This window comes from Rhizobium sp. 05L419, assembly GCF_056397845.1.
Map to the genome: position 1 here is coordinate 279116 of NZ_JBFTOF010000004.1, position 55133 is coordinate 334248.

Annotated in this window: 56 protein-coding genes, 1 tRNA gene and 2 pseudogenes (1 of these 59 cut by a window edge); 32 read left to right on the forward strand and 27 right to left on the reverse strand. The window is 61.5% G+C overall.

Annotated features, from left to right (window positions below):
• Positions 1 to 618 carry the 5' portion of a non-homologous end-joining DNA ligase gene (ligD, locus tag AC1DMK_RS07445; RefSeq protein WP_477858026.1) on the reverse strand. The gene continues 429 nt to the left of window position 1, outside the view, so the window shows 618 of its 1047 coding nt (coding positions 1–618); it begins with the start codon at positions 616 to 618; its stop codon lies beyond the left edge, outside the window.
• A gap of 176 nt (positions 619 to 794) precedes the next feature.
• Here ligD and AC1DMK_RS07450 point away from each other — a divergent pair, with 176 nt between their 5' ends.
• The 3 genes from AC1DMK_RS07450 (at position 795) to AC1DMK_RS07460 (ending at position 2222) form a co-directional block, all read left to right on the forward strand.
• Entirely contained in the window at positions 795 to 1106 is a 312-nt protein-coding gene (locus tag AC1DMK_RS07450) for a hypothetical protein (protein WP_477858028.1), read from the forward strand.
• Between the two features lie 289 nt (positions 1107 to 1395).
• Complete coding sequence (locus AC1DMK_RS07455; protein ID WP_477858030.1) at positions 1396 to 2046, forward strand: SOS response-associated peptidase; 651 nt, start codon at positions 1396 to 1398, stop codon at positions 2044 to 2046.
• Entirely contained in the window at positions 2043 to 2222 is a 180-nt protein-coding gene (locus AC1DMK_RS07460) for a hypothetical protein (protein WP_477858032.1), read from the forward strand. Before AC1DMK_RS07455 ends, AC1DMK_RS07460 begins: the two co-directional genes overlap by 4 nt.
• On the opposite strand, the gene AC1DMK_RS07465 is transcribed toward AC1DMK_RS07460, so the two are convergent.
• From AC1DMK_RS07465 to AC1DMK_RS07485, 5 genes are all read right to left on the reverse strand, one after another.
• Positions 2214 to 2696: a GNAT family N-acetyltransferase gene (locus AC1DMK_RS07465; RefSeq protein WP_477858033.1), complete on the reverse strand. Its 483-nt coding sequence runs from the start codon at positions 2694 to 2696 to the stop codon at positions 2214 to 2216. The two genes, AC1DMK_RS07460 and AC1DMK_RS07465, sit on opposite strands and share 9 nt — an antisense overlap.
• On the reverse strand, positions 2696 to 2980 hold the full coding sequence (locus tag AC1DMK_RS07470; RefSeq protein WP_477858035.1) for a type II toxin-antitoxin system TacA family antitoxin: 285 nt from the start codon (positions 2978 to 2980) through the stop codon (positions 2696 to 2698). Before AC1DMK_RS07470 ends, AC1DMK_RS07465 begins: the two co-directional genes overlap by 1 nt.
• Entirely contained in the window at positions 2937 to 3197 is a 261-nt protein-coding gene (locus tag AC1DMK_RS07475; protein ID WP_477858037.1) for a hypothetical protein, read from the reverse strand. Before AC1DMK_RS07475 ends, AC1DMK_RS07470 begins: the two co-directional genes overlap by 44 nt.
• Positions 3198 to 3694: 497 nt before the next feature.
• Positions 3695 to 3779 (reverse strand) — tRNA-Leu (locus tag AC1DMK_RS07480).
• Between the two features lie 122 nt (positions 3780 to 3901).
• Positions 3902 to 5200, reverse strand: coding sequence for an MFS transporter (locus AC1DMK_RS07485; protein ID WP_477858038.1), 1299 nt, complete (start codon positions 5198 to 5200; stop codon positions 3902 to 3904).
• Positions 5201 to 5324: 124 nt separating this feature from the next.
• On the opposite strand from AC1DMK_RS07485, the gene AC1DMK_RS07490 reads away from it, so the two are divergent.
• Complete coding sequence (locus AC1DMK_RS07490) at positions 5325 to 5900, forward strand: TetR/AcrR family transcriptional regulator (RefSeq protein WP_477858040.1); 576 nt, start codon at positions 5325 to 5327, stop codon at positions 5898 to 5900.
• A gap of 247 nt (positions 5901 to 6147) precedes the next feature.
• On the opposite strand, the gene AC1DMK_RS07495 is transcribed toward AC1DMK_RS07490, so the two are convergent.
• Positions 6148 to 7128 carry an aldo/keto reductase gene (locus AC1DMK_RS07495; RefSeq protein WP_477858042.1) on the reverse strand — a complete coding sequence of 327 codons (981 nt, stop codon included), beginning with the start codon at positions 7126 to 7128 and terminating at the stop codon, positions 6148 to 6150.
• Between the two features lie 181 nt (positions 7129 to 7309).
• Between AC1DMK_RS07495 and AC1DMK_RS07500 the strand changes: the two genes are divergently transcribed.
• On the forward strand, positions 7310 to 8962 hold the full coding sequence (locus AC1DMK_RS07500) for an AMP-binding protein (protein WP_477858044.1): 1653 nt from the start codon (positions 7310 to 7312) through the stop codon (positions 8960 to 8962).
• On the opposite strand, the gene AC1DMK_RS07505 is transcribed toward AC1DMK_RS07500, so the two are convergent.
• From AC1DMK_RS07505 to secA, 5 genes are all read right to left on the reverse strand, one after another.
• Positions 8937 to 10214: a GNAT family N-acetyltransferase gene (locus AC1DMK_RS07505; RefSeq protein ID WP_477858046.1), complete on the reverse strand. Its 1278-nt coding sequence runs from the start codon at positions 10212 to 10214 to the stop codon at positions 8937 to 8939. The genes AC1DMK_RS07500 and AC1DMK_RS07505 overlap by 26 nt on opposite strands.
• Before the next feature lie 4 nt (positions 10215 to 10218).
• On the reverse strand, positions 10219 to 11631 hold the full coding sequence (locus AC1DMK_RS07510; protein ID WP_477858145.1) for an oligosaccharide flippase family protein: 1413 nt from the start codon (positions 11629 to 11631) through the stop codon (positions 10219 to 10221).
• Positions 11632 to 11752: 121 nt separating this feature from the next.
• Complete coding sequence (locus AC1DMK_RS07515; RefSeq protein WP_477858048.1) at positions 11753 to 12871, reverse strand: D-alanine--D-alanine ligase family protein; 1119 nt, start codon at positions 12869 to 12871, stop codon at positions 11753 to 11755.
• Positions 12872 to 12905: 34 nt separating this feature from the next.
• Positions 12906 to 13526, reverse strand: a complete 621-nt coding sequence (locus AC1DMK_RS07520) for a C39 family peptidase (RefSeq protein WP_477858050.1) — start codon at positions 13524 to 13526, stop codon at positions 12906 to 12908.
• Positions 13527 to 13716: 190 nt separating this feature from the next.
• Positions 13717 to 16431: a preprotein translocase subunit SecA gene (gene secA / locus AC1DMK_RS07525; protein ID WP_477858051.1), complete on the reverse strand. Its 2715-nt coding sequence runs from the start codon at positions 16429 to 16431 to the stop codon at positions 13717 to 13719.
• A gap of 245 nt (positions 16432 to 16676) precedes the next feature.
• Here secA and AC1DMK_RS07530 point away from each other — a divergent pair, with 245 nt between their 5' ends.
• The 6 genes from AC1DMK_RS07530 (at position 16677) to AC1DMK_RS07555 (ending at position 20792) form a co-directional block, all read left to right on the forward strand.
• A complete protein-coding gene (locus AC1DMK_RS07530) occupies positions 16677 to 17564 on the forward strand; it encodes a peptidylprolyl isomerase (RefSeq protein ID WP_037059355.1) in 888 nt (295 codons plus the stop codon).
• A gap of 114 nt (positions 17565 to 17678) precedes the next feature.
• Positions 17679 to 18920, forward strand: coding sequence for a bifunctional glutamate N-acetyltransferase/amino-acid acetyltransferase ArgJ (gene argJ, locus AC1DMK_RS07535; protein ID WP_477858053.1), 1242 nt, complete (start codon positions 17679 to 17681; stop codon positions 18918 to 18920).
• Positions 18889 to 19710, forward strand: coding sequence for a GNAT family N-acetyltransferase (locus tag AC1DMK_RS07540; protein WP_037059356.1), 822 nt, complete (start codon positions 18889 to 18891; stop codon positions 19708 to 19710). The genes argJ and AC1DMK_RS07540 overlap by 32 nt, the downstream gene beginning before the upstream one ends.
• A complete protein-coding gene (gene mutT / locus AC1DMK_RS07545; RefSeq protein WP_037059358.1) occupies positions 19707 to 20120 on the forward strand; it encodes an 8-oxo-dGTP diphosphatase MutT in 414 nt (137 codons plus the stop codon). Before AC1DMK_RS07540 ends, mutT begins: the two co-directional genes overlap by 4 nt.
• Positions 20121 to 20243: 123 nt before the next feature.
• Entirely contained in the window at positions 20244 to 20561 is a 318-nt protein-coding gene (locus tag AC1DMK_RS07550) for a hypothetical protein (RefSeq protein ID WP_477858056.1), read from the forward strand.
• 60 nt (positions 20562 to 20621) lie between these two features.
• Positions 20622 to 20792, forward strand: coding sequence for a Flp family type IVb pilin (locus AC1DMK_RS07555; RefSeq protein WP_037059500.1), 171 nt, complete (start codon positions 20622 to 20624; stop codon positions 20790 to 20792).
• Positions 20793 to 20821: 29 nt separating this feature from the next.
• On the opposite strand, the gene AC1DMK_RS07560 is transcribed toward AC1DMK_RS07555, so the two are convergent.
• Positions 20822 to 21706: a methyltransferase domain-containing protein gene (locus tag AC1DMK_RS07560; protein WP_037059501.1), complete on the reverse strand. Its 885-nt coding sequence runs from the start codon at positions 21704 to 21706 to the stop codon at positions 20822 to 20824.
• A 74-nt stretch (positions 21707 to 21780) separates the two neighbouring features.
• On the opposite strand from AC1DMK_RS07560, the pseudogene AC1DMK_RS07565 reads away from it, so the two are divergent.
• From AC1DMK_RS07565 to AC1DMK_RS07580, 4 genes and pseudogenes are all read left to right on the forward strand, one after another.
• Positions 21781 to 22258 (forward strand): annotated as a pseudogene (locus AC1DMK_RS07565) (ComF family protein); the annotation flags it as partial.
• Positions 22259 to 22291: 33 nt separating this feature from the next.
• Positions 22292 to 22549 (forward strand): glutaredoxin 3, encoded by a 258-nt coding sequence (grxC, locus tag AC1DMK_RS07570; protein WP_477858058.1) that lies wholly within the window; start codon positions 22292 to 22294, stop codon positions 22547 to 22549.
• A 9-nt stretch (positions 22550 to 22558) separates the two neighbouring features.
• Positions 22559 to 23416, forward strand: a complete 858-nt coding sequence (locus tag AC1DMK_RS07575; protein WP_477858060.1) for a carbon-nitrogen hydrolase family protein — start codon at positions 22559 to 22561, stop codon at positions 23414 to 23416.
• On the forward strand, positions 23413 to 23841 hold the full coding sequence (locus AC1DMK_RS07580; protein ID WP_037059364.1) for a DUF1178 family protein: 429 nt from the start codon (positions 23413 to 23415) through the stop codon (positions 23839 to 23841). Before AC1DMK_RS07575 ends, AC1DMK_RS07580 begins: the two co-directional genes overlap by 4 nt.
• A gap of 2 nt (positions 23842 to 23843) precedes the next feature.
• Here the strand turns inward: AC1DMK_RS07580 and AC1DMK_RS07585 are convergent, their stop codons facing one another.
• Positions 23844 to 24599 (reverse strand): SDR family NAD(P)-dependent oxidoreductase, encoded by a 756-nt coding sequence (locus AC1DMK_RS07585; RefSeq protein WP_477858062.1) that lies wholly within the window; start codon positions 24597 to 24599, stop codon positions 23844 to 23846.
• Between the two features lie 303 nt (positions 24600 to 24902).
• On the opposite strand from AC1DMK_RS07585, the gene AC1DMK_RS07590 reads away from it, so the two are divergent.
• The 6 genes from AC1DMK_RS07590 (at position 24903) to AC1DMK_RS07615 (ending at position 28840) form a co-directional block, all read left to right on the forward strand.
• Positions 24903 to 25481 (forward strand): L,D-transpeptidase, encoded by a 579-nt coding sequence (locus tag AC1DMK_RS07590; RefSeq protein ID WP_477858064.1) that lies wholly within the window; start codon positions 24903 to 24905, stop codon positions 25479 to 25481.
• A gap of 171 nt (positions 25482 to 25652) precedes the next feature.
• On the forward strand, positions 25653 to 25784 hold the full coding sequence (locus tag AC1DMK_RS07595; RefSeq protein WP_080725444.1) for an ABC transporter: 132 nt from the start codon (positions 25653 to 25655) through the stop codon (positions 25782 to 25784).
• A gap of 151 nt (positions 25785 to 25935) precedes the next feature.
• Positions 25936 to 26520, forward strand: a complete 585-nt coding sequence (locus AC1DMK_RS07600) for a hypothetical protein (protein WP_477858066.1) — start codon at positions 25936 to 25938, stop codon at positions 26518 to 26520.
• Between the two features lie 61 nt (positions 26521 to 26581).
• Positions 26582 to 27169 (forward strand): protein-S-isoprenylcysteine O-methyltransferase, encoded by a 588-nt coding sequence (locus AC1DMK_RS07605; protein WP_477858068.1) that lies wholly within the window; start codon positions 26582 to 26584, stop codon positions 27167 to 27169.
• Positions 27170 to 27179: 10 nt separating this feature from the next.
• The gene (locus AC1DMK_RS07610) at positions 27180 to 27965 is read left to right on the forward strand and encodes a hypothetical protein (RefSeq protein ID WP_037059378.1); all 786 of its coding nucleotides are present in this window, start codon (positions 27180 to 27182) and stop codon (positions 27963 to 27965) included.
• Positions 27962 to 28840 (forward strand): SDR family NAD(P)-dependent oxidoreductase, encoded by an 879-nt coding sequence (locus tag AC1DMK_RS07615; RefSeq protein WP_477858070.1) that lies wholly within the window; start codon positions 27962 to 27964, stop codon positions 28838 to 28840. Before AC1DMK_RS07610 ends, AC1DMK_RS07615 begins: the two co-directional genes overlap by 4 nt.
• 52 nt (positions 28841 to 28892) lie before the next feature.
• On the opposite strand, the gene ubiG is transcribed toward AC1DMK_RS07615, so the two are convergent.
• Positions 28893 to 29639, reverse strand: coding sequence for a bifunctional 2-polyprenyl-6-hydroxyphenol methylase/3-demethylubiquinol 3-O-methyltransferase UbiG (gene ubiG / locus AC1DMK_RS07620; protein WP_477858071.1), 747 nt, complete (start codon positions 29637 to 29639; stop codon positions 28893 to 28895).
• A 167-nt stretch (positions 29640 to 29806) separates the two neighbouring features.
• On the opposite strand from ubiG, the pseudogene AC1DMK_RS07625 reads away from it, so the two are divergent.
• Positions 29807 to 30811, forward strand: a pseudogene (locus AC1DMK_RS07625) (FecR family protein); the annotation flags it as partial.
• 230 nt (positions 30812 to 31041) lie between these two features.
• Here the strand turns inward: AC1DMK_RS07625 and AC1DMK_RS07630 are convergent.
• The 3 genes from AC1DMK_RS07630 to AC1DMK_RS07640 form a co-directional block, all read right to left on the reverse strand.
• Entirely contained in the window at positions 31042 to 33222 is a 2181-nt protein-coding gene (locus AC1DMK_RS07630) for a CHASE2 domain-containing protein (RefSeq protein WP_477858073.1), read from the reverse strand.
• Positions 33223 to 33900: 678 nt separating this feature from the next.
• Positions 33901 to 35283 (reverse strand): type II toxin-antitoxin system HipA family toxin, encoded by a 1383-nt coding sequence (locus tag AC1DMK_RS07635; RefSeq protein WP_477858075.1) that lies wholly within the window; start codon positions 35281 to 35283, stop codon positions 33901 to 33903.
• On the reverse strand, positions 35280 to 35579 hold the full coding sequence (locus tag AC1DMK_RS07640; protein ID WP_477858077.1) for a helix-turn-helix domain-containing protein: 300 nt from the start codon (positions 35577 to 35579) through the stop codon (positions 35280 to 35282). The genes AC1DMK_RS07635 and AC1DMK_RS07640 overlap by 4 nt, the downstream gene beginning before the upstream one ends.
• 389 nt (positions 35580 to 35968) lie before the next feature.
• Here AC1DMK_RS07640 and AC1DMK_RS07645 point away from each other — a divergent pair, with 389 nt between their 5' ends.
• Together AC1DMK_RS07645 and AC1DMK_RS07650 are read left to right on the forward strand one after the other, a co-directional pair.
• Positions 35969 to 36184 carry a hypothetical protein gene (locus AC1DMK_RS07645; RefSeq protein ID WP_477858079.1) on the forward strand — a complete coding sequence of 72 codons (216 nt, stop codon included), beginning with the start codon at positions 35969 to 35971 and terminating at the stop codon, positions 36182 to 36184.
• Positions 36185 to 36544 (forward strand): hypothetical protein, encoded by a 360-nt coding sequence (locus AC1DMK_RS07650; RefSeq protein WP_477858081.1) that lies wholly within the window; start codon positions 36185 to 36187, stop codon positions 36542 to 36544.
• Positions 36545 to 36598: 54 nt separating this feature from the next.
• Here the strand turns inward: AC1DMK_RS07650 and AC1DMK_RS07655 are convergent, their stop codons facing one another.
• Entirely contained in the window at positions 36599 to 36844 is a 246-nt protein-coding gene (locus tag AC1DMK_RS07655; RefSeq protein ID WP_051973902.1) for a hypothetical protein, read from the reverse strand.
• A gap of 399 nt (positions 36845 to 37243) precedes the next feature.
• Positions 37244 to 37477, reverse strand: coding sequence for a hypothetical protein (locus AC1DMK_RS07660; protein ID WP_477858083.1), 234 nt, complete (start codon positions 37475 to 37477; stop codon positions 37244 to 37246).
• A 399-nt stretch (positions 37478 to 37876) separates the two neighbouring features.
• Here AC1DMK_RS07660 and AC1DMK_RS07665 point away from each other — a divergent pair, with 399 nt between their 5' ends.
• The 5 genes from AC1DMK_RS07665 (at position 37877) to AC1DMK_RS07685 (ending at position 44699) form a co-directional block, all read left to right on the forward strand.
• Positions 37877 to 39151, forward strand: coding sequence for an aspartate kinase (locus tag AC1DMK_RS07665; RefSeq protein WP_037059384.1), 1275 nt, complete (start codon positions 37877 to 37879; stop codon positions 39149 to 39151).
• 90 nt (positions 39152 to 39241) lie between these two features.
• Positions 39242 to 41509 (forward strand): phosphoenolpyruvate--protein phosphotransferase, encoded by a 2268-nt coding sequence (gene ptsP / locus AC1DMK_RS07670; protein ID WP_477858085.1) that lies wholly within the window; start codon positions 39242 to 39244, stop codon positions 41507 to 41509.
• 28 nt (positions 41510 to 41537) lie between these two features.
• A complete protein-coding gene (gene prfA / locus AC1DMK_RS07675) occupies positions 41538 to 42617 on the forward strand; it encodes a peptide chain release factor 1 (RefSeq protein ID WP_037059386.1) in 1080 nt (359 codons plus the stop codon).
• Positions 42614 to 43492, forward strand: a complete 879-nt coding sequence (gene prmC, locus AC1DMK_RS07680; protein WP_477858087.1) for a peptide chain release factor N(5)-glutamine methyltransferase — start codon at positions 42614 to 42616, stop codon at positions 43490 to 43492. The genes prfA and prmC overlap by 4 nt, the downstream gene beginning before the upstream one ends.
• 343 nt (positions 43493 to 43835) lie before the next feature.
• On the forward strand, positions 43836 to 44699 hold the full coding sequence (locus tag AC1DMK_RS07685) for a DUF4167 domain-containing protein (protein WP_477858089.1): 864 nt from the start codon (positions 43836 to 43838) through the stop codon (positions 44697 to 44699).
• Positions 44700 to 45009: 310 nt separating this feature from the next.
• Here the strand turns inward: AC1DMK_RS07685 and yddG are convergent, their stop codons facing one another.
• On the reverse strand, positions 45010 to 45900 hold the full coding sequence (gene yddG, locus AC1DMK_RS07690) for an aromatic amino acid exporter YddG (RefSeq protein WP_477858090.1): 891 nt from the start codon (positions 45898 to 45900) through the stop codon (positions 45010 to 45012).
• A 30-nt stretch (positions 45901 to 45930) separates the two neighbouring features.
• A complete protein-coding gene (locus AC1DMK_RS07695; protein WP_477858092.1) occupies positions 45931 to 46707 on the reverse strand; it encodes a DUF3108 domain-containing protein in 777 nt (258 codons plus the stop codon).
• Between the two features lie 239 nt (positions 46708 to 46946).
• On the opposite strand from AC1DMK_RS07695, the gene rpmB reads away from it, so the two are divergent.
• Both rpmB and AC1DMK_RS07705 read left to right on the forward strand, forming a co-directional pair.
• The gene (gene rpmB / locus AC1DMK_RS07700; protein WP_037059391.1) at positions 46947 to 47246 is read left to right on the forward strand and encodes a 50S ribosomal protein L28; all 300 of its coding nucleotides are present in this window, start codon (positions 46947 to 46949) and stop codon (positions 47244 to 47246) included.
• A 116-nt stretch (positions 47247 to 47362) separates the two neighbouring features.
• On the forward strand, positions 47363 to 47998 hold the full coding sequence (locus tag AC1DMK_RS07705; protein ID WP_037059392.1) for a queuosine precursor transporter: 636 nt from the start codon (positions 47363 to 47365) through the stop codon (positions 47996 to 47998).
• An 81-nt stretch (positions 47999 to 48079) separates the two neighbouring features.
• On the opposite strand, the gene AC1DMK_RS07710 is transcribed toward AC1DMK_RS07705, so the two are convergent.
• Positions 48080 to 48565: a GNAT family N-acetyltransferase gene (locus AC1DMK_RS07710; protein ID WP_477858093.1), complete on the reverse strand. Its 486-nt coding sequence runs from the start codon at positions 48563 to 48565 to the stop codon at positions 48080 to 48082.
• A gap of 238 nt (positions 48566 to 48803) precedes the next feature.
• Between AC1DMK_RS07710 and AC1DMK_RS07715 the strand changes: the two genes are divergently transcribed.
• A complete protein-coding gene (locus AC1DMK_RS07715; RefSeq protein WP_477858095.1) occupies positions 48804 to 50252 on the forward strand; it encodes a metal-dependent hydrolase family protein in 1449 nt (482 codons plus the stop codon).
• 22 nt (positions 50253 to 50274) lie between these two features.
• On the opposite strand, the gene AC1DMK_RS07720 is transcribed toward AC1DMK_RS07715, so the two are convergent.
• From AC1DMK_RS07720 to AC1DMK_RS07735, 4 genes are all read right to left on the reverse strand, one after another.
• Positions 50275 to 51246, reverse strand: coding sequence for an esterase-like activity of phytase family protein (locus AC1DMK_RS07720; protein ID WP_477858147.1), 972 nt, complete (start codon positions 51244 to 51246; stop codon positions 50275 to 50277).
• A gap of 48 nt (positions 51247 to 51294) precedes the next feature.
• On the reverse strand, positions 51295 to 53196 hold the full coding sequence (gene cobT / locus AC1DMK_RS07725) for a cobaltochelatase subunit CobT (RefSeq protein ID WP_037059399.1): 1902 nt from the start codon (positions 53194 to 53196) through the stop codon (positions 51295 to 51297).
• Positions 53197 to 53208: 12 nt separating this feature from the next.
• A complete protein-coding gene (cobS, locus tag AC1DMK_RS07730) occupies positions 53209 to 54201 on the reverse strand; it encodes a cobaltochelatase subunit CobS (RefSeq protein WP_037059401.1) in 993 nt (330 codons plus the stop codon).
• 313 nt (positions 54202 to 54514) lie between these two features.
• A complete protein-coding gene (locus AC1DMK_RS07735; RefSeq protein ID WP_037059404.1) occupies positions 54515 to 55129 on the reverse strand; it encodes a J domain-containing protein in 615 nt (204 codons plus the stop codon).
• Positions 55130 to 55133 lie beyond the last annotated feature (4 nt).

Consider the following 55133-nt stretch of genomic DNA (forward strand, 5'->3'; position numbering starts at 1 on the left):
CTTGGCGATAATCCCTTCGAGGCCGTACTCGACGGCAGCATTGAAAATCTCAGCGCCATCACCGTCGCTCTGTTGGGAGATCTGGATGGCGCCTTGCTCATTTGCCAGCAGCGATTCCAGCAGATGCCGCCGGCTGGATAGCTCCATGCTCCGGATGTCGTGACCGTCGAAGTAGAGAAGGTCAAACGCGTAAAGCATAGCGTCCCCCGCCGGTAGCTTGCCGCCCCGCCCGCCGAGCGCGTTCTGTAGTCTCGCGAAGTCCGGCCTGCCCTGCTCGTCCAGAACAACCGCCTCGCCATCGAATATCGCAGTCGCGACGCCGAGCCGCTTGGCTGCGTCGACGATCGCCGGAAAGCGGTGCGTCCAGTCATGGCCTCCCCTGGTGATGACACGGATCCGGTTGGGCTCGATATGAACCGCGACGCGGTACCCGTCCCATTTGATTTCATAGGTCCATTCCGGTCCTACCGGCGGCTTGGATTTCAGCAAAGCAAGGCACGGCTCGATACGATCGGGCATTGGGTCGAATGGAAGGTGCGGCTGCGCCGGGTCGCGCGGCTTGCGGGCGCGGCTACGGAGCGGTTTGTAATCCGCCAGGAGAGGTTTCGTGCGACGCATAGCGCAGGACCCTTTCGACAAGCCTCGATTCGATACATGGCAGGCGATTAATTTTCGTCCAGTGGCTCAAAACGCGAGTCTTGACTCTTTCATGCGAGATGAGAACATAGAGGGAACAAATGTTACTCCGAACGATTGACCAACTGAAATAACACCGGACCAATCCAGTGCCTGAAATGAACGAGAGCAGAAAGCTGAGCCGTTGGTCGCTGACGAACGCGGCCGAGGCTGGTCAGTTGATTGTCGTAACCTGTCATCACTGCCGGATCACACATCGCTATCTGCCGCGTGATCTGCTGCAGTTTCGCGATGATGTCAGCCTTGATCGGCTGTCTGGACATTTCAGATGTGAGCGGTGCGGAAACGGCCGCTATATCGTGCTCAAGGTCCACGATCCGTTCGGCGCTGATTTCGGCAATCTGCCGATCCGCCGTTTGGAAAAGGTCCAGATCAGGAAGATCCCGATCTGGAAGGATGGCGTCCTATGAGACGTCGGAGCACACCCTCCCGCTTCATGCTATCGACAACACACCCGCAGCAGGTTGCCTTGTGTTGGGATGACCTCACCTATGTCGAGCGTGGGCCATTATGTCTGCGGCGACGAAACTCGATCGATCGCATCGCTCGTATGATGCAAGCCTTTATGAAAAGGGCTATCTCGTGTTTTCTTTTTCCGTGCGCCAGACTGCGCTGGAATTCAGGGCGCTCGTTTAGGGTGAGTTCATCGAACCAACCGACGTCGACAAGTTCGGGCTTTGGCGACCCACGGAGACCAGTATGTGCAACCTATACCGCATGACCTCGAACCAAGAGGCTATCCGGCAGTTCACCAGAGCCATGATCGACGCCTCCGGCAATCTTGAGCCGATGGTGGAAGTCTTTCCGGATCGACCCGGGCCCGTGGTGCGAAACACGCCAGAGGGCCGCGAGATCGCCATGTTGCATTGGGGTATGCCGTCACCACCGATTGTCACCGCTGGCAAGCCCGATACTGGCGTCACCAACATTCGTCGTGTGGACTCCCCGCATTGGCGGGGCTGGCTAAGACCGGAGAACCGTTGTGTCGTTCCGTGGACTGAATTCTGCGAATGGGAAGACACCAAACCAAAGAAGACAAAACGCTGGTTTGCTCTCGACGAGGACAAGCCGCTGGCCTTTTTTGCYGGCATTTGGACCGGTTGGAGCGGCGAGCGAGGATCCATGAAGACCCCGCGCCCAGGACGCCATGAACTGTTCGGCTTCCTGACATGCGAGCCGAACTCCGTAGTCGCCTCGATCCACCCGAAAGCCATGCCGGTAATCCTCACGAACAAAGAGGAGATTGAACTCTGGATGACTGCGCCCTGGGACGAAGCAAAGAAACTGCAGCGCCCATTGCTCAACGACCAGATAGTTCTGCTGCCGGTCGAAGAAGTGGCTGGACCATGAACGATGATGGACGCAGTGCCGCCGCCGGCGCGACAATCCACGTGAACCATTTTTGCGACGTGACTGGCTGCGGAAAACGGGGAGGCTTCGGCTTTGCCTCGGCGGCCAGCGTCGAGATGCGCTGGTGGTACCGGGAGACCGACGTTCCCATTGAAGCTGAATTCTCGTCAAGCTGATGCCGTTTTGAGCGATATGACAAGCGTCGGAGGATTCGCAGGCGATGCCACGAACCCATAGTGCTCATAGAACGCTTTTGCCTCTTCGGAAATCGCATGGACCAGAAGGCCGCGAATGCCCATGATATGAGCCGCCTGTCCGGTACGTAGCACGGCGTCCTGCAACAGCGCGGCTCCGATACCTTTTCCCTGCCAGTTGCGGTCGATGGCCAGACGACCAAGGACCGACAAGGGAATGGGGTCCGGCATGTTGCGCCGGATCGGCCCCAGTGCGTCCACAACGGCGAGCGCGCCCGATGACAGGCAATAATACCCGACAACGCGCTCGGCCTCGCAAACCACATAGGTACGCGATGCGCCGCTGACCTGATTGGCCCGCGCACGGCGGCGCAGCCATTCGTCGAGGCTATCATGCGCACTGTCGAATAGCTGGAGATTGTGCGCTTCGCCGAGAAGCGTCGGTGCCGACAACATTACGGCTGCCAGGGTTTGGGGGCATTCATCAACCGCTCGAAGCCTTCGCCGCCCGGCGGCTGGTCGAGCACGGAGAGATAGTGTTTGTAGCTGTTGGGATCGACTTGCACCAATGTCTGGTCGATAAGCGCATCTTCGGCAGCACGGCGTGAGGCGTCGATCATGAAATCGGACCGGGTCTTGCCGTGGGCTTTGGCGGCACGGTCGATCAGGACGCGAACGTCTTCACGAACCCTCAAATTAACGGCGCGGGTATGGGTATCGGTCGAGTTTTTGCTGCTCATAATGTTTTTCCTTCAGTCCCAAATGCCATAAGCGCATACACAATGTGTACCTGTCTTTTCTCGTGATAGGCCGTGCGAGGATGTAGGCGATCTCGTCGATGGCGAGGCCGGCAACTGCCGGCAGCAGGGCGTTGATGCCATTCACCTGCGACTGCGATGAGCCGCGCGCAAACAGCCCGCTGGCTCGCAGCGCGGCGTAGAATTTTTCGGGTGTCATTGAGTTTCCGTTCACGACCAGGCGCGCCGAAGCACCCGGCGGACGTCGGGGTGGTTCGTGTGTGTCTTCCGGGAAATGCAAATGGAAAGCGCGTGAACGAGTGTTGCTGTTCCGCACTCGACTCGTCGTGAAAGCAATGCTTCACTGCCATCACAGTGTGGGAGTGGACGATGTACTACGAGTGGAATGAAGCCAAGGCGAACAGACAGTATCTGATAAAGTTTGCCTCGGCCTGGCTAGCCGCTATTGCTTTGGCTTTTCTTCCTGTTTGGTGGCTCGTGCAGGAAACGACATTCTAGTCTGGGATTCTGCGCACTCGATGTATAGTCGAGTATAACCCCGTCGTGCCAAAGCCGATCCATATCAGCCGATGACAATGCGCCGATAGCGCCGAAGAACTCGACGAAGCCGTTGGTCCGCCTGAACTCGGTAGTTCGCCAAATGTGTGGGCAAAACCCGTTCAATTACCTCACAAAAACAATCGCGTTCTTGTGAAGTGGTGCCCCATGCCGGAGTCGAACCAGCACTTCTTTCGAAACTCGATTTTGAGTCGAGCGCGTCTACCAATTCCGCCAATGGGGCAACGGATACCGACGAGGCGGGTGTCTAACATGCGTTTGCCCGCGCGCGCAAGACGGCGGGTGAAGTTATCGGGCTGATTTGATGGAGCTTCCGGCCGGAGGCATTCGGCCGGAAGCTCCAGTTCAGTGAGCGATGGCGGAGCCCGGCGCGATGCCACCGGATTTCTTGAGCGTGATCGCGAGAACGGACGCAAGCAGGCAGAATGCGCCGGCAATGAAGAAGGCTGGCAGATAGCTCGACAGTTCGGTTCGCGACAGGCCTGCGCCATAGGCGGCGGTGGCCGCACCCAGCTGGTGACCGGTGAAGATCCAGCCGAAGACTATCCCTGCCTTTTCCCGACCGAAGCTGTCGGCTGCGATCTTCACGGTCGGCGGAACGGTGGCGATCCAGTCGAGGCCGTAGAAGACAGCGAAGATCGACAGGCCGTAGAAGCTGAAATCGCTGAAGGGCAGGAAGAGCAGCGACAGGCCGCGCAGACCGTAATACCAAAAGAGCAGCCAGCGGTTGTCGAAACGGTCCGAAAGCCAGCCGGAGCCGATGGTGCCGAAGAAGTCGAAGATGCCCATGACGGCGAGCACGCTGGCGGCTGCCACCGGCAGGATGCCGAAATCGCCGCAGAGCGTCACGAAGTGGGTCTGGATCAAGCCGTTGGTGCTGAGGCCGCAGATGAAGAAGGTGGCGAAGAGGATCCAGAAGGTGGAGGTCTTCGACACGTCCTTGAGCACGGTGATCGGCGTAGCGAGCATTGCCAGCAGACCGGATTGCGCCGGTGGCGGCGGTGTGACGTGCTCTTCACCGAAGGACGGCAGGTTGAGATCGGATGGGCGGTCGCGCATGAAGCCCAGAACCACCAATGCGGCGAACATGATCATGCCGCAGACGAAGAAGACCGTTGCGCGCCAGCCGTAGCGCTCGGTCAATTCCGCCATGAAAGGCAGGAAGACGAGCTGGCCGGTCGCGGAACTTGCCGACAGCATGCCAACGACGAGACCACGGTGCCTGGTGAACCAGCGGGCAGAAACGGTTGCGGCAAGCACCATTGCCGTCAGGCCCGTGCCCAGGCCGACGACGACGCCCCAGAGGAGAAGCAGCTGCCAGAGTTCGGTCATGAACAGCGAGCCGACGAAGCCGCTGGCGATCATGATCATGGCGAAGACGATGACCTTGCGAACGCCGAAATAGTTCATGAAGGCCGCCGAGAAGGGGCCCATCAGGCCGAAGAGCAGCAGTCGCACGGCAAGCGCCGACGAGATCTGCGACGTCTCCCAACCGAATTCGTCCTGCAGCGGCTTGATGAGCACCCCGGGCGCGCCCATGGCGCCCGCTGTGACGAGCATGGTGACAAAGGTTGCTGCGACGACAACCCATCCGTAGTGGATGTTGCGCCGCGCCAGCGAAGAGGCAAGTGCAGTGGAGACCATTGGGCTGTTCCGTTTGGGGTTGTCGGAAGGGATGGCAGGCCTTTAGATGATGATCATCATATTTGTTGATTATTGATGATGGACGTCATATAAATTGTCAAGCAGCTATTTTGCGGAGAACCGAATGCGGGTCAGCCGAGAGAAATTTGCCGAAAACCGGGAGAAGATCCTGCAGGTCGCCGGGGTGCTCTTTCGCGAGAAGGGATTTGACGGCATCGGCGTTGCCGAAATCATGAAGGCCGCGGGAATGACCCATGGCGGCTTCTACGGGCACTTCGAATCCAAGGAGGATCTGGCGCTCGAGGTCAGTCGCGCGCTGATCGAGAAGGTCAAGATCCGCTGGAACGAGATCATATCAGCCGCTCCCGACCGTCCGCTCGATGCGTTGGTCCACCACTATCTCGCGCGTTGCAGCGTCGACGATCCGGGCGGCAGCTGCGTCTTTGCCTCGCTGGTGCAGGAGGTGAGCCGCAGCCGCGGCGAGGTGCGCGAGACATTCAATGATGGGCTGTCGGCGCTGGTCGACATCCTGTCGGGGATCGCCCCGGGCGGTACGGACAAGGAGCGACGCGACAAGGGGTTCACGACGCTTTCGGCGATGATGGGGGCCGTTATCCTGGCACGCGCCGTCGAAAGCCGGGAGCTTTCCGACAGCTTCCTGTTTACGGCGCGCGATGCACTCTCTTGCGCTAAAAGCTAGCTGCCTCTCAGCCGCGTCGTGCGATCCGGCCACTGATTTCGACGGTTTCGGAGAAGCAGCCATCGTTTGAGCGCGGCGCGAAGTTCGCTTTCGAACGCATCGGCACTGGGGCACTGGGGCTCTGGGGCTCTGGGGCCCTGGGGTTCGAGGGTCTCCGGCGAGGTGGCGCGTGTTGAAGGCACGCTCCCGACGATGGCGTCGATGGAAAGCTGGCCTTGCCTGACGGCCGATCCTGGGCCGTATGGCGTTATTTGAAGCCCTCGACCCGATGGGGAACATAGGGTTCCTCCAGCGCCGCCACATCCTCGGGTGCGAGCTTGACGGAGAGGGCGCCAACCGCGTCGACCAGGTGGTTGGCCTTCGAGGCACCGATGATCGGTGCGGTGACGGCGCTTTTCTGCAGGATCCAGGCGGTGGCGATCTGTGCCCGGGAGACGCCGTACTTCTGCGCCAGTTCGCCAACGATACCGATGATCGCTCGGTCGGCATCTTCCGCCTGATGGTAGAGGGTCTTGCCGAACTCGTCGGTCTCGCTGCGCGCGGTCTTTTCGTCCCAGTCCCGGGTCAGGCGGCCACGGGCCAGCGGGCTCCATGGGATCACGGCGATCTTCTCGTCCTGGCAGAATGGCAGCATTTCGCGCTCTTCCTCGCGGTAGAGCAGATTGAGGTGATCCTGCATGCTGACGAACGGGGTCCAGCCATTGGCCCGCGACGTGTAGAGCATCTTGGCGAATTGCCAAGCATACATGGAGGAGGCGCCGATATAGCGGGTCTTGCCTGCCTTGACGACATCATGCAGGGCTTCCAGCGTCTCTTCGATCGGCGTCGTATCGTCGAAACGGTGGATCTGGTAGAGGTCGACATAGTCGGTCCCCAGACGCTGCAGGCTGTTGTCGATCTCGTCAAATATGGCCTTGCGCGACAGACCGGCACCGTTGGGGCCGGGCCGCATGCGGTTGAAGACCTTGGTGGCGAGCACGATATCGTCGCGTCTGGCAAAGTCCCTGATCGCCCGGCCGACAATCTCCTCGGAAGATCCGTCGGAATAGGTATTGGCCGTATCGAGGAAATTGATGCCGAGGTCGATCGCCTGCCTGATCAGGATGCGACTGTCTTCCTCGCGGAGTGTCCAGCTATGGTTGCCACGGTCCGGTTCGCCGAATGTCATGCAGCCGAGGCAGATCTTCGACACCTCGAGCCCTGTGCCGCCAAGTTTCAAATAGTCCATGAAATTGCTCCGTCACGATCGCCACCCCGGCGCTTCTTCTGATCTAGGGCGGCGATCGCAAAAATGTCAGCCATTCGGTCGAAGAATGTTTGGCGCGTCAGCGCGGGACCGCTGGTCGGTTGTGCGCTTGCGCGCACCGTGTACAAGGTGTTAGCTGGTGCAGCATAATCGGACCTCGCCCATGAAACTGCCGCCGCGCGATCGCTATGACGATCTCTATCGCGATTTTGCCTGGACCGTTCCGGACGATTTCAACATCGGCCGGGCGGTCAGCGACGATTGGGCAGAGCTTGCACCGGACCGCATCTGCCTTGAGCATTTCGGTCCCGATGGCAACCATCTTTCCATGACCTACAGTGAGCTCGCGGCCCGCTCCTCGTCGCTTGCCAATGCGCTTGTCTCCATGGGTTTCAAGCGCGGCGACCGCATCGCATTGCTTCTGCCGCAATCGTTCGAGACGGTGATCGCGCATGTGGCGATTTACAAGATGGGGGCAATCGCGGTGCCGCTTGCGCTGCTGTTCGGCGTCGAGGCTCTGGAATATCGGCTCAAAATTGCCGGCGTGGCGGCTGTGATCACCAACAGTTTTGGGCTTGAGCGAATCCGGCGGATCAGAGAGCGCCTGCCCGATCTGGTGTCCGTCATCAGTGTCGATGCCGGTGGCGATGCATTGTCCTTTGCCGGGTTGGTGGAGGCGCATTCGCCTGTTTTCGAGGTTGCTGCGACCGGGCCGGACGAACCGGCGCTGATGATCTTCACCTCAGGCACCACCGGGCCGCCAAAGGGTGCGCTGCATGGTCATAGAGTTCTGGCTGGCCACATTCCGGGTATGCAGTTTGCGCATGAGGGGTTTCCGCAGCCGGGAGACAAGATGTGGACGCCGTCGGACTGGGCCTGGGCGGGCGGCTTGCTGAACGCGCTGCTGCCTAGTCTTTTGCTCGGCGTGCCGGTCGTCTCGTCGCCGGCGCAGAAGTTCGATCCTGACATGGCCTATCGCATCATGGCCGAGATGAAGGTGCGCAACGGTTTCATTCCGCCGACTGCACTTCGCCTGATGAAGGCGGTGCCCGATCCCCTTGCCAAGTACGATCTTGCGCTCCGCACGATCGGAGCTGCCGGCGAATCGCTGGGCGCGGAAACCTACGATTGGGTCAGGCGGACGCTCGGCGTCGAGGTCAACGAGTTTTACGGTCAGACCGAGTGCAATTTTGTGCTGTCATCGAGCGCTGCCATGGGTGTCAGCAAGGCAGGCGCCATCGGCCGTGCGGTGCCGGGCCACCGCGTTGCCGTCATAAACGGCAGCGGCGAAAAGGTGGCTTGCGGTCAGGTAGGCCAGATTGCGGTCAAACGCCCAGATCCGGTGATGTTTCTCGGCTACTGGAACGATCTGGAAGCGACGGAGCGCAAGTTTGTCCGCGATTGGCTGCTGACCGGCGATATCGGCCGGCAGGACGAAGAAGGGTACGTTACCTTTCTCGGTCGCGACGACGACGTCATTACCTCGTCCGGATACCGGATCGGGCCTGCCGAGATCGAGGACTGTCTGAGCGGGCATCCGGCCGTTCAGCTTGCGGCTGCGGTCGGGAAGCCGGATTCGCTGCGCACCGAGATCGTCAAGGCCTATGTCGTTCTCGTGCCGGGCTTTGAAGCGAGTTCAGCGCTAGCACTCGATATCCGCGACTGGGTGAAGATGCGGCTTTCGATGCACGAGTATCCGCGCGAGGTCGAATTCGTCGGCGAGCTGCCGCTGACGACCTCAGGCAAGGTGATCCGCCGTCTGCTGCGGGAGCGGGCTGCCGCGGAGACTGCTATCCCCGCTTTGCAAGCGACATGATTTTCTGGCGCAGCATCTTCGCGACATTGCGGGTGCTGCTGTACATGTGAAGCTGGGCTGCGACCTGGCGCACATCACGGTCGCCGTTTTGCGACAGGCCGATCACCACCGTGCCCATGTCTTCGCGCTCCCGCCAGAAGCGGCTCATGATCGGATGATCGGGGACGGCGCAGGAATCGGAGCGCACGATGTTGGCGTCATCGAGGTGCCATTCGGTCAGTTCTCCCATCAGCAGCTTGCCCGGGGAATAACGCGCATAGGTCTCGTCATAGGCGGTCTTCCACGTGTAAGCCTCGCCGCCCATCAGCAGCACCACCGTCGAGGCGATTGCCCGGCCGTTGACATCGATGCTGTGTATGCGCACGGCATCGACGGCTGCGAGATTGGAGATGGCCTCACGGGCAAAGGCCGTGTGATAGCGGTCGGTGACGAGCGCGCTGCGCCTCTTGCCTTTCCAGCCGCCGCCTTCGAGTGCTAGGAATTCCTCGAAGCGCGTGTGGATCTCATGTGGTTGACGTGCGACGCTGTAAGCGACCGCGCCCTTCTCCTCCAGCAACCGCCACTGCCTGCGCATCTCGCGCATATGGGAGGAGGAGACCGCCTTGCCAAGATAGACGGTGGCATCCTCGTCGCTCTGCAGCATCGGGCGCTGATAGGGATTTGTGATCGTGATCGGCAGGTTGCGGCTGATGGCGACCGCGCGCGCCATGCGCGCAAAGATACCGTTCAGCCGCAAATCGGGCAGGACCAGGATCCGCGGCAGCCGCAGATCGCCTGCTGTCAGCCCTTCGAGCAGATTGTCGAGTGTCTCGGCGGCGTCCTCCGTGTCGATCAGAGGTGTGCCCAGGGGTGCGAAACTGTTCGCCCAGACGCGGATGATGGACGGGCCGACGGCAAAGCCGGGCCTTTCCACGGAGAAAGGCATCAGGACACGCAAACGGCTGCGGCCGTCGCTCCGGTCGCGCAGCAGCGCGAAATTGACCTGCCGGTCATCAAGCCGCGGCATTGCCGGCGCAAGGAAACGGCCGGTGAAAAAGACGTTGGGTTCCAGCGCGCGGTTGGAGAGAAAATCGAGTTCATCCTGCAGCTCGTATCCGAGCTTGCCGGAATACACGCACAGTTCGCGGCCAGGCCTTCCGACGTCGATGCGTGCTTCGGCCTGCGGCACATCGAAATCCAACGCCGCAAGCTCGTGAACCATCCGGTTGGCGGTCGCATCTGTCGTCTGGGTAGCGGGGGGATGGCGCACCATTGTGTCAGGCTTCCATGTCTTTATGCGTTCCGGCCGATTTGGCGAAGGCGAAGAGGGCAATGCCGAGCGCTCGGCGGACCGCAAGGTGCAGGAGCGCAGCTTCGACGCCCATGGCCGTTGCGGTTGCGACCGCCGCCCCCTCTATGCCGAAGCGCGGAATGAGGAGCACGTTCAGGCCAACGCTGACCGCCAGGGCGCCGGCGTAGAGCAGGGCGCAGATGTTCTGCTTGCCGGCCATCATCAGCAGCGTCTCGGCTGGTCCCACCAGCGCCTTGGCGAGGATGCCGGCAAGCAGGATAGCCATCAGAATGTAGCCGGCTGTGAAAGCGCCACCGAACAGCGACAGCAGGAGGTGGCCGGCGGCGAGAACCATCAGGCCGACGGCCAGCGCCGGCCAGAACGTCCATCTGGCGGCGTCGATCGCGGCCGCCGAAAGCTCGGAGCGTGTGCCCCCGGCAATGATGCTGGAAAACCGCGGGCCGGAGGCGGCCTTGACGGAAAAATTGATGAAGTGAACCAGCGCCATCGTCTTGGCAGCGGCGAAGTAGATCGCGACATCGTGGGGTTCCAGGAAGATGCCGACCACGACGACGTCGGAGTTGGTCAGCAGGAAGCTGACGCCCTCGATCAGGAACATCGGGAATGCGACGCTGAGCCAGCCGAGGAAGTCGATCTTGCGCGGGCCTGCGTGATAGTGGCGGCGAAGGCGCACGAGGGTCGCCACATACTGTGCGACCGCCGTCACATAAGTGGCGAGGAGGGCCGCCTGCATGGCGGTGATCGCCGTGTGCGGCGCGCCGAGGCCGATTGCTGCCAGCATGAAGAGAATGATCAGGACCGGGCGGACGATGTAGGCCGGGCCCAACGCCATGATCGGCCAGTGGTTGGCGCGCGACGTGCCTTCCAGGATGTCGCCGAGCGCGATCATCGGCATGGCGAGGAGGCCGAGGAAGATCGGAACGACGTAGTAGCTGTGGATCCTGTCGCCGAAGAGGTGCAGCGCGATCATGCCGACGGCAAGCATGGCGGTTCCCGACAGCAGTCCGAAGATGCGCGCGGTTCCGGTCAGCCCGCGAATTTCAGCCAGGGCGCCCGCTGCCTTGTAGTGCGGCAGGAACCTGACGATGGCGGTGTGGAAGCCGAGGCAAGACAGGTCGCCGAAGACTACGATCAGCACCCAGACGAATACGAATATCCCGTACTCGTATTCGCCCATCAGCCGGGCGAGGGCAATCTGCGAGACGAAGGCGAGCGCCGCGCTGATGATGCGGATCGAGAATGCAGTCAGCGCCATGCGCCGGGCGACGGCTTTTTCGCCACGCTCGGTCAAAAGCCCCCCAAGCATGCGCAACGCGCGGCCGCCCGACGGGCGCAGCCCCGCCGGCAACATCTTTTCAGCTGTCTCGATGACCGCCATCATGAACACGCAAAACTCTCTGGCAAATCGTGCCCCGAGTAGTGCCAGAACAGCGTTAAGAAACGGTTGTGGCCGCGTATATTTACTTAACTGCTGGCGAGTTTAGATGCATCCGGCCTGGTCAGCGGCTGGCGCGGGCAAGCGCATGGTCGATCAGTCGGTCAATGATCTCTGGGTAGGTGACGCCGCTCGCGGCCATCGCTTTGGAATACATGCTGATATCGGTAAAGCCCGGGATCGTGTTGAGTTCGTTGACGACGAACGTCATGTCGGCGGTGAGGAAAAAATCGACGCGCGCCATGCCGTCGCAGCCAAGCGCCTTGAACGCCAGCCCGGCGGCCTGCCTGATCTCATCCTCGACGTCCTTCGGCAGTTGCGCCGGAACCCTTAGAGCGGCGCCGTCCTCGTCGATGTATTTCGCTTCATAGCTATAAAAGCCGTGGCTTTGCGAGGGAGCAATCTCGCCCGGCAGGGAGATCAATATCCTGCCGTCGGCATGCTCCAGCACGCTGCACTCGATCTCCCGTCCGCGAATGAACTCCTCGGCAAGCAGCTTGCGGTCGTACGTGAAGCCTTCCGCCAGTGCGCCGGCAAAGTCATCGGCCCGCCCTACCTTGCTGACGCCGACCGACGAGCCCTGGCGCGCGGGCTTGATGAAGATCGGGAGGCCGAGCACATTGACCAGCTCGTCGAAGGACGGTGTGTCGTCGGCGTGAATGCACACCGACCTTGCCACCGGCAGACCTGCCTCCCTCAGCAGTCGCTTGGCGATGTCCTTGTCGATGGCGGTTGCCGACCCCAGTATGCCGCAGCCGGCGAGAGGCACTCGGGCGACCTCGGCCAACCCCTGGATCGAGCCGTCTTCACCATGCATTCCGTGCAGCACCGGGAACAGGACATCGATGCGCGGCAGCTCGATTGCGGGCGTGCCGGGCGAGATGGCAATCAACCGACCGCGGCCGCCCGGCAGCAGGCAAAGCTCTTGCGCACGCTCGTTTGCTACGGCGGACGACAGAACCGCGGTCGGATCCATCATCGTCCAGCGTCCGTCCTTCGTCACGTAGATCGCAAGCACGTCGTAACGTTCCGGATCGAGCGCTTTCAGGACGTTGGTTGCCGACAGGATCGACACATCGTGTTCGGGAGACCGGCCGCCGAATAGAACCGCGACGCGCCGTCGCGGAATTGACGATCGGCTCGTATTGTCGCTCACATTTGGGTTCGGCAATGTGCCTGTCATGAGTAGTGCCCTCAATTTATTCCGGTCCGGATGCTCAAAGTGTTATGGCGATGCCGCGATTGGCGAAGAAGCGGTCGAAGTTCGATACCGGCAAGGCGACATTGGCCTGGCTGCTCCGATCGTGGCCGGACGGGTTGTGAAAGCGGACGGTTTGCGAGCTTGCGGCTGTTACCAGGACGAGATGTCCGCCTTTTGACGGCGGCTCTTGGTCGGGCCAGCGGATGTGGCTGTTCACGGATGCCATGAAATACGTCCTGCTTTGAAGAAGCGCCGGAAGTTCGCTTGTCAAAAGATTGGTGATCGTCTGCGCCTTGAGGCCGAATGTCTGCGCAACGAAGGTGACGAATGGTGCGTAGATCAGGCCCTTGATGGAGCGATCGGCTTCATTGACCACGTAGCCGCCGAAGGCGGTGCATGCCCTGGCCAGATCGATGGTTCGGTGAATTTCGCCACGTGCGGCCAGGACCATCTTCAGGCACGCCATGCCGCAGATATTACTGGCCCAGTGGGCGTATTCCTCGGCCGTCTCGGCGCCGGATTCCGGCCAGAGCGGATCGCCGAGCAGGGCAGATGCGCCTTGCGTGACGACCGGCATCGTCATCGACGGCGTTTCCCACTGGCTGAAGTAGGGTACCGCTAGGGTGCCAATGCTCATGAAATCCCTCGGCAATCATTATAACCATGCCCGCAAGCTCGGTGAACAAAGCGACGCTTTTGCGGCTGAATAATGTGCCGATTGAGATGTCAGGACTTGTGTGAAAACCTGCACAGGCCGGAATCGGAAAGGCCCTCGCAACATCTCCGTCGCGAGGGCCTTTGCTTATCTCAGGGCAATCCGGCTGGCCTCAAGCCTGCTCGAAAGCGCCGTGGCAATGCTTGTACTTCTTACCCGAGCCGCAGGGGCAGACTTCGTTGCGGCCAACCTTGCCCCATGTGGAGGGGTCATCCGGATTGCGGCTTTCCGGCGCGACGATAACTTCCGAAGCCCGATAGATCGGCGCGAAGTCGTCTTCTCCGGTATCCGGATCGAAGTGGTGGGCCTGCATGACAGGCGGTTCCGGCTCGGCCGGCGCCTGCTGCACGAGTTCAACTCGCATCAGTTGGGCAGTGACGGCCTGGCGAAGGTTGTTGAGCAGCGATGTGAAGAGCTCGAACGCTTCCGACTTGTATTCCTGCAACGGATCGCGCTGGGCGTAACCGCGGAAGCCGACGACCGAGCGCAGATGGTCGAGGTTGACGATGTGCTCGCGCCAGAGGGCATCGAGCGTCTGCATGACGATCGAGCGCTCGACATAGTGCATGATGTCGTCGCCGAAACGCTCTGACTTTTCGGTGAAGAGGGCGTTTGCCGCTTCCGTCAGGCGTTCGCGAATATCGTCTTCGCCGATACCTTCTTCCTTGACCCAGCCTTCGATCGGCAGGTCGAGGTTGAGCAGCGCGTTTGTCTGTTCCTTCAGGCCGACGGCATCCCACTGTTCGGCGTAGGCGCGCTCGGGGATGTGCTTGTCGACGAGGTCTTCGATCACCTCGCGGCGCATATCCGAAACGGTCTCGGAGATGTTGGTCGATTCCATAAGCTCCAGACGCTGTTCGAAGACCACCTTGCGCTGGTCGTTCAGAACGTCGTCATATTTGAGCAGGTTCTTGCGGATGTCGAAGTTGCGGGCTTCGACCTTCTTCTGCGCGCGCTCCAGAGCCTTGTTGATCCAGGGGTGAACGATGGCTTCGCCCTCCTTGAGACCCAGCTTGGTCAGCATGCTGTCCATGCGGTCGGAGCCGAAGATACGCATCAGGTCGTCCTGAAGCGACAGGTAGAACTTCGAACGCCCCGGGTCGCCCTGACGGCCAGAACGACCGCGCAACTGGTTGTCGATGCGGCGGCTTTCGTGGCGTTCGGTCGCGATGACGTAAAGGCCACCGGCGGTAATCGCCTTCTGCTTCAGCTCCTTGATTTCCTCGACGATCGTGGCGATCCTGGCGTCACGATCGGGGCCGGGCTCGACTTCGCCGAGCTCGCGTTCGATACGCATGTCCAGGTTGCCGCCGAGCTGGATGTCGGTACCACGACCGGCCATGTTGGTGGCGATCGTGACAGAACCCGGCACGCCGGCCTGGGCGACGATATAGGCTTCCTGCTCGTGGTAGCGGGCGTTCAGAACCTGGAAGTTCGCGAAGCCCTGCTTGCGCATCATCTCGGCGAGCAGTTCCGACTTTTCGATCGACGTGGTGCCGACGAGAACCGGCTGGCCGCGCTTCTGGGCCTCGGCGATCTCGGCGATGATCGCCTTGAACTTCTCGTCGAAGGTCCGGTAGACCTCGTCGTCCTCATCGATACGCAGGATCGGCAGGTTGGTCGGCACTTCGATGACGTCGAGGCCGTAGATGTTGCCAAATTCTTCCGCTTCCGTCTGCGCCGTACCGGTCATGCCGCCGAGCTTGTCGTACATGCGGAAGTAGTTCTGGAAGGTGATCTGCGCCAGCGTCTGGTTTTCCGGCTGGATCTTGACGTGTTCCTTGGCTTCGAGGGCCTGGTGCTGGCCTTCCGAATAACGACGGCCCGGCATCATGCGGCCGGTGAATTCGTCGATGATGACGATTTCGTCGTTGCGGACGATGTAGTCCTTGTCGCGCTGGAACAGCTTGTGGGCCTTCAGCGCGTTGTTGACGTGGTGGACGATCGCGACGTTCTCGATGTCGTAAAGCCCGGTGCCCTTGAGCAATCCAGCTTCACGCAGCAGGTTTTCCAGCTTCTCGGTGCCTTCTTCCGAGAAGTTGGCGGACCGCTGCTTTTCGTCGATCTCGTAGTCGGCTTCGCTGAGAATCGGTATGTAGGCATCGATCGTGTTGTAGAGATCGGAACGATCATCCAGCGGCCCAGAGATGATCAGCGGCGTGCGCGCCTCGTCGACCAGGATCGAGTCGACTTCGTCGACGATCGCGAAGTTGTGGCCGCGCTGGACCATCTGGTTCTTCTCGTACTTCATGTTATCGCGCAGATAATCGAAGCCGAGCTCGTTGTTGGTCGCGTAAGTGACGTCGCAGGCATATGCGGCGGCGCGCTCCTCGTCGGAGAGACCGTGGACGATAACGCCGGTGGTCAGGCCGAGGAAGCCGTAGACGCGGCCCATCGTTGCAGCGTCACGCTGTGCGAGATAGTCGTTGACGGTGACGACATGCACGCCCTTGCCGGACAGGGCGTTGAGGTAGACCGGCAGCGTCGCGACGAGCGTCTTGCCTTCGCCGGTTTTCATTTCGGCGATTGCATTCGAGTGCAGGATCATCCCGCCGACCAGCTGTACGTCAAAAGGTCGCATGCCGAGAACGCGGCGCGAAGCCTCGCGAGCGACCGCAAAAGCCGGAACGAGGATATCGTCCAGCGTCTTGCCTTCCGCCAGCAGCTTGCGGAACTCGACCGTCTGGGCGGCGAGCTGCTCGTCGGACAGCGCCTTCGTCTTTTCTTCAATCGCATTGATTGCGTCGACGTTCGGCTGGAAGGACCGCACGCGGCGATCATTGGCAGAGCCAAATATTTTGCGGGCAATACCGCCAAAGCTGACCATATGACTGGTCCTTTCTCAATATACTTCCCCGGCTTTTCTTGTCCGCGGCCCGGCCGAAATTCAGGCGCACGTCTCGAAACGCCAGGAAACTGTTCTGGACGCGAGGTTGCGTGACAGATAAGAGGGGGGTCGAATGATGTCAACGGATTTGGCTGATATAGAAAGGCCACATTCCGGTGTTGATGGCTGTTTCAGGCTGGATTCACGAAGTTGAAGCCGGGGGTTTAACTGTGAAGGGTTATTTGATGTTGAACTACAACAAAATTGCCGTGATGGCGTTCGCAACATTTGTTGCGTTCCAGGCACCGGTCCGTGCTGAGGACAAGCCGGATGCCGTGGTTGCCAAGGTCGGCGATGTCGAAATTCATCAGTCTGAGCTGGATCTGGCTATCGCCAACCTCGACCCGCAGCTCGCACAGCTTCCCGAGGACCAGAAGAAGGTCGCAGCCCTGTCCGCGGCAATCGACGTCAAGCTGCTCGCCAAGGACGCTGCGGCAGAGAAGCTCGACCAGTCCGCCGAGTTCCAGAAGCGCATGCAGTATCTCGCCGATCGCGAACTTCATAACGCCTACTTCAAGAAGCACGTCGTCGACACTGTCACCGACGACGAAGTGAAGGCCCGCTACGACAAGGAAGTCGCTGCCCTGCCGAAGCAGGAAGAAGTGCACGCGCGCCACATCCTGGTGAAGACCGAGGATGAAGCCAAGGACGTCATCAAGCAGCTCGACGCCGGCAAGGACTTCGCTGAACTTGCCAAGGAAAAATCCACCGACCCGAACAAGGCGGACGGCGGCGATCTCGGCTATTTCACCAAGGGCCGCATGGTCAAGGAATTCGAGGATGCTGCCTTCACGCTCGACAAGGGCACGTACTCCAAGACCCCGGTGAAGACCGATTTCGGCTATCACGTCATCAAGGTCGAGGATAAGCGGGACGCGCCTCCGCCGGCATACGACCAGGTCAAGGATCAGGTTCGTCAGCTCGTCATGCGCGACAAGTATCTTGCCCTTCTCGCCGCCGCGAAGGAAAAGTCGAAGGTCGACATCACCGACGAGGCCCTTCGGAAGGGTTACGAGGATGCCAACAAGCAGCCGCAGCCGGGCGATGCGCCCGTAGCGCAGCCGCAGCAGTAATATCCATCCAGGGCCCGGTTCTTCCGGGCCCTTCACTATCTTCTGTTGTCGCATCTCCTGACGGCGAACCGGTTTCCACTTCGCCCGGGAATGCTCATAGCCAGGTCGATCATCATGTCCGGTTCCGTTTCTCCGCTCGCTCCGAAATCCTTTGCCGCCATGCCTGCCGTGCGCGGCGTTCGAATGGCAACCGCTTGCGCGGGGATCAAGTACAAGAATCGAACCGACGTTCTGATGATGGTTTTCGACAAGCCGGCGGCCGTCGCGGGGGTCTTCACCCGCTCGAAGTGCCCGTCCGCGCCTGTCGATTTCTGCCGCGCCAATCTGCCACACGGCGTGGCGCGTGCAGTCGTCGTGAATTCCGGCAATGCCAACGCCTTTACCGGCGTCAAGGGTCGCGAGGCGACCGCCTTGACGGCGAAGTCCGCTGCCGCCGCCGTCGGCTGCGCCGAGGGCGAAGTCTATCTTGCCTCCACCGGCGTTATCGGCGAGCCGCTTGACGCCACGAAGTTCGCTGGTGTTCTCGACACGCTCTATGCTGACGCGACGGGCGATTTCTGGTTCGAAGCCGCCAAGGCGATCATGACGACCGACACCTATCCGAAGGTCTCGACGCGCAGCGCCGAAATCGGTGGCGTGTCCGTGACGATTAACGGCATTGCCAAGGGCGCGGGGATGATCGCGCCCGATATGGCGACGATGCTCTCCTTCGTGGTGACGGACGCCGATATCGCGCCTGTCGCGCTGCAGTCGCTGCTGTCGGAAGGCGTCGATCCGACGTTCAACTCGATGACGGTCGACAGCGACACCTCCACATCGGACACGCTGATGCTGTTTGCGACAGGGGTTGCCGCCGAAGACGGACAGGCCCGCGTGGAGCGTGCCGACGATCCCCGCCTTTCCTCGTTCCGCGCTGCGCTGAACGAACTCCTCAAGGATCTCGCTTTGCAGGTGGTCCGCGACGGCGAAGGCGCCACCAAGATGCTCGAGATCACGGTAACAGGCGCCGAAAGCGATGCTGCCGCCAAGAAAATTGCGCTCTCGATCGCCAATTCGCCGCTCGTCAAGACGGCAGCAGCCGGCGAGGACGCAAACTGGGGCCGTATCGTCATGGCTGTCGGCAAATCAGGCGAAATGGCCGACCGCGATCGCCTTGCCATCTGGTTTGGCGATGTACGTGTTGCGGTCAACGGGGAGCGTGACGCCGGCTATTCGGAGCAGGCGGCCTCCAACGTGATGAAAAATCAGGATATTCCGGTGAAGGTGGAGATCGGCCTCGGCAGCGGCAAGGCAACGGTCTGGACCTGCGACCTTACAAAGGAGTATGTCGCCATCAACGGTGACTATCGGAGCTGATCGTCCATTGACCGAAGCATTACCCAAGAAGGCAAATCTTCCACTGGTTCGCAGGCTCGAGGCCGTCGGCTTCCGGGCGTGGCCGGCTTCATCCGTTCAGTACGATGGCAGCTGGCAGGTGCGGCTGACAGCCGGACACCCGTCGAACAGGCTGAATTCCATCGTGCCGCTCGACCCCTCGGATCATCGCGACGTCGAAATCCGCCTCACCAAGGCCAGCCGCAAGTTCGAGGCATATGGCCGTCCGGCAGTCCTTCGCCAGACGCCGCTCGCATCGCCGGTGCTGGTCGACCTCGTCAGGGCTGAGGAATGGACGCATTTCGACGAAACGATCGTCATGACCTGCGACCTCGCCCACGCGGATCTGCCCGATACGCTCGATCACCTTCCGACGCATGATATCGGTCGTTTCGTGGACGCCAATCTGGCGACCGATCAGGTTTCTCCAAAGTTGAAGCCGGCACTCGCCGAGGTCATCAATGCGATCAAGCCGCCGTCGGGTCTCTTCATGATCGAGGATCCGCGGACCGGACCCCTGGCGACCGTTCTCTGCGTTCAGGACAACGATCTGGCGGGCATCATGTCGCTTTCGGTCGCCGAAGGCCGCCGGCGCGAGGGGCTTGGCCTGGAAATTCTGACGTCGGCGTTGCGCTGGGCACGCATGCGCAGCGCCCGCTCTGCCTGGCTGCAGGTCAAGGCGACCAACGCGCCGGCGCTGGCACTTTACCAACGCCTGGGCTTCCACGAGGCCTATCGTTACTCCTACTGGCGGCGGGAGCTGTCGCAATGAGCGGGGCGGCGCGAAGCATCCTGCTCGTGGTGGCCTGCGCGCTGATCGATTCTGACGGCCGGATCCTTCTGGCGCAGCGCCCCGAAGGCAAGTCGCTCGCGGGTCTCTGGGAGTTCCCCGGCGGCAAGGTCGAGCCAGGCGAAACGCCCGAGGAAACGCTGGTGCGTGAACTGCACGAGGAACTCGGGATCACGACCAAGATTGCCTGCCTGGCGCCGCTCAGCTTTGCCAGTCATACGTACGAGACATTCCATCTGCTGATGCCGCTCTATGTGTGCCGGCGATACGAAGGAATCGCGCACGGGAAAGAAGGCCAGGCCATCAAGTGGGTGAAGCCGCAGGCATTGCGCGACTATCCCATGCCGCCCGCCGATGAACCGCTCATTCCAGTTTTGCAGGACTTACTTTAGGAATGCCTGGAATATTGGTGGCGCCAGGCCGATTTGGCTGTGGATATTAATCGATCGTTTAACACCTTCTGCCAAAGATCAGCCTCAATCAAGCAACTGGCGTGTGTGTAGAAGGCTTGACGCATGGACGACGATTTCTGGAAGGCAGTTCGGGAAAAGGAGCAAGCTTCGGCTTCCTCGCACAAGACGGGGGCGCTGAATATTGCGTTGCTGTTCGGCACGGCCGTCGTGGCATTGACATTGATCCTGACACCGATGCTCGCCGACAAGTCGAAATCCAGCGTGTTTGCCAGCGCACCGTCCGAATTCGATTCGATCACGACAGGCTCGATCCCGAAAACTGAGAACGGCAAGCGCTATACCATCCGCCGCAGCGTCCTCCAGGAAACGCCGGGTTCCGTCTGCGTCGTCCAGGGCTATGGCAGCGGGGTCGGCTGCTGACGGCGCCAGGATGGGTGCGTGGACTGAATGAGCAACTGCGTTGGCGGCAAAGGACGGATGATGCGAACTCTGAAGGTATTTTTCGCAGATATCGATGGTGCAACCGCCGTCGAGTACGGCCTCATCGCAGCGATCATATCAGTTGCGCTCGTCGCAGGAATGGGAGCGCTCAGCGACAACATCAGCAACGTGTTCCTGGGCATAGGCAACCAGATGACGCTGCCCAACTGATATTGCTGGCAAAGACAAGGGGCCGCGCCTCACTGCTTGAGCTTGTGCTCCTCGACCTTTAGCGCGTCGGCAAGTCTGACCTTGGCCGATCCCGGCCGCAGTGGTTTCTGCTGGCTTTCGTGCGGCGCCCACCCGGAGACATAGATGATCGAGAACGTCGCCCTGATGCGACCGTCCGGATCGGCATAGCGCTCGGCGTAAATCTCCGCTGCCCTGAGAAAGAACGCCCGCGTCAGGGGCTTGCGGCTGCGTGCGGCAAGCGGATTGCCCATGCCCATCGCCCTTAAATCCCGCATCAGCGGGAAGATCGATCCGTACCGCACCGTATAGGTCTCGGCATCGATCACCGGCAGGGCAAACCCGGCTCGCTGCATTAGTCCGCCGACATCGCGCACATCGGCGAAGGGGATCACGCGCGGGCTTGCGCCGCCCGTCATCTCGATCTCGGTCGCAAGCAGCACCTCTCTAAGCTCCTGCAGGGTGCCTGACCCGGGTATGGCGGCAAGGAACAGGCCGTCCGGCTTCAACGCGCGACGGATCTGGATGAAGACCCCGGGCGTGTCGTTGGTCAGGTGGAGGCTGAGCGGGGCAAGCACCAGATTGGCCGACTGCGGTTCGAGCGGAATCGTCTCGATCGGCGCCTCGATGAATGTGTCGCCCGCCTCGGCATACATCCGTTCGCTCTCGACCCGCGTCAGGCTGGCGACCTTTCCGGTCGCCTTCGCCGCACGGGCGGCTGCGCCGGTTGCCCCATGCAGTTCGACGGCGTGCTCGAAGGTCCGCTCGACGACGGCCAGACGCTCACCGAGCTCTTCGGCCGCGATATCGAGCAGAAAGGCCGCTTCCGGATTGTTATTGCGCAGCGCGCGATGCCTGTTCGCCGCGATCCGGGCTTTGTCGAAAATGATATCCATGGACAAGTCCATAGTCCCGCCATGCGGGTGCGGCAAGGCGATTTTCCTCTGCGGGAAACGCGCTCGTCTCGCGCCATGGGGTCAAGCGGGTTGAAAAAACTGGCGAGCTGGAACGAACGCTGCTGGCTGTGTGGATGCTGAGGGCGGCGGCGGAGGGATGGTCGAACGCTGTGATGCAATCCTGCCCGTCGCCTTGCATCGCAGGCGCATGTTCTCGCGTAGAGTCAACCAGGCGGCGGAACTGGCGCGGCACATGGCGCGGCACATGGCCCTGCAGCCGGGCAAGCGGTTGCTGCCGGGCACATTGCTGCGCATCCGGCGTACACGCCAACACGTGGGGCTTGGCGCCGGAGCGCGTGAAGACAACGTGCGGAGCGTTCGCCGTCGCAAAGGGGCGCGAGGGGGATGTCGCCGGCAAGCGGCTTGTGCTCGTGGACGACGTCTACACCACCGGCGCCACCGTTGGTGCTGCTGCCACAGCGCTTTGCAAGGCCGGCGCCGCCGACAATCACGGTTTTGACCTTTGCAAGGGCGCTTTCAGAAACTATATGACGAAAAGAAAACTTGTATTTTTCTGGAGCCAACATGGTACCCGTCACGATCTATACGCGCCAAGCCTGCGGCTATTGCAGCCGGGCGAAGTCCTTGCTCACCGAAAAGGGCGTGGACTTTCTGGAGCATGATGTGACGCTCGCGCCGGATCTCCGGCAGGAGATGATCGGCAAGTCGAACGGCCGCGCGACGTTTCCGCAGATCTTTGTTGGCGAACGGCATGTTGGCGGGTGCGACGATCTCTTTGCGCTGGAGCGTGCTGGCAAGCTCGATCCGCTGCTTGCAGCATAGGGAACTCCGATGACCTTCAAGGCTGCCGCCATTCAAATGTGCTCAGGCGTGGATCCCGAGCGAAACGCTGCCGCGATGGCGAGGCTTGTTCGCGCCGCGGCTGCACAGGGTGCAACGTATGTGCAAACGCCTGAGATGACCGGCATGCTGCAGCGCGACCGGGCCGCGGCCAAGCCTCTGCTTCGGGACGAGGCCAGCGACGTCATCGTCAGCACCGGTGCCGAGCTCGCCAGCGAGCTTGGCATTTACATGCATGTCGGCTCGACGGCGATTGCGCTCGACGGTGGCAAGCTTGCCAATCGCGGCTATCTCTTCGGTCCGGACGGCAGAATCCTCAATCGCTACGACAAGATCCACATGTTCGACGTGGATCTCGACAATGGCGAGAGCTGGCGCGAAAGCGCTGCGTACCGGGCGGGATCGGAAGCAAGGGTACTGTCGCTGCCGTTTGCGGAGATGGGCTTTGCGATCTGCTACGACGTGCGCTTTGCAGCGCTCTTCCGTGCGCAGGCCATTGCCGGGGCAGAGGTGATGACGGTGCCCGCCGCCTTCACGAAACAGACCGGCGAGGCGCATTGGGAAATCCTGTTGCGCGCCCGTGCCATCGAGAACGGCGTGTTCGTCATAGCCGCGGCCCAGGCTGGGCTGCATGAAGACGGGCGCGAGACTTTTGGCCATTCGATGATCATCGATCCATGGGGCAAAGTACTGGCCGCCGCCGGGCCTGCCGGCGAAGCGGTGATCGTCGCCGAGATCGACACCTCGGCGGTGAAGGCTGCGCATGACAAGATTCCGAACCTCAGGAACGCTCGGGAGTTTTCGATAGAGAAGGTTGTGGGGGCCGCCGCAGGAGGCGTAGGCGCTTGATCCGTTACGCACTTCGTTGTGAAAATGCTCACGAGTTCGAAGGCTGGTTTTCCGAAAGTGCGGATTTCGAGCGTCAGGTCGCGTCTGGTTTTCTCACCTGCCCAGTGTGCAGTTCCGCTGCCGTTTCCAAGCTCATGATGGCGCCGTCCGTCTCCACTGCGCGCAAAAAGAGCGAGATGCAGACGCTTGCGATGGACACGATGCGCCGCGAAGCCTTCCAGAAGCTCAAGGAAGCCGTTTCCACCATCAAGGCCAATTCCGAGGATGTCGGCACACGCTTTCCTGAGGAGGCACGCAAGATCCACTACGGCGAGGCGGACGCCCGCGGCATCATGGGCCAGACGACGCTTGATGAGGCGCGGGCCCTGCTGGAAGAGGGTATCGAGATCGCCGCGCTGCCGGTGCTGCCGGATGACGTGAACTAGCCTTAGTGGGCGCTATAGGCTCCATCGACCAGATGGCAGCTTCCAGCGATAAAGCTGGCCTGTTCTGATAACAGGAAACACACGAGGGCGGATACCTCTTCGGGCGTCCCGCGTCGGCCCATCGGCTGCAACGCCATCATCCGCCGCGTGGTCGCTATCTCTGAATGTTCGGAGAGAAGCGGCGTTTCGATCCAGCCGGGGGCGACAGCGTTGATCCTGATACCCAGTCGCGCATACTCCATTGCCGCGACCTTCGTCAGCCCGACAATTGCGTGCTTGGTAGCCGTGTAGGCAGGTGCCGTCGGCAATCCAACGGAGCCGAGAACGGAAGACATGTTGACGATGGCCCCTCCGCCCTGTCCGAGCATGGCGGCGATCTCGTATTTCATGCAGTAGAAGACACCGTTCAAATTGACGTTGATCAATTTCATCCAGTTGTCGAGCGGGTAGTCGGCCGTCGCCTTCCGTACGCCGTCGATCCCTGCATTGTTGACGGCCAGATGCAGCCCGCCGCACTCCTGGACGGCGAAATCGACAAGCTTTTCCACGGCTACAGCGTCGCTGACATCGACAACGAAGTCGCGGGCCTTGCCTCCCAGCGAACGAATTTCGGTTGCAACCGCATGCGCTGCTTCGGCATCGACGTCGGCGACCACAACTTCGGCCCCTTCACCCCCAAGTTGCCGCGATATGGCTGCGCCTATTCCGGAACCGCCGCCTGTCACAATCGCGACTTTCCCTTCGAAGTCGAATTTCATTTTTATCTTGCTCCCCCATTGCAACACAATCGAGCAGAGGCCGACGCATACTGCAATAAATTTCGTTCGTAGCCCACAACAGAGACCTTTGCTCAAACGACGCGAAGACCCTCTGCGCCGTTGACCGGCGATGCACGGAACGTGCTCGCCCAGATTCTCTTCATATGGGGCACAACAACAATTGGTAACCCCCGATTGTTCTCAAATATCCAATCTCCTGTGCATCGGTTGGGAGACTTGGCCGAAAGGCAATCGGATGCTAAAGGAGAAGACAGGGGCTCACCAATTGCTTAGCAGGTAAACATGGACGAACACAATATTACGCGTCGCGGGCTTGTGTTGGGCTCGCTCGCCATACTGACTTCGGGATGTACTACGAATTGGCCGTTGGGGTCCGGACTTACGTCATCAGGTGTAAAGCCGCGCTATCGACGAAAGGAAGTAGCTTATGGCGGAGGCGAACCGGTGGGCAGCATCGTCGTCAATACGTACGAGCGTCAACTTTACTATATTGAGGGCGACGGCATGGCGATGCGATATGCTGTCGCCGTGGGCGAGGAAGGCCTTACGCTGAAGGGCAGGGCAACCGTCGGCCGCAAGGCCGAATGGCCGTCTTGGACCCCCACTGCGAGCATGATCGAACGCAAGCCGAATCTCGGGCAGTATGCCGGCGGAGTTCCTGGTGGTCCCAACAATCCGCTTGGTGCTGCGGCCCTCTATCTCTACCGTGGCGGGCAGGATACCTACTTTCGCCTGCACGGAACGAACGCGCCGTGGCTGATAGGTCAGGCAGTGTCGAATGGCTGCATTCGCCTAACCAACGAGGATATCGTCGACCTCTACAGTCGTGTTCCGGTGGGAACGCAAGTATTGGTCATATGATCCTTACATTTTGTGGCGACGTTGCCACGCTCTGTTAGGCATTGCGAGGCGCCGGGTCGGGGAGACCTATGCATTTGCCTTTCAGCGCTTGGCTTAGACGAATTTTGCGGCTATTAGTAGAATCGTTGCCTTCGATAACCTTATTCCATGCGAAACGGAGAGGACTACTTGATGAGCAGAATCCTAGTTATGTGCCTGATTGCGCTGTTTTCGGTGTCAAGCCTGACGGCTTGCGGAACCATTGGTAAGGGCAAGGGGAAAGCCCCGCCACCTGCCGCGGAACCGGCGCCTGTTTATAAGTGACAGCTGACATCTAGCTGAAGGCGGGAGGGGGCATTCGTGGCCCTTCCCACGCTCTGCTGTTCGGGCAAACCGGTTCCGTGGCTCGCTACGATATGGCTGTCGAGCCGGCTTTGTATCTTTGCTCACTCGATCCCGGAGATGAAGCGCAGCTATGACGCTTACCAAGAGCTCTCTATCCCTTCTGGTCCTGGTCGCGCTCGCGACAACATCCTGTCAAACTGAAGATAAACCACCTCAGCCGAGGTTCGTTTCGGACGCCAATGGCGGAACCGTCGGTCCGGCCTCTCAAAAACGAGAGGGCCAGTACTTCATAGAATTCCGCTCGCGTTATGCGCTGAGCTATGGCCACACCTACGTCATTTTCGGAAGATTGAACAATGCCGGGGGCATCGCCACGCAGGAGGTCGCCGGGCTTGCTCCGTCAGGCAGCGTCGATGCCTACGTTGTCGGTCACTTCCTGCCTGTGCCGGCGTCGACCGGCGCAACCGATGGAGACCTGGAGGAAGCCTACCGGTCTGCGAGTTGGCGCGTCCTGCTGACGCAAGCCGAATACAACAAAACCGTTGCATTTATCCGGCAGCTGCAGGCGAAATCGAAAGTCTGGCAGGCGTCGGTGTCCAACTGCAATAATTTTGTTGGGGAAATCGCCGCTTCGATGGGATATAAGACGCCCAGCATATGGCTCCGGCCGCAGCAGTTTGTGACAAACCTGAGAGAGATGAATACGGCGGGTTGATGGTGATCGGGTGCCATCTGCCCTGCAGATTACAGAATGCAGAAGGGCCTGGGTGGATTAATTGAGCATAGCTGCTTTTGGTAAGTTGGCGTGGGTTCTTGGCGTCATCGCCTGGTACATCATTCGGTATCCTTTCGAGCGTCGCGCCAAGCGGGTCAGGGTTGTCAGTCATCGCCGCTCGACTTCCGAGGCGTTGGGGCTTGCCTTTGCGTTGCTGGGGCTCGCGGTCGTCCCGGCTTTCTATGTGGCGACCGGGATACCACGCGCGGCTGATTATCCTGCTCATGTGTTGTCAGTGGTCGTGGGAGCATTGCTGTACGGCGCGGCGATGTGGGTTTTTCGCAGAACCCACAAGGCACTCGGGCGGAACTGGTCCATCACGCTGGAGATTCGCGAAAAGCACGAGCTTGTTTCCGGCGGGCCATACGCTTTTATCCGCCACCCGATGTACACCTCGTTCCTGCTGATGGGGCTCGGTCAGGCGTTTCTTCTGTCGAATTGGGTGGTCGGGCTGGCAGGCTTGCTCGGCTTTGCAATCCTGTTTTTTCTGCGGGTGGACAAGGAGGAACGGATGATGCTGGAAATTTTCGGCCCTCAGTACCGCGCCTACATGGACCGGACGAAGCGAATTATTCCCTATCTTTACTAGAGGTGGCGTGATGCGAGGCAGAGCCATCAAGCTTTCAGCGCCGCGACGCCTTGTCGGAGATCTGATGCGCTTCTCGATAGGGGTGCCGCGGGTCACCGTGCAGCGGCAAATGAATCTTCAAGAACTGCTGGAGGCTAGGAAGGCGCAGCCGGACCGCCCCTCCTGGACAGTGCTTTTCCTGAAGGGATATGCGCTGCTTTCGCGGGAGACCCCCGACTTTCGGCGTGCCTACGTCAAATTCCCCAAGCCGCAGCTCTATGAGTACCCGGAAAGCGTGGCATCGATCGCCCATGAGCGTGAGTACGACGGTGAGCGGGCCGTATTGTTGACGACGATCAAGCATCCCGAGCGACGTTCGCTGACCGAACTTGCAGCCCTGATCGGCCTGGCACGATCACGCCCGGTTTTGGAGGTCAAGGAATTCCGGCGTGCCTTGAAGATTGCCCGCGCACCGGGGCCGGTCAGGTGGTTGCTCATGTGGCTTGGGCTCAATCTCGGGCACAAGCGGGCGCGCTATTTCGGAACCTTCCAGCTGTCGGTCTATTCCGGCCTCGGCGCCGAATCCCTCAATCCGCTGACGCCGCTGACCACGATCTTCAACTACGGCCAGATCACCGAGGATGGTTTGGTCACTGTCCGCATCCACTACGACCACAGGGTCATGGACGGCGCCAATGTGGCGCGCGCACTGGAGCGCTTCGAAGAGATACTGAACGGCGAGGTTGCCAGCGAGGTGAGACGCCTTGATCAGATCGATGCCGCCCATGGCGAGGCGGTTTCAGGGACCGCGACATGACCGATGACGATAAGTTGCGTTCGGCAGTCGTGGTGGTCGGCGGGTCCCGCGGCATCGGCCGGGCCATTGCCAAAGTCGCTGCCCGGGAGCGCGCTGTCATTGTTCTCGTGGCGCGTTCGCCCGAGGGACTTGCTGCTGCCGCGACCGACGTCAGAGAGGCAGGCGGCGAGGCGTTCACGTTCGAACTTGATCTGCTGGCGGTCGATGCGTCGGCGCGACTGCAGAATTTCCTCGCCGCAAACGACCTTGTCTGCGACGTGCTGGTCAACAGTGCCGGATATGGCCTGCGCGGCGCTGCGACGACGCTTGCGATGGACGAGCAGCTTGGGATGATCGACCTCAACATGCGCGCCCTCACGGACATGACCCTTCGTTTCCTGCCGGGCATGGTGGCGCGGGGGCGGGGCGGCGTGCTCAACCTCGGTTCGATAGCCGGGTTCACTCCGGGACCCAACATGGCGCTGTACTATGCGAGCAAGGCATTCGTGCGCTCCTTTTCGGAAGCGCTTCATCAGGAACTGCGCAGTACCGGCGTGACGGTCACGTGCGTCGCTCCCGGACCGGTCGCGACGGAGTTCCTCGAGCGATCCGGCGCCGATCGGGCCGCGCTGTTCAAGATCCTGCCAAAGCTGGACTCGCGGTATGTGGCCGAGCGTGCCTGGGGCGGGTTCAAGTCCGGCCGGCGCCTTGTCGTGCCCGGCATTTCGGCAAAGCTGGTGGCTCTGGTTACAACCTTGTTGCCTTCGGCAGTTCTGCTGCCGGTGATCGGCCGTTTGCAGCGTCGGCGTCGCGATCCCTGCCTTTGCGGCTCCGGCAAGACGTTCCAGGAATGCTGCGGCAGCCGAGACGCGCAGCTGCGTCGCGGCGCGCGCTGAACGCATAGGCCCGTCCGCAGGGGGTGGATCGCAGCCGTTGTCGTTCGGCGGCTCAGGTCTCCMGCTTGGCGAGCAGCATGTAGTTCACGTCCATATCCTTAGACAGGTTCCACTGGTTCGACAGCGGATTGAAGAAGACGCCGGTGCGGTCGATGATCGTCAGGCCGTCTTCGGTGACCGGCTTTTCGATCTCTTCGGGGCGGACGAGCTTTTCATACTGGTGCGTACCGCGTGGCAGCCAGCGCAGGATGTTCTCGGCCGCGAAAATGGCAAGCGCTGCCGCCTTCATGGTGCGATTGATGGTGGCAACGAACATCAGGCCGCCAGGCCGGACCATCTTCGCGCAGGTGGTGACGAAGAAATCGACGTCGGCAACGTGTTCGACCACTTCCATGTTGAGAACGATGTCGAAGGTCTCGCCGGCCTCGGCCAGCTGCTCGGCGGTCATTGCGCGATAATCCACCGGAACGCCCGATGCCTTTGCATGCGTGGAGGCTATGCCGATGTTCTTTTCGGAAGGGTCGGCACCGACGACCGTCGCACCCATGCGCGCCACCGGCTCCGACAGCAGGCCGCCGCCGCAACCGATATCGAGGACCCGCAAGCCTTCCAGCGGTCTTGCGCTGCGGACGTCACGGCCGAAATTCTCGGCTGCCTTATCCCTGATGTAGGCGAGCCGCACAGGGTTGAACTTGTGGAGCGGCCTGAACTTTCCGGTCGGGCTCCACCACTCGGCCGCCATGGCTGAAAAGCGGTCCACTTCGGTCTGGTCGATCGTGCTCTTGGCCGCTTCCGTCATGGGCTTGCTCCTTGGTTGGTCACGACTGAAGTCGGACGAACGGCTGATGAAGTCAAGGGGTGCCGGGATGCCCGTCGAGATAGACCGACAAAGGCTCGACTACACCAAGAGGATATGGCGCACTTAATATTATTGCATGCTAATGTAGATGTATTAAGGATAAAACAATGTCCCATCTTCGTGGCATTCCAGCCGTGATGCTCAGTCTTGCGCTCTGTAGCCCGATGCCGGCATTCGCTGCGGAGCCGGTCGGCGAGGCGACTCTGATCAGGACTGAAGTGACGGGCGCGAGCGGGCCGCTGGTCGTCAGGGCGCCGGTGCATCGGGACGAGCGGATAAAGACATCCATCAGCGGGCTCGGACAGTTCATCTTCCGGGACGGAACGAAACTGGCTGTCGGCGCCGGTTCGTCCGTCGTCATCGACAACTATGTCTACGACGATGCGAATTCGGCCAAGAAGCTGACTATCAGGGCCGCAAAGGGCACTTTCCGCTGGATCAGCGGCAACTCCTCTTCGTCTGCCTATTCGATCGTGACGCCGGCTGGAACGATCGGCGTCCGTGGCACGGCATTCGACTTCTATGTTGGTCCAAACGGTACGACGGCCATGGTGCTGCTTAGTGGTGCAGCGCAGTTCTGCGGCGCCGGAGGGTGCAAGCAATTGAGACGGCAATGCGATTGCGTCATCGCCACCCGCGGTGGCGGTGTGTCGGATCCACGTGCCGTGGACGCACGGACGTTGGGCGCCCTGGGAAACCAGCGCGCCCTGCCGTTTCTCTCTGGCAATCAGCAGCTTTCGGGTGCGCTTGGCGGCATTCGCACCAGTTGCGGTCTTGCAAGCCTGAAGCAGGACCGGAAAGATCGTGTTCTGCAACAACGCGACCCACCACCCACGCCAACGCGGCCTGCACCAGCGCCCACGCCACCATCGCCTGTGCCGCAGGACAAACCGACCAAGCAGCACGACAGACATCACCACGATCGGGACAAGGATCACCATTGGGACCGCGATCGGGACGGACATCACGATCGCGACGATGGTGACGGTCCCGGCTGGGGCAATCGTTCCCACTGGGGACGTGGAGACGACGGACCCGGCGACCATCGTGGCGACGATGATCAGTCCGGCAACCGGCCCGGCGGCGACGGACCCGGACGCGGAGGCCATCGCAGCGGCAACGACGGGGCGGGGAGCACCGGGTTCGGCGGCAGTGAGCCTGGGGGTAGCCGCCCCGGTGGCAACGGGTTCGGCGGAGACGGCCCACAGAGCGACGGTGCGAGCGGAAACGACCAGCAAGCGGACGGCGGCCTGGGGGATAATGGGCAGAGAAACGACGGGCACGGCAGAGATCGGCATGGCGACCAATCGAACCGGGTGCGCGACCGCAATCGTACTGGCGACTAGTTTGCAGGCTCGGATGCTGCGTCCTCCTTTTCGGCAGGCGCGTCGCGAAAGTGATCGGCCCTGCGCGGCAGGCGGCGATAGAACTCAGGCAGAGCGGCGGCCAATCCGGATGCCTTCTGCTTCGTGCGCGCGAGACGCTTGCGGCTGTCGGCGGCGCGCGTGCGCAATGCGGTGATAAGTTCCTCGTGAAGGCGTAGCAGCAGGGCGAATTCCACCGACCGCCCGACCTTTTCGTCGCCGACGGTGGCGTAGAGCCTCGCCCGGCTGCTCTTGCCCTTCAGTCCGAGCGCGCCGGCATCGAGCAGCGCGAAGTCCGGCAGCACGCCTGCCGTCGTCTCCGAGACGAGAATGTCGAAACCGACCTCCTTGCAGCAACTTTCTATTCGAGCCGCGACGTTGACGGCGTCGCCGACTGCCGAATAGTTGAAGCGGCTCTCGGCACCCATGTTGCCGACACAAGCAAGACCGGTGTGGATGCCGATGCCGATGCCGACCTCGTAATCCTTGCCGAAGCCGAAGGCATCTGCGGCATTGAGGCCTGCCAGCGTCTCGCGCATGGCAAGCGCTGCCCGCACCGCCTTGGCGGGGTGGCCGGCAACATCGACCGGCGCGTTCCAGAAGGCCATGATCGAATCGCCGATGAATTTGTCGAGCGTGCCCTCGTTCGCCACCACATGGCGGCTCAGCGCGTCGAGCAGCGTGTTCAGGAACCGCACGACTTCGGCCGGCTGCAGCCGCTCGCTGAGCGCCGTGAAGCCGCGCACGTCGACGAACATCACCGTCAGTTCGCGGTCATCGCCGCCGAGGCGAAGGGCATCGGGTGTGTGCTCGATGCGGTAGAGCAGCGAGGGTGAGAGATACTGCCCGAAGGCACGGCGGACCTCGCGCCGTTCGCGGTCGATCACCAGGATGCGGAACGAGGTTGCGGCAAAATGGATGATCGAGCCGGCCACGATCAGGGCAAGCGGGTCGAAGAGGAGACCCCAGTAGGAAAACGCGACCCATGAGGCGGCAAGCGCCAGAGCGGTGATGAAGAGACCGCAGGCCAACGCCACGGCGGGGCTGACAAAGGTGGTCAGCACCACGAGGACGGTGCCGAGCACGGCGATCGACAGGATCTCCATGCCGTCGGCCCAGTCCGGCCGCGACAGGAAACGCCCTGACAGAATCTGCTCGACGGTCTGGGCGTGCATCGAAACACCCGGCACGTTCTGCCCAAGCGCGGTCGAGCGAATGTCCTGCAGGCCGGCCGACGAGGTGCCGACGAAGACGATGCTGCCCTGCACGGCGGCACTGACCTGCGGGGGAGCGCCATCGGGCTCAAGGACCTGTCCGGCTGAAATGTAGCGCTCGGCGACATCGGGGCTGGTGTAGAGCCAGAGCTCGCCGTTCGCCGTCACCGGGACGACGAAGGCGCCGATCTTGATCGAGGTCAGCGTATCTGGCGCATCGGGGGCTGTCGATACGACATAGGTCGAGGCGCCCTGCGCCACGCGCAACGCCTCGATCGCGAGGTTCGGATACAGCTGTTGGCCGTCTGTCAGGAGCAGCGGAACCCGGCGGACCACCGAGGAATAGTTTCCGGGGTTGAGGCTGATATGCCCGATGCCGGTGGCATTGATCTGCAGCTGCGGGCGCAGCGGCGTGGCGGCCGTCAGCCGGGGCGGGGCGTTGAATGGGCTTTCGCCGGTGTAGGCAAAGCCTGCCTTGACCGGCGGGCGGTAGTTGCCGTCGGTCGACAGGCCGAACCCAAGCACGACCGGCCGTCCGGCAATCGCGCCGGCGAATATCTCGTCGTTGTCGGGCAGCCGGCGAAGCAGCGAGGCGTCGACGCCTGCGACATCGCGCATGACGCTTCGCGGTGAAAGACGGTCCGGCTCGGCGAAGAGAATGTCGAAGGCGATGGCTGCCGCCCCCATCTGCGACAGCCGCTCGACGAGCAGCGCAAGCCTGTCGCGCGGCCAGGGCCATTGGCCGAATTCCTTGAGCGAGGCCTCGTCGATGTCGATCACCCGGACAGGCGTCGCTTCGAAGGGACGGGGTCTGATGCGCTGGTATTCATCGAAGGTGATGTCCCTGATCTGACGCAGGAGCGGGGGGTCGCTTGCCCGCAGGATCGTGAAGGCCGCGACGATCAGGAGGCCGACAATGACACCGATTTGCTGCGCTCGCGTCATGATGGGATCGGGCCCTTGCGCCGGAGGCCTGGCCGGACGCGCCGGGCCGAGCAATGGAGCCCGCCCGCATACCCCCAGGCTCGCAACAGGCTGCCCGTTTCCGCGGCCGGTTGCAACTGCACCTTTCGGGCGGCTGCGGCGGGAGCTTTCCCCGCGCGCCGAAGGAGGGGCTTTCCGATGCCAGCCGGCGATCACGCAGCATCATCCGGTTGCGGCTCGGGACGCTTGCTGGAGAGATGGGCAGCAGTCGCCGTCCGCAGCTCCTTGAAGAGTTCGAATGCCCGGTCCTTGCAGGTGGCGGCAGACAAGGGCAGAGCGGCGCGATGCATTGCCGGAGAGGCCGATCGCCATTTGCGCGGCCACCGCGCCGGCCTGGCCCGGCGAGATCACCATCGGACCGGTGCAGTGGCGGTCCCGCCGGCATTTGCGGCGGCGACAACCGAAGTCAGGGCCGATCGGCACCTTGGCAACGCTGCGGCAGGGGACGCGGCAATTGTAGGCACGGGTTTGGGGAGTGGGGAATCGAGCGACGGATTTGCGCCAAGCCACTGATTTTACTCGTCTGTTCCAACATAAGCATCCCCTCATTCCTGCTCGTCACAGGAATCCAGTGCACCCAAGTCCTTGGGCTGGAGAAAACGCCGCTATTAGCAACTGCTACCAGCGCGGAATCGACGATCAACGTGTAGGGCTGAAGCCGCCGCCCGCATTGTAGTCGGCGTCATCGTCGCTGCTTTTCGGTCTCCGTGAGCGTAAAGGGTTGGAGACCACGAAGTCATTGCGATCATCATGCCTACGCAGTGTCTGAGGAGGTTTTCTGTCGTTCAGGATCCGGTCAAGCTCAGTTGTACGGGATTTGGACAGCCCTGCCTTCTCAGCAAACTGTGGCCAGCGGCCTATCGCAGCTCGGACCTGCTCGATGACCTCCTTCGCGTTTTGATCGGAAATCGATGCTCCCCTGGAGACGGTCAGCAGGTGCTGCATACTTGGGTTTCTCCCTTCGCCCGCGACATCCGCGCTATGTTCTCCTCCTGGTCCTGAAGAGAACGTAAGATCGTAAGCAGGAGAGAGTGTCCATCGCCCGTCGCCCTTCATTAGGAAGGCATGGTTCTTGGCGTGGTCGTCCCGGTTGCGAGCATACACGTTGAAGACCATGTTTCGAAACATCCGCAGCACTTCGGAACTGTCGCGGGTCATCATGAGCGTTAACTTGTGGAGCTGTTCGTAGTTCAACGACACCTCGCGATGGCTGGCGTTCAGGATGCCACTGGCGGTATGCATGTGCAGTCGGCCGGCAGGTGTTCGGTCGAACCGTTTCGTGGCGAAGAGACGGTTGCCTTTCCTTGTTTCGAATATCCGCGTCTCCGCCATCTCCAGTCCCGCGGCGCGCGCCATCAAAGAGTAAGCTTTTTCTTCGACGCCAATTTCGGCGGCGTCGGCAGCGCTTCGCGCCTTTACCATCCAGTGTTCAGCACCGGCTTCCATCTCCTGCCCGTAATCCAGAATGAACGAATCCGCAGTCTTGTTGAAACCGATCATGATTTTTGGTCGCGCACCTGCGGAGCCGCCCTGTGCGCACTGCAAAGTGTCGATGTCGGCAATATCCATCTCAGCTTGAACCAGGTGGACCTGATCCACGAACCAATCCAAATCTGTGTCCTCGGCGAGTTGCCTATGATCGTCGGGTAGATCGGGAATATAGGCCAAAGCTCCCATACCGGTCTTTCCAACTACAGAGAGGCGATCCAACGGGGTCAGCAGGTGATAGTCGATGCCGGCCCTTTGAAGACGGCGGTCAAGCAGGAGTCGACCCCATCCGTCGGGCAGACTGTCGTTGAACAAGCCATGGAGCCCGTCGAACGGGTCGCGGGGTGCCGCAATCAGCCCCGGATTGGTTCTCATGTGAAAAGGGGATATCAACAACGGAGCAGCGAGGAATTCCGCCGCGTACTCAAAATACGCCCTGCGTTCGCTACCGCTCCATGCGAGAGTTCCTAGATTTCTCTTACTCCCCGCGAGATCAAGGACGACGCTCATTTTTTGGATCGGGTTGAATTTCATTTCCTGCGCACCCTCTGCTTGACCGGACGGTCGATGACATCGTCGATTGTCTGTGGCGGTCGAGGCGGAAACAAGCGGTCGAATTCGCCTTCGCCCTCGAGGACAAACGCAACCTTCACAAGGGCTTCGAGCGATATCTTGCCCGTTTCCTCGAGTAGCCTAAGAGAGCCATAAGAAACGCCTGCCCTTGCGGCTAGCTCCCTCTGGGTGAGGCCAACATCAATCCGGCGTCGCTTGATTCTTTCCGAGAGGCCCCTGATCACTTCGGAGGGAGATGTCATTTTAAATGCTAGCATAATAGCACTTGTCCTTGTCCGAAAAAGATAATTGCTAATATTATAGCATTTATGCTGGTCGTCAACGACCCATAAGGGAGTGCTCTAACCATGCGATCGACCCGCACGGATCGCCCTGGTGAGGTCCGCCTCATGTTCAGGATCATACGGATACGACAACGCTGACCTTCTTCTCGCCGACCGCGGCGAGGTCCCGTCGTATTGCGTATTTTCCAGGGAATTGAACATGGTCTCGACAACCTGCCGTCCGTCATTCCGTAGCCGCGCAAAGCCGCGCCCGACCTGGAGGCGCTCTGGAGGGTAGAAATATTGGGGCAACCAGCACTTCCTGCTCTCGCCCTATGCCTGACGTTCACGCTTAACCACCTCCGCTCGTACGACGACAAGTCGTGCAAGGCCTTCTGCGTCATCCGCCGGAGACGGAAGGCCGGCCGACCTGCGTGCACTTCTCGCACGAGAACTGCTGGGAGGTCCGGCGTCGCCGCTTCAAGCGTCAGGCGTGCCGCCGAGAGTTCTCGGTGAACTCGGTGAAGGGCAAGAGCGCCCTGCAGCTTTCCCGCGAGCTGGGCGTCCAGTACAAGACCGCATGGGTCCTGCTCATGTAGGTGCGCGAGGCGGTAGCCAGCCGTCGTTTCCGGATGATGCTCGAGGGCGAAATCCACATCGATGGCAAGTACGCCGGAGGCCACATCAAGCAGAAGAACCGGAAGGAAGACTGGATCGATCGACGCCGCGCGGAATATCAGAACTTCAAGCGCCTGACGATCCTGGCGCTCCGGGAGAAGTCGCCGTTCGGCCGCGGCCACCCGCCGCGATCCTATGCGCTCGAGCGGCTCCAAGTCTGGTGGCAGTTGCTAGCTAATTGCGGAAAACTCTTGTCCAACACCGAAGCGTGTCATTCACGACGCCGACGCGCCTTGGCTGGATCCTGTGACGAGCACAGGGATGAGGGCAGGGACGTGTAGGTATCAAGGCAAGGCGGCAAAATACGCAGCCGGGAAAGGAGCCGCCGCTCGCGCTCACGCCGCGCCCTGATCCTGCAAGAGCCTCGGCTCCGGCTGCATCGATTGGGAGGGGTCGGAATGCGTGGATGCCGCGTGGGCTTCCAGAATGGCTGCCGTTATGACCCGTCGCAGCTCGTAAACAAGGGAGCGCGACCGCTTGCGATCGAGATCCTGTGCTGCCTTTGCAAGGCTCAGGCCCTCGTTGAGGACAATATGGTGGGCCCTGGCGAGTGCCCAGCTTTCGATATCAGTATCGATCATTCGCAATCTCCGCCAAATCATTCAGCATCAAAGACAGTCGCGAATCATTCTACGCCGCATACTTGTGGAGAAAGAAGAATCACAGTTGCATTCCTTTGAAAATAGGCGGCGGCGCTATTTTTTCGGAAGGGCCGGATTTATATTGTTTGATCCGGTGCTGTTACACTATTGGCTGCAAAATAAACATCGGACTTACTGTCTGTCTGTCGGGGCTTTGAGGCGTCCGGGACACAGAGAGAGGCTCTGAGCGTAGTCAATCGCCCGTCTACTGGCGCCCGTCTCCTGGCGACGATCTGCAGAGTTCCCCGATGTTTGCGCCGCCAGGGCGCAAGCCTTTCAGTGCAAGCTCGATTTGCGTCAGCTGTTGCTGCAATACACTTTCCGAATGCTCTTTCCATGTCAGTAGAGAGCATTCGGTTCACGAAAGGCACCGCGTTTCTTGAGGTGGCTGACGGCGGCGGTGGCAATTCCGACGCATGCCATCAACAGCCCCAGAATGATCAGGTAGCGGACATACTCGATCTGATCAGCCATCGGCGCGAACCGATAGATCTCGGTCGCAAGGACAGCGATGCAGGTTGACGCGACGGTCGAGTAATCCTTTCCGATCACGCGCCTGACGTTGAACGTCATCCCCTGGGTGGACTCAGCAAATCGGCTCAGGCGCGGCCCCCAGCGCGGGGCGCGCGCGAACCCCGGCCGCCCTCGCTATCGCCGCCCCGCGAGCGCACCACATGCGCTTCGAATGGCTGCGACCGGCTTTCCATTCCGTCGCGCCTTCATTCTCTGCTTCGTACCTTGCCACCCCCCGACAAACTCGCTAAGAGACGCCGCAACTTGGGCCCTTGGGGCGCAAGGCTTTAGAAGGGTTCCAGAACTCCCAATCCCTGGCTCTTCGGCCATGCCGCTTTCCAAGGCTTCGTGATGCCGGGTGTGGCTTTCGTCTCTCCCGGTCTGGCAAAGATAGAGCATGATGGCGTCCGAAACCGCTTCACACCTTTCGGCATCATGTTCGGGCTGTGGTAGAGGCATATGGCACGCATCGTAATGAAATTCGGCGGTACCTCCGTCGCTGATCTGGACCGCATCAAGAACGTTGCCCGCCACGTCAAACGCGAGGTCGATGCAGGCCATGAGGTGGCTGTCGTCGTTTCCGCGATGTCGGGCAAGACCAACGAACTGGTCGGCTGGGTGCAGGGAATGCCGAAGGTGGTCGGCGGCGATTCGCCGTTCTACGATGCGCGCGAATACGATGCGATCGTGGCCTCGGGCGAGCAGGTGACCTCGGGGTTGCTGGCGATCGCGCTGCAGGCGATGGACATCAATGCGCGCTCCTGGCAGGGCTGGCAGATCCCGATCCACACCGACAATGCACACGGCGCTGCGCGCATTCTCGAAATCGACGGCGCCGACATCGTCAAGCGCATGGGCGAGGGCCAGGTTGCCGTCATCGCCGGTTTCCAGGGGCTCGGGCCTGACAACCGCATCGCAACGCTCGGGCGCGGCGGCTCGGATACCTCGGCAGTCGCGATCGCAGCTGCGGTCAAAGCCGATCGCTGCGATATCTATACCGACGTCGACGGCGTCTACACGACCGACCCGCGCATCGTGCCGCAGGCACGCCGACTGAAGAAGATCGCCTTCGAGGAAATGCTCGAAATGGCCTCGCTCGGCGCCAAGGTTCTGCAGGTTCGCTCGGTCGAGCTTGCCATGGTGTTCAAGGTGCGCACATTCGTGCGTTCGTCGTTTGAAGATCCCGATGCGCCGGGCATGGGTGATTTGTTGAATCCGCCCGGAACGCTGATTTGTGACGAGGAAGAAATCGTGGAACAGGAAGTAGTCACCGGCATCGCATATGCCAAGGATGAGGCTCAGATCTCGCTTCGCCGCCTTGCCGACCGGCCGGGCGTCTCCGCCGCGATCTTCGGGCCGCTGGCCGAAAGCCACATCAATGTCGACATGATCGTCCAGAACATCTCCGAGGACGGCTCGAAGACCGACATGACCTTCACCGTGCCGTCGGGCGACGTCGAGAAGGCCATCAAGGTCCTCGGCGAGAACAAGGACAAGATCGGCTACGACGTCGTGCAGAACGAATCGGGCCTGGTGAAGGTGTCGGTCATCGGCATCGGTATGCGCAGCCATGCCGGCGTTGCCGCCACCGCCTTCAAGGCGCTGGCCGACAAGGGCATCAACATCAAGGCGATCACGACCTCGGAAATCAAGATTTCCATCCTGATCGACGGTCCTTATGCGGAACTCGCTGTCAGGACTTTGCATTCCTGCTACGGTCTGGATAAGAATTGATTCCCAGCAAGCTGGTCGCGCGTTCAAGTTGAGAAATGACGCGGCTTGTCTGCCGGGTTACTTTGCTTTTGTTTTGGAGCTTGAGACGCAATGAGAGACCTTTCCGGCGGTCCGCGCGTACTGCTCAGGCGGCTACGCGAGTTGATGGCGGAGCCGCTGGAGCCACAGGAGCGCCTCGACCGGATCGTGCGTCAGATCGCCGGCAACATGGTGGCGGAGGTCTGCTCCGTCTACGTGCTGCGCGCCGACGGCGTGCTCGAGCTCTATGCAACCGAAGGTCTCAACCGCGAGGCCGTCCACCTGGCGCAGCTGAAGATGGGCCAGGGCCTCGTCGGCACCATCGCGGCGTCGGCGCAGCCGCTCAATCTTTCCGACGCGCAGTCTCACCCGGCCTTCCGCTACCTGCCGGAGACGGGCGAAGAAATCTACCACTCGTTCCTCGGCGTGCCGATTCTGCGTACCGGCCGCTCGCTCGGCGTTCTCGTCGTGCAGAACAAGGCAAGCCGCAACTATCGCGAGGAAGAGCTCGAGGCCCTCGAGACGACGGCGATGGTGCTTGCCGAGATGATCGCCACCGGCGAGCTCAAGAAGATCACCAAACCGGGTCTCGAACTCGACCTGACGCGTTCGGTGACGATCGATGGCGACACCTACAACGAGGGCATCGGCCTCGGCTATGTCGTGCTGCACGAGCCGCGCATCGTCGTCACGAACCTTTTGAACGAGGATTCGGACAAGGAAATCCGGCGGCTTTCCGAGGCGCTGGGTTCGCTGCGCATCTCGATCGACGACCTTCTGTCGCAACGCGACATGTCGATGGAAGGCGAGCACCGGGAGGTTCTCGAAACCTATCGGATGTTCGCTCACGACCAGGGTTGGGTGCGCAAGCTCGAGGAAGCGATCCGCAACGGCCTGACGGCGGAAGCCGCGGTCGAGAAGGTACAGAGCGACACCAAGGCGCGCATGATCCGCATGACGGACCCCTATCTGCGCGAGCGGATGCATGATTTCGAGGATCTGGCGAACCGCCTGCTCCGGCAGCTGACCGGCTATACCGGCCGCACGGCCGGTGACGGTTTCCCGAGCGATGCGATCATCCTGGCGCGTGCCATGGGTGCTGCCGAACTCCTCGACTATCCGCGTGCAAACGTCCGTGGCCTGGTGCTGGAAGAGGGCGCCGTTACCAGCCACGTCGTTATCGTCGCCCGTGCCATGGGCATCCCGGTCATCGGCCAGGCCGCGGGCATCGTGGCGCTTGCCGAAAATGGCGACGCCTTGATCATCGACGGCGATGGCGGCCATGTGCATCTCAGGCCCTTGCCGGAGCATCAGCGGTCCTACGAGGAAAAGGTGCGCTTCCGCGCACGCCGGCAGGAGCAATTCCGGGCGCTACGCGCCGTCGAGCCGCTGACCAAGGATGGGCAGCGCGTGTCGTTGATGATGAATGCCGGCCTCCTGGTCGACCTGCCGCAGCTTGCGGAGTCGGGCGCCGAGGGCATCGGGCTGTTCCGCACCGAACTCCAGTTCATGATCGCCTCGACGATGCCGAAGGCTGAAGAGCAGGAGATGTTCTACCGCAATGTGCTGAAGCAGGCGGCGGGCCGCGTCGTGACCTTCCGTACGCTCGATATCGGCGGCGACAAGGTGGTGCCGTATTTCCGGGGCCACGAGGAAGAAAACCCGGCGCTGGGCTGGCGCGCTATCCGCCTCTCGCTCGACCGTCCGGGACTGTTGCGCACGCAGCTTCGCGCCATGCTGAAGGCGGCGGCCGGCGTCGAATTGAAGCTTATGGTGCCGATGGTGACCGAGGTTACGGAGATCGCCGCAGTGCGCGAACTTCTGCAGAAGGAAGTGCAGCATCTCTCGCGTTTCGGCCACGGCCTGCCGCGCAAGCTGCAGTTCGGCGCAATGCTCGAGGTGCCGTCGCTGCTGTGGCAGCTCGACGAGCTGATGGCTGCCGTCGATTTCGTTTCCGTCGGCTCCAACGACCTCTTCCAGTTCGCGATGGCTGTCGATCGGGGCAATGCCCGGGTGTCGGATCGTTTCGATCCGCTCGGCAAGCCGTTCCTCAGGATCCTGCGCGATATCGTGCGCGCCGGCCAGCGCAACAATACACCGGTGACACTGTGCGGCGAACTGGCGGGAAAGCCGATTTCGGCGATGGCGCTGCTCGGAATCGGGTTCCGCTCGGTGTCGATGTCGCCGGCCTCGATCGGCCCCGTCAAGGCGATGCTGCTCGGCCTCGATGCCGAGGCGCTGGGCAAAGCCATGAACGAGGCGCTGGACGATACCAAGACGTCGACGTCGATACGCGAGCTGCTTGCCCACTTCGCCGACGCTCACAATATTCCTCTTTAGACATAGACAAGCAGAATCGGAGTGAAGGGTGGCGAAGCTTCCCGTTGAAAAGATGCGCGAGCTGGAACGCCGCTTCGGCGAGATCGAAGCGCGCATGTCGGCCGGCCCGCCGGCCGAGGTCTACGTCAAGCTTGCCTCTGAATATTCCGAGCTGCAGCCTGTTGTGACAAAGATCCGCGAGTACGAGAAGGCGCTGGCGGAACTGACCGATCTCGAGTCGCTTCTGGAAGACAAATCCGTCGATCGCGAAATGCGCGATATGGCGGAGGTCGAGCTGCCTGATGTGAAGGAGCGGATCGAGGCGCTGGAACAGGAGATCCTGATTCTGCTGCTGCCGAAGGACGCCGCCGACGAAAAGAGCGCGATCCTCGAAATCCGCGCCGGCACCGGAGGCTCGGAGGCAGCCCTTTTTGCCGGCGACCTCTTCCGCATGTACGAGCGCTATGCGGCGGCCCACGGCTGGAAGGTCGAGGTCCTCTCGTCCAGCGAGGGTGAAGCCGGCGGTTTCAAGGAAATCATTGCGACGATCACCGGCAAGGGCGTGTTCGCCAAGCTAAAGTTCGAATCCGGCGTGCACCGCGTGCAGCGCGTGCCCGAGACGGAAGCAGGCGGACGCATCCATACGTCTGCGGCAACGGTTGCGGTTCTGCCCGAGGCCGAAGAGATCGATATCGAGGTTCGGGCGGAAGACATCCGCATCGATACGATGCGCTCGTCGGGTGCGGGCGGCCAGCACGTCAACACGACTGACTCGGCGGTTCGCATCACCCACCTGCCGACAGGCATCGTGGTGACGAGCTCGGAGAAATCGCAGCATCAGAACCGCGCCAAGGCGATGCAGGTTCTGCGCTCGCGTCTCTACGACGCCGAGCGCCAGCGCGCCGATAGCGAACGTTCCGCCGACCGCAAGAGCCAGGTCGGCTCCGGTGACCGTTCGGAGCGCATCCGCACCTACAATTTTCCGCAGGGGCGCGTCACCGACCACCGCATCAACCTGACACTCTACAAGCTTGACCGGATGATGGTGGGCGAGATCGATGAGATCGTCGATGCGCTGATGGCGGACTATCAGGCAAGCCAGCTGGCGCAACTCGGCGAACAGCAATGACCGAGAGCGGGAAACAGGCCGAGCCTACGGTTTCCCAGATGCTGGCCGAGGCCCGCCGACGCTTCACCGAAGCCGGCATCGAAGACCCGGCGACCGACGCTCGCGTGCTGATGGCCGGTCTCCTCGACCTGTCGGCGACGGAGATGCTGACACGCGGGAGCGATCCTGTCGGGGCCAGGCTCCCGACCGTTCAGGCGGCCATCGAGCGACGGCTGTCGCATGAGCCCGTTCACCGAATTCTTGGTACGCGCGAGTTCTACGGCCTGCCGTTGTCGCTTTCGGCCGAGACGCTGGAACCGCGGCCCGATACGGAAATTCTCGTTGATACGATGCTTCCCTATCTGCGGGACCTTGCAAGGACGGATGGCAATATCCACATTCTGGACTTGGGAACCGGAACCGGGGCAATATGCCTTGCGCTGTTGAGCGAATGTCCGGACGCGTCAGGCATCGGCAGCGACATATCGGCAGATGCATTGAGGACGGCACGATCAAACGCGGAAAGAAACGGGTTGCAGGATCGGTTCGAAACCATTCAATCCAGCTGGTTCGAGAACATCCGGGGGTCGTTTCACGCGATTGTCTCAAATCCGCCCTATATAGCGTCCAGTGTCATTCACGGTCTTGCGCCCGAAGTGACGAAATTTGATCCGGCTGTCGCGCTGGATGGCGGCCAGGACGGGCTTGACGCTTACAAAGCCATCGCCAAGGATGCTGCAAGGTTCATGCAGCCCAGCGGCGTTATTGGACTTGAGATAGGCTACGATCAGCGGAACGACGTGACAGGCCTATTTGAAGCCGAGGGTTTCAAGTTCCTGGAATCCGTAAAGGATTACGGTCAGAATGACCGGGTTCTGGTGTTCGCGCTCAAGTGATCGGCGACAAAGTTAAGCATCGAATAGGACATTGGCGGCATTGCGAAGAAAAGGCTTGGATTTCCACGGGAAGCAATATAGGTTGCCCCCACGCGTTGGAGAGATAGGACAGAACGACGATTCGTTCGATACTAGCTCGGCCTCGGGGGTCCGCTCTTTTAAACGAGAGTTTTAAAGGTTGAACACGACCCAATGCGTGAATCAGTCAAACTGACTTGAGAATAAGCGGCAGGTCGGCGCGGAGGCGCAGTATGCTTGCGGCACGAGGGCCTGAGACGGTTTGTCCGGTCACGGCGGTTGGTGCCATCACTCCACACAAACAGAGAATTCAGGTGAACGATCGATGAGGCCAGGACAGCAGAATAAGCGCGGTCGCGGGCGTGGCAGTAACAACGGCGGCGGCGGCGGTGGAAGCAATAACAACAACAATTTCAACCGCAAGGGCGGAAATCCGCTGACGCGGAGCTACGATAGCTCCGGCCCAGACGTTAAGATCCGAGGCACTGCCCAGCACATCGCTGAAAAATATGCGCAACTCGCCCGCGATGCCCACAGCTCCGGCGACCGCGTGATGGCCGAAAACTACCTGCAGCACGCCGAACACTATAATCGCATCATTGCCGCCGCACAGGCGCAGATGCAGGAACGCTTCCAGCGCGACGACCGCAACGAATACGGCGAAGGCCCTGACGGCGATGATAATGATGGCTTGGACAATGACGATGTCGTCGTCGTTCAGCCGCCGCGCCAGCAGCAGGAGCATCGTCAGCGCCGCTCGGAAGAGCAGCAGGCGCACCGCTCGAACGAGCAGCCGCAGCAGCAGCCGCGCCGCTCGGACGAGCAGGAGCAACAGCCGCGCCGTTCGGACGAGCAGGCGCAGCAACAGCCGCGCCGAAACGAGGATCAGCCCGCCCGTCAGCCGCGCCGCCAGCAAGAGCGGTCGGCTCCGGTTGCCGCTGTTGAGCCGCAGCCTGAGGTCATCGATGGCACTGGCCCGCAGCCGGTCATCGAGGGCATCCCGGCAGAGGTCTCCATGGATGAGGAAAGTGCAGCCGGCCAGCCGCGTGAACGCCAGCCGCGCCGCCGCAGCACCGGCACCCGCCCCCGTCGCCCGCGCCGCGGCGCGGAAGGCGAAGCAGAGGCTTCGGGCGAGGGCGAGGCTTCGTCCGGCGATGCTCCGGTTCTCGCCGATGTGGCTTCGGAATAAGGATTTCGGTACTCCAAAAGGAGTTGAAAGCCTAGTGATCGAAAAAGGGCGCCCCTGACGGGCGCCCTTTTTGGTTGCCGCGTGCGGCACGCACCAGGACATACATCACGACATTTAGCGCGTGGCCAAAGCTCACGGCGGCGCGTCGACCGCGGCGCAGAGCCGGGAGGAGTTCCAAACGCAACCGCCGGCGCGGCAATCCGGCTGGCATCGCATCAGCGATGCCCGCTTTTTGCGTTTTCGGCTTCGGCGCGCCTTCGGTCGATAATCCAATCCCGAACGAACGCTCCGGGAGGCGGCCGCGAATGCGCTAGGCGGCGGCCTGTCCTGCCGGCGTCCGCCTTCGCCGAAACATCTCCTGGGCGGCAAGCACTGCCCCGCCCGTCACCAGGAGGCAGGCGAGCGCGATGCGCCAGCTCGGTTCGGCAAAGCCGAAGATCGTCAGGATCAGGGTCGAGAAAAGCGGTGCGGCATAGCTTGCCGCACCGAGGATCTGGATGTCGCCGTTCTTGACGCCGTGGTCCCAGGCGTAGAAGGCCGCTCCCACCGGGAAAAGCCCGAGCCCGGCGACGGCGATCCATTCGAACGTCGATTCCGGCCATATGGTGGTTTCAAGTCCCAGGTGGCAAAGCAGCGACAGAACCGATGTCGCAAGGCAGAAGCCGGTGACGACATCGGTCGATACCGCATCGAAACGCCGCGTCAGCAGCGAATATCCCGACCACGTGAAAGCGCAGAGGATGGCGGCGCCATAGCCGATGGCGTAGGCACCATCGAAGTCGATGCCGTTGCGCCCGACGATCAGGAAGGTGCCGCTCAGGCCGGCGAGAGCGCCGACGACGTGATACCAGCGAAGCCGCTCGCCCGGCAGCAGTGCCGAACCGACAACGATCAGCAGGGGCCAGAGGTAGGCGATCAGCCCGGCCTCGACGGCCGGCGCGTTGCGCAGCGCCGTAAAATAGAGAAAGTGGTATCCAAACAGCCCGGCAATGCCGACGATCCACACCTTGGCTGGCTGCTTCAGCAACGCCAGGCGCGATGGATTGAGGATCAGCACCAGCAGCCCGGGAATGCTGCCGATGGCAAAGCAGATGGCGGAAAGCTGGAACGGCGGCATCTTTCCCGAAGCTGCCGTAAACAGCGCCAGAAACGACCACATGAGAATGGCCGTGAACCCGATCAAAGTTGCCCGAAGCTTCACTCGTCCCCCTTCACGGAGACATCAACTCCGTCAGCCTGCTGTGTATTTCACCGCGGTAATGGTCACCGGCCCGTATTGCGTCGGGATACGGACATAGACAGGAGCATATACATTCGCCGCCGCGGCCTTGGCAAACCAGATTTCCATGCGGCTGCTCTTGCTCAGGTATTCGATGTCGCTGCGGCCCTTCTTGTAACCGGACCTCGGCACGAAACGGACGTTGCAGACGGTCGCCTTGCCACTGAAGCCTTCCGTCGCAAAATCCTTCGAGCCCTTTGGCGAGAGCACGAGGTCCATCCTCATCTCGCCATCATAGATCGGAAGCTTCTGGGCACAAACATTGGTGCCCGCCGGGAAGATCAGGCCGGAGATCGGGTCGAGCACCGAGCGCATGTCGCCTGCCGGCACACCGACCCAGTTCGCCGGCAGCCGGCGTGGGGGCCTGACCGTCGTGGAGGTGATGTTGCCGTTATCGTAGCGGACATCGTAGGTGCGTGCGCGCTTGCCGCTCTTGTAGTAGAGGTGGTATCGCGAGGCCTGCAGCCGGTCGCCGCGCAGCACGCCGTCGACGCTGGTCTTGGCCGAGATGTTGGTCACCAGATCGGCAAGGCCGGCCGAACTGATGTCGCCGGAGATCTCATAACTCCTGTCGTCTTCGATCCTCGTGAGAAAGGCCGCGCGTGCGATCGTCAGAATTCCAAGGGAAACCCTGTATTCCGTTCGGTGCTGGACCTCGCCAGCACTGGCTGGAAGCGCGGCCAGTGCCGCGATTGCCGAGATGAAAATCCGTTTGCCCAATTGAGCCATGAAATCTGCCTTGTTCCGGCAGGCTGGTAAAGCCGTACAGCACGGTCTATACGCCTGTTGCGTCGCGAAGAAAACACGAGCTTTTTGACGGAATTGCGGGAAACGCCAAGGTTTGGCTTGACGCGCCCGGCCTGTCTGATTATAGAACCGCAACTTTCCAATCATGGCCTGTTGGATTGCAAGCCCGATTTTGCGCGGGTCGGCAATTGATGGCCGAGAAAAACAAGAATAGGTGTCCCATGTCCCGCATGTGCGAATTGACCGGCAAGGCAGTCCTCGTTGGCAACAATGTCAGCCATGCCAACAACAAGACCAAGCGCCGGTTCCTCCCGAACCTGTGCCAGGTTACGCTGATTTCCGACGCGCTCGGCCAGCGTTACCGTCTTCGCGTTTCGGCTGCTGCCCTTCGTACCGTAGAGCACCGTGGCGGCCTCGATGCTTTCCTGATCAAGGCAAGCGAAGGCGAACTGTCGATGCGCGCTCGTCTGTTGCGCCGCCAGATCGTCAAGAAGGCTGCCGAAGCCGCAGTTGCTGCCTGAGCTTCGACTGCGCTTCTGCTATAAGGCTTCAAAAGGCTTGAACGGATAATATCCGCACAAGCCTTTTGCTTTGCCTGCCGATCACTCCAACTGGTGGCATACCCCAGGATAAAAAAATGCTTAAGACGCGCAATACCGTTGTCTACGTCGCGCTGATGACACTTGTCGTCGTCGCCTCGAACTTCCTCGTGCAGTTTCCGGTGGACGCGCAGTTTGCCGGCATCAATCTGGCCGACCTTTTGACCTGGGGCGCCTTCACCTATCCGGTCGCCTTCCTGATCACCGATCTCACCAACCGTCAGTTCGGCCCGCAGGCTGCGCGAAAGGTGGTGTTCGCCGGCTTCGTGGTTGGCGTTGCGCTCTCGTTCTTCACGTCGGTGCCGCGCATCGCCATCGCTTCCGGCGCGGCCTATCTCGCCGGTCAGTTCCTCGACATCGCCGTCTTTAACCGCCTGCGCCGTCAGGCCTGGTGGCGCGCGCCGCTGGTCGGCTCGCTTGTTGGCTCGATGCTGGATACTTTAATCTTCTTCTCCTTCGCTTTTGCTGCATTCTTCGTCTTCCTTGGTCCGAACGACCTTTTCGCGCTCGAATCCTCGCCCATCCTCGGGGTCTTTTCGGCGCAGGCGCAGCGCTGGATCTCCTGGGCTATCGGCGATTTCTCCGTCAAGGTGATCGTCGGCCTTGTGATGCTGCTGCCCTATGGCGCGCTCATGAACGTGCTTCGGCCGATGCAGGCCGCCGGCGCCCGCTGAGCCGCAAATCGCGCCCCGGGTTCGCGAAGCTTATTCGGCTCGCGGCGGCTTTGACACCGGTGTGCGGATGGGCGGGATAATTCAGAGGACCGATCTGTATTTGGGGTGGATCCGCTGTCCGGCAACGTGGCCGCCATGGGCCTCCGCGATCCGCCTGCTGGCCATGTTATGTTCGGCGACCGGATATTTGAAATACTCGACGATCGCGTTCTCGCTGGCCCATGCCGCGACCGAACCGATGAGTTCCCGCCCGAAGCCTCGTCCATGGACGCTCTCCCGGAGCCAGATGCCGAGCTCCGGCTTTCCCGACGCCAGGTCATGGAGGCCGACGATGCCCAGGCACCGACCGCCGTCTCGCGCGCGAGCAACAAGGTGAAGGTCGGAGCGATCCTCGATCGACGGCAGCCAATCCCGCCAGATATGCTCGAATTCAGCCAGTGAGGACGGTGGCTCCCAAGACATGAAACGGGTGATCCCCGGCGACATACAGGAGAAAACCTCTTCTGCATCGCCTGGCGTGAACGGCCTGGTGACCGTTCGGGCGGAGACAATCGTGATGCCTGACATTTCCAATCTCTGCGTCGTGCTGCGTCACCAGTGTTGCCAACAGGGGCAGCGTACAGCTCGACACTGGCAAATCAACCGGCCCCCGGCTTCAAAATTTACGCCCGCTTTTACCGTAACGTACTTACGAGTTGCACATGATTGTGCCTCGTTACGCTGCCGGCTCACCAGCAGGGGTTGCGCTGTTGCGACAGCGTTTCCCTCGTCGCTACCGGTACAAAGTCGAAGCAGGGAGTGCACCATGATCCGCTTGGGTGGAAAATATCAGCATCTCGTTCACGGCATGGGCTGCGGCTGCTCAGCGCCTGAAATCCAGCGGGCATCCCGGCGCCTGGAGGATTTCACGCGACGAGGGGTTCTGGCCGGGATCGGAGCGGCACTGTTTACCGCCGCTCGCCCGCCGTTCGCCATGGCGCATGCATCGGCGCCGCCCTCCAAGATCCTTCTGAGGCAAGCGAAGTTGTTCGACGGCAAGTCGGCGGCGGCTCAGTCCGGCATTCAGGTCCTGATCGAGGGCAACAAGATCGCGTCCATCGACACGACCAACAGCCCGCCGCCTGACGGCGCGACGGTCATCGACTGCGGCGATCGTGTCTTGATGCCGGGCTTGATCGACATGCACTGGCACACGCTCTTTGCCGCCGTTCCTATCCTCCTTGCAACGACGGGCGATCCCGGCTTGATCTACACGGCATCGACGGCCGAAGCCGAGCGCACGCTGCTGCGCGGCTTCACCGCGGTGCGCGATCTCGGCGGGCCTGTCTTCACCTTCAAGCAGGCGATAGACAATGGCACGATCCCCGGCCCGCGCATCTATCCTTCCGGTGCGCTGATCACCACATCGGGCGGCCACGGCGATCTGCGCATGCTGTCCGAAATCCCCCGCAACCCCGCCCGGCTCAGCATCGTCGAGACGTCGGGCGGCGCGGCGATCGCCGACAGCATCGGCGAGGTGCAGCTTCGCGTTCGCGAGCAGCTGATGCAGGGCGCCTCGCAGATAAAGATGGTCGGCGGCGGCGGCGTATCGTCGCCGCGCAGCCCGCTCGACATGACGACGTTCAGCCTCGAGGATCTTCGCGCCGCCGTCAACGTGGCGCAGGACTGGAATACCTACGTCACCGTCCATGCCTATGCGCCCAAAACCATCCAACGCGCCATAGCGGCCGGGGCAGCCTGTATCGAACATGCGCATCTGATGGACGAGGACACGGCAAGGATGATGGGGGACAAGGGGATCTGGCTCAGCATTCAGCCCTTCCTGTCGGTGGAGGACTCCGTTCCCCTGACCGGCCCTTCTGCCGACCGCCTGCACCAGGTCATTGCCGGTTCACTCGTCGCCTACGAGTTCGCGCGCAAATACAACATCAAGACCGCATGGGGCTCGGACATGCTGTTTTCGCCCGAGATGACCGCGCGACAGGGAACCATGCTCACGCATCTCAGCCGCTGGTACACAAATGATGAAATCCTGCGGACGGCAACATCGACGAATGCCGAACTTCTGGCGCTGTCGGGCCCGCGCAACCCCTATCAGGGGAAGATCGGCGTCCTGGAGGCGGGGGCTTTCGCCGACATGCTCGTCGTGGACGGCAACCCCCTGGAGAACATCAATCTTCTCAACGACCCGGAAAACAACCTTGCGGTTATCATGAAGGACGGGAGGGTCTATAAGAACACGTTGAGCGCCTAGGCTGTGCTGCACAAAAGTCGCGCTAGTCGACCAGCCGAAACTCCAGCATCAGATTGCGCTGCAGGATCGAGTGGTTGTCGTCGGAGACGATGACGACGTGCGTGGTGCCGTCGTCGGCCTGGAAGGCATCAAGGCCTTCCATGTTGTCGATCTGGTGGCCGAAGTCACCCTGGAGCACGACCTCGCCGTCCATGACAGAATCGGGGCGGACGTCCGAAGACTTGATGCGGCGGATGCGCATGCCGATGCCATCGGCCATGTTGAAGCGGCGTTCCAGGATGAGCAGGTCGCCATCGGGCAGGAATGCTCCATCGGTTGCGTCGAAGTCGCCGGAGCGCGCGAGCGCAAGGCGACCCTTCAGCGGTCCGTCGAGAATGGCCGCATAGGCGTTGCCGCCAGCATCCAGGCTGCGTTCCGCGACGATCAGCGTGCCGCCTTTCAGCGGGCTTCCCGGCGGCGCCACGGCCACGGTCTCGAAGCCCCGGTTGGCGCGCAAGGATTTTCGCGGGAAGGGAATGGGAACGGTGTCGATGGCAGGTGACGTCGCAAAGCCCGGATCGGGATAGACATCGACGCGATGGTCCTGTTCGAAGGAGACCAGCACATGGTCGCCCTGCAGCGCCAGGCCTTCGGCGTCCATGTGGCCCTTGCCCTCGACGATTTGACCGACGCGATTGCGCATCGGCGTGATCTCGACATCCGCCAAGGCCGAGAGACGCCCTTTCGCATCGCGTTCGGCGCGCCCGGTCATCCAGTGGCCGGTGTCCAGCACGCCGACGAAATGGGTGTGGTCGGATCGAAAACGGATCGACGACAGCGAGCCGAACAGCCGGTCGCCGGAGACCATTTCCAGCCCGCCCAGGAATTCGAAAGGCCCGAACCGTTTTTCGTCCGAGCCGATCTTGAAGTCGGAAATCACGCTTGTTTTCACCACCGTCGGACCACCGGCGCCAGATGGCGGTGCGCAGGCGAGCAGGCCAAGTGACACCAGCATCGTTCGCGCGACGTGCGTTCGTGCAATCCTGAAAGAGCTCATCGGCGATCAGCCGGCGCGGCGGATGCGTCCGCCTCGCGGCTGCGCGGCCTGATCTTCGAAGAGCGATGCGAGCTGCTCGGTCATCGCGCCCGCCAGTTCGTCCGCATCGACAATGGTGACGGCGCGGCGGTAGTAGCGCGTGACGTCGTGGCCGATGCCGATGGCGAGAAGCTCGACCGGCGAACGGGTCTCGATGCGGTCGATGACGGCGCGCAGGTGGCGCTCCAGGTAGTTTCCCGGATTGACCGACAGCGTCGAATCGTCGACCGGCGCGCCGTCCGAGATCATCATCAGGATGCGGCGCTGTTCGCGGCGGGCGAGCAGGCGGTTGTGCGCCCAGATCAGCGCTTCGCCGTCGATGTTTTCCTTGAGCAGGCCCTCGCGCATCATCAGGCCGAGATTGCTACGGGCACGACGCCACGGGGCATCGGCGGACTTGTAGATGATATGGCGCAAGTCGTTAAGGCGGCCCGGTGTCTGCGGCTTGCCGCTGGCGAGCCATTGCTCGCGCGCCTGTCCGCCTTTCCAGGCCTTGGTGGTGAAGCCAAGGATCTCGACCTTGACGCCGCAGCGCTCGAGCGTGCGCGCCAGAATGTCGGCGCAGGTGGCGGCAACCGTGATCGGACGGCCGCGCATCGAGCCCGAGTTGTCGATCAGCAGCGTCACGACCGTATCGCGGAACTGCGTGTCGCGCTCCATCTTGAAGGAGAGCGCCTGCATCGGGTCGATGATCATGCGCGTCAGGCGCGCCGGGTCGAGATAACCCTCTTCCAGGTCGAAATCCCAGGAGCGGTTCTGCTGTGCCATTAGGCGTCGCTGCAAGCGGTTCGCAAGGCGGCCGACGGCACCCTGCAGGTGCGCGAGCTGCTTGTCGAGGAAGGCGCGCAGGCGTTCCAGCTCGGCCGTATCGCACAGCTCTTCGGCCGTGATCGTCTCGTCGAATTCCTCGGTGAAGACGTGGTAGTCGACCTTCTCGTTGAAATCGTCGAAGGGGGTGTTCGGACGGCGGGTTTCGCCCGGCGTTTCCGAATCGTCCTCGCCTTCCTCCATCATGTCGTCGTCGGAGATCTCGGCGCCTTCGGTCTCGCCGTCCTCCATCTGCTCGTCGGCGACTTCGCTGTCTTCGACGGGGGCAGCATCGGAGCCCGCGTCTTCGTCGACCTCGTCCTGATCCTGTTCCTCACCGTTCGGCTGGTTTTCCTGATCGGTGTCGTCGTCGGAATCGGGCTGGCTGTCGTCGTCGCCGTATTCCTCGGCCATTTCCATGGCCGATAGCATGTTGCGGATGACCTTGGAGAACGCCTGCTGATCGGTGATCACCTCTGCGAGATTGTCGAGCTCCGACCCCGCCTTGTCCTCGATGAAGGAACGCCAGAGATCGAGCACCTTGCCGGCCGAGGCCGGGGGCTTCTGGCCGGTCAGCTTCTCGCGCACCATCATGGCGACGGCTTCGCCGACGGGCGCGTCTTCCTGGCGTTCGATGCCGGAGAAATTCGCCTTGGCATATTTCTCTTCGGTCATGGAGCGCAGGTTGGCGGCGACGCCTTCCATCCGCAGCGAGCCGATCGATTCCACGCGCGCCTGCTCGACGGCGTCGAAGATGGCGCGGGCGTCGGAGCCTTGCGGCGCCATCGTTGCATGCACCTTCTCGTCATGGCAGGCGAGCCTGAGGGCCATCGAGTCGCCGAGACCGCGGGTCACCGCGAGCTCATGCGCCGTCGGGCGCTTGGAAAGCTCGGGCAGGCGGATCCGCTCAGCCGTCATTCCCGGGCGTTCATTGGCGAAGGTTACCTCGACCTCGCCGTCGCCGGCGATGGCGCGGACGCTGCCGGTTATCGCCCGGCGCAACGGCTCCACGTCGACGGGCGCACCGGGCTTGGCTTTCGAATTGTCACCGCGAGCTGCCATGATTGATCGGCCTTAGGCCTCCAGAACGATGTTGGCAGCGCTTTCCTTCAGCTCGACGCCGAAGGCGCGCTGATAGTGCTCGGCAACCAATGGGCGCTCCAGTTCGTCGCACTTGTTGAGGAAGGTGACGCGGAAGGCGAAGGCGAGATCACCGAAGATCTCGGCATTCTCGGCCCAGGTGATGACGGTGCGCGGGCTCATGACGGTCGACAGGTCGCCGTTCATGAAGGAGGCGCGGGTCAGGTCGGCGACGCGCACCATCTTCGAAACGGTATCGCGGCCGTTCTTGTCCTTGCCGAAGCTCTTCACCTTGGAGGCGACGATGTTCACCTCGTGGTCGTGCGGCAGGTAGTTCAGCGTCGTGACGATCGACCAGCGGTCCATCTGCGCCTGGTTGATCTGCTGCGTGCCGTGATAGAGGCCGGTGGTGTCGCCGAGGCCGATCGTGTTTGCCGTTGCAAACAGGCGGAAGGCGGGATGAGGGCGGATGACGCGGCTCTGGTCGAGCAGCGTCAGGCGGCCGGAGGATTCCAGCACGCGCTGGATGACGAACATCACGTCCGGGCGGCCGGCATCGTATTCGTCAAAGACCAGCGCGATATTGTGCTGATAGGCCCAGGGCAGGATGCCGTCCTTGAATTCGGTAACCTGCAGGCCGTCCTTGACGACGATTGCGTCCTTGCCGACGAGGTCGATACGGCTGACATGGCTGTCGAGGTTGATGCGCACGCACGGCCAGTTGATGCGGGCTGCGACCTGCTCGATGTGCGAGGACTTGCCTGTTCCGTGGTAGCCGGAAATCATCACGCGTCGGTTGTGAGCAAAGCCGGCAAGAATGGCGAGCGTCGTTTCGCGGTCGAAGAGGTAGTCGGGATCGAGATCCGGAACATAGGCGCTGCCCTGGCTGTAGGCGGGAACGCGAATGTCGGAATCGATGCCGAAGACCTCCCTGACCGAAACGGTGGTGTCTGGAATCTCCGAAATATCAAGGTCAATCTTGCTCATCATGTCTCCAAGGCGGGTGGCCGGCACCCTGCCATACTGTCTCAGCCCATTTCGCAACCATGAGGCCGCAGACAGGTCCGCGCTCGCTCATGTCGGAACGTCGGCGATGCTTCTCCGGGACTGAAACGAAACCTCGGGGGGCGACAAATCAATCGCTTGCGAGCATTCTTGAACAAAGCCCCGGACAAGAAACGCCGCGTCCGGAAGTGGCCGAGGCGCCTGTGGGACAAACGCAAGAACACCTGCCGCGGTTGCCTGCGGCCTCAGCCGATTTGGACCATACCCGATTGAAGACCAAGAGCAAGGACGGGAATTAACAAAAACCGTTCTGTTTCAATAATTGATAGGCCTGGATGACGGCCCGGAAGCGCTCCTCGGAACCGCGGTCGCCGCCATTGGCATCGGGGTGATGCTTCTTGACGAGTTCCTTGTAGCGGCTCTTGATCTCAGCCGAGGTCGCATTTGCCGCCAGTCCCATGGTGTCGAAGGCCTTGGTTTCCAGGCTCTTGAGCTTGCGCTGTTCTGGAAAGCGCGGGCCGCTGCCTTTGCTGTCCTTGACGAAGCCGAAGGGATCGCGAACGCGGGTATAGGCCCCGGAGCGGACTTCCGACTGCAATGGGCTATTCTTGGCGGCCTTGTTGACGCCGACCGTCCAGGTCGGCCGGTGGCCGGTGATCGCTTCCTTCTGGTAGCGCGCGATCTCGCCGTCCGAGAGGCCGGAAAAATAATTGTAGCCCTTGTTGTAGTCCTTGACGTGCTCGAAACAGAACAGAAAGAACTGCCCCTCGGCATTGCGTCCGACGGGAGCGCGATGCACGCCTTTCTTGTCGCAGCCGTCCCACTGACAGGTCGGGGGAGCCTGTTCGGGTTCCGGCTCGCGTTTGCGGCTGGTGCGGATGCGGTCGAAGTATTTGGAATCGAGTCTCATGACG

Bases quoted from the DNA above. Each gene is read 5' to 3' on its own strand.
- AC1DMK_RS07450 (WP_477858028.1), top strand. From the start codon at position 795: ATGAACGAGAGCAGAAAGCTGAGCCGTTGGTCGCTGACGAACGCGGCC.
- AC1DMK_RS07460 (WP_477858032.1), top strand. From the start codon at position 2,043: ATGAACGATGATGGACGCAGTGCCGCCGCCGGCGCGACAATCCACGTG.
- AC1DMK_RS07465 (WP_477858033.1), bottom strand. From the start codon at position 2,696: ATGTTGTCGGCACCGACGCTTCTCGGCGAAGCGCACAATCTCCAGCTA.
- AC1DMK_RS07470 (WP_477858035.1), bottom strand. From the start codon at position 2,980: ATGAGCAGCAAAAACTCGACCGATACCCATACCCGCGCCGTTAATTTG.
- AC1DMK_RS07475 (WP_477858037.1), bottom strand. From the start codon at position 3,197: ATGACACCCGAAAAATTCTACGCCGCGCTGCGAGCCAGCGGGCTGTTT.
- AC1DMK_RS07485 (WP_477858038.1), bottom strand. From the start codon at position 5,200: ATGGTCTCCACTGCACTTGCCTCTTCGCTGGCGCGGCGCAACATCCAC.
- AC1DMK_RS07490 (WP_477858040.1), top strand. From the start codon at position 5,325: ATGCGGGTCAGCCGAGAGAAATTTGCCGAAAACCGGGAGAAGATCCTG.
- AC1DMK_RS07495 (WP_477858042.1), bottom strand. From the start codon at position 7,128: ATGGACTATTTGAAACTTGGCGGCACAGGGCTCGAGGTGTCGAAGATC.
- AC1DMK_RS07500 (WP_477858044.1), top strand. From the start codon at position 7,310: ATGAAACTGCCGCCGCGCGATCGCTATGACGATCTCTATCGCGATTTT.
- AC1DMK_RS07505 (WP_477858046.1), bottom strand. From the start codon at position 10,214: ATGGTGCGCCATCCCCCCGCTACCCAGACGACAGATGCGACCGCCAAC.
- AC1DMK_RS07510 (WP_477858145.1), bottom strand. From the start codon at position 11,631: ATGGCGGTCATCGAGACAGCTGAAAAGATGTTGCCGGCGGGGCTGCGC.
- AC1DMK_RS07515 (WP_477858048.1), bottom strand. From the start codon at position 12,871: ATGACAGGCACATTGCCGAACCCAAATGTGAGCGACAATACGAGCCGA.
- AC1DMK_RS07520 (WP_477858050.1), bottom strand. From the start codon at position 13,526: ATGAGCATTGGCACCCTAGCGGTACCCTACTTCAGCCAGTGGGAAACG.
- secA (WP_477858051.1), bottom strand. From the start codon at position 16,431: ATGGTCAGCTTTGGCGGTATTGCCCGCAAAATATTTGGCTCTGCCAAT.
- AC1DMK_RS07530 (WP_037059355.1), top strand. From the start codon at position 16,677: ATGTTGAACTACAACAAAATTGCCGTGATGGCGTTCGCAACATTTGTT.
- argJ (WP_477858053.1), top strand. From the start codon at position 17,679: ATGTCCGGTTCCGTTTCTCCGCTCGCTCCGAAATCCTTTGCCGCCATG.
- AC1DMK_RS07540 (WP_037059356.1), top strand. From the start codon at position 18,889: ATGTCGCCATCAACGGTGACTATCGGAGCTGATCGTCCATTGACCGAA.
- mutT (WP_037059358.1), top strand. From the start codon at position 19,707: ATGAGCGGGGCGGCGCGAAGCATCCTGCTCGTGGTGGCCTGCGCGCTG.
- AC1DMK_RS07550 (WP_477858056.1), top strand. From the start codon at position 20,244: ATGGACGACGATTTCTGGAAGGCAGTTCGGGAAAAGGAGCAAGCTTCG.
- AC1DMK_RS07555 (WP_037059500.1), top strand. From the start codon at position 20,622: ATGCGAACTCTGAAGGTATTTTTCGCAGATATCGATGGTGCAACCGCC.
- AC1DMK_RS07560 (WP_037059501.1), bottom strand. From the start codon at position 21,706: ATGGATATCATTTTCGACAAAGCCCGGATCGCGGCGAACAGGCATCGC.
- grxC (WP_477858058.1), top strand. From the start codon at position 22,292: ATGGTACCCGTCACGATCTATACGCGCCAAGCCTGCGGCTATTGCAGC.
- AC1DMK_RS07575 (WP_477858060.1), top strand. From the start codon at position 22,559: ATGACCTTCAAGGCTGCCGCCATTCAAATGTGCTCAGGCGTGGATCCC.
- AC1DMK_RS07585 (WP_477858062.1), bottom strand. From the start codon at position 24,599: ATGAAATTCGACTTCGAAGGGAAAGTCGCGATTGTGACAGGCGGCGGT.
- AC1DMK_RS07590 (WP_477858064.1), top strand. From the start codon at position 24,903: ATGGACGAACACAATATTACGCGTCGCGGGCTTGTGTTGGGCTCGCTC.
- AC1DMK_RS07595 (WP_080725444.1), top strand. From the start codon at position 25,653: ATGAGCAGAATCCTAGTTATGTGCCTGATTGCGCTGTTTTCGGTGTCA.
- AC1DMK_RS07600 (WP_477858066.1), top strand. From the start codon at position 25,936: ATGACGCTTACCAAGAGCTCTCTATCCCTTCTGGTCCTGGTCGCGCTC.
- AC1DMK_RS07610 (WP_037059378.1), top strand. From the start codon at position 27,180: ATGCGAGGCAGAGCCATCAAGCTTTCAGCGCCGCGACGCCTTGTCGGA.
- AC1DMK_RS07615 (WP_477858070.1), top strand. From the start codon at position 27,962: ATGACCGATGACGATAAGTTGCGTTCGGCAGTCGTGGTGGTCGGCGGG.
- AC1DMK_RS07630 (WP_477858073.1), bottom strand. From the start codon at position 33,222: ATGACGCGAGCGCAGCAAATCGGTGTCATTGTCGGCCTCCTGATCGTC.
- AC1DMK_RS07635 (WP_477858075.1), bottom strand. From the start codon at position 35,283: ATGAAATTCAACCCGATCCAAAAAATGAGCGTCGTCCTTGATCTCGCG.
- AC1DMK_RS07640 (WP_477858077.1), bottom strand. From the start codon at position 35,579: ATGCTAGCATTTAAAATGACATCTCCCTCCGAAGTGATCAGGGGCCTC.
- AC1DMK_RS07655 (WP_051973902.1), bottom strand. From the start codon at position 36,844: ATGATCGATACTGATATCGAAAGCTGGGCACTCGCCAGGGCCCACCAT.
- AC1DMK_RS07660 (WP_477858083.1), bottom strand. From the start codon at position 37,477: ATGACGTTCAACGTCAGGCGCGTGATCGGAAAGGATTACTCGACCGTC.
- AC1DMK_RS07665 (WP_037059384.1), top strand. From the start codon at position 37,877: ATGGCACGCATCGTAATGAAATTCGGCGGTACCTCCGTCGCTGATCTG.
- ptsP (WP_477858085.1), top strand. From the start codon at position 39,242: ATGAGAGACCTTTCCGGCGGTCCGCGCGTACTGCTCAGGCGGCTACGC.
- prmC (WP_477858087.1), top strand. From the start codon at position 42,614: ATGACCGAGAGCGGGAAACAGGCCGAGCCTACGGTTTCCCAGATGCTG.
- AC1DMK_RS07685 (WP_477858089.1), top strand. From the start codon at position 43,836: ATGAGGCCAGGACAGCAGAATAAGCGCGGTCGCGGGCGTGGCAGTAAC.
- AC1DMK_RS07695 (WP_477858092.1), bottom strand. From the start codon at position 46,707: ATGGCTCAATTGGGCAAACGGATTTTCATCTCGGCAATCGCGGCACTG.
- rpmB (WP_037059391.1), top strand. From the start codon at position 46,947: ATGTCCCGCATGTGCGAATTGACCGGCAAGGCAGTCCTCGTTGGCAAC.
- AC1DMK_RS07705 (WP_037059392.1), top strand. From the start codon at position 47,363: ATGCTTAAGACGCGCAATACCGTTGTCTACGTCGCGCTGATGACACTT.
- AC1DMK_RS07710 (WP_477858093.1), bottom strand. From the start codon at position 48,565: ATGTCAGGCATCACGATTGTCTCCGCCCGAACGGTCACCAGGCCGTTC.
- AC1DMK_RS07715 (WP_477858095.1), top strand. From the start codon at position 48,804: ATGATCCGCTTGGGTGGAAAATATCAGCATCTCGTTCACGGCATGGGC.
- AC1DMK_RS07720 (WP_477858147.1), bottom strand. From the start codon at position 51,246: ATGCTGGTGTCACTTGGCCTGCTCGCCTGCGCACCGCCATCTGGCGCC.
- cobT (WP_037059399.1), bottom strand. From the start codon at position 53,196: ATGGCAGCTCGCGGTGACAATTCGAAAGCCAAGCCCGGTGCGCCCGTC.
- cobS (WP_037059401.1), bottom strand. From the start codon at position 54,201: ATGAGCAAGATTGACCTTGATATTTCGGAGATTCCAGACACCACCGTT.
- AC1DMK_RS07735 (WP_037059404.1), bottom strand. From the start codon at position 55,129: ATGAGACTCGATTCCAAATACTTCGACCGCATCCGCACCAGCCGCAAA.